The following is a 54,605-nucleotide window of genomic DNA, read 5'->3' as shown; positions in this document are numbered from 1 at the left end:
GTCGCCGAGCGCGTCGGCGAAGGCGTCCACGACGTGCAGGGACACGACGGTCACCTGGATGTCGATGACGTCCTTCGCGGGCAGTCCCGCGACGGCGGTCGAGCCGACGTGGTCGATGCGGACGGCGCTGGGGCCCATGACGCGGCGCAGCCGCGCGGCCAGGTGCTCGAAGCGGCGGTACCAGGCCGGGTCCGACTCCACGAACTGGAGCTTCTCGGGCCGGCGCTCGGCGTGGCCGTGGCGCAGGTTCTCCGCGAACGGCTTGATGCGCTCGTCCCACAGCAGGGCCACGCGCCGTTCGAGCTCGTGGACGTCGTCGCCGTTGTTGAGGACGACGTCGCAGACCTCGCGGCGGTCGGCGTCCGACGCCTGGGCGTCGATCCTTCGGAGGGCGTCGGCGCGGTCGAGGCCGCGCGCGGCGAGCCGTTCGAGCCGGAGCTCTCGCGGCGCTTCCACGTCGATGTTGAGGTGGAAGCCGGGCGCCTGGCCGGTCTCGGCCAGGAGCGGGATGTCTTGGACGACGATGGCGTCGTCGGGCAGGGATTCGGTGATCTCGCGGGCCCGGGCGCGGACGCGCGGGTGGACGATCGCTTCGAGTTCGGCCCGCGCGGGCGCGGACTGGAAGACGATCTGGGCGAGTTTCGCGCGGTCGAGCGCGCCCTCCGGGGTCAGGACCTCGGGGCCGAAGCGTGAGACCACCGCGGCGAGGCCCTCCGTGTCGGGGGCGACGACTTCGCGGGAGAGGGCGTCGGCGTCGATGACGCTCGCCCCGAGCTCTGCGAGCTGCTTCGCGACCGTGCTCTTACCGGCTCCGATGCCACCGGTCAATGCGACTTTAAGCACAGATAAAACACTACCCGCCCCAGGCGAACGGCCTGGGACGGGCAGTGGTCTGTCAGTTGAAAGAGTGACAGCTGCTAGTTGCCGGCGAGCTTCTCGCGGAGAGCCGCGAGCGCCTCGTCGGTGGCCAGCGTGCCCTGGGGCTCCGCGGGGGCCGACTTCTTCTCGGAAGTGGCCTTCTTGGCGCCCTTGTCACCCTTCGGGGCGGCTTCGCCCTCGGCGGGCTTGGCCGGAGCCTCGGTGATGACGCGCTCGGCGATCTGCTTGCCGTGCTCCTCCCAGCGGGTGCGGGCCTCGGCGTACTGCCGCTCCCACTCCTCGCGGGCCTCGTCGAAGCCCTCCATCCACTCGCCGGTCTCCGAGTCGAAGCCCTCCGGGTAGATGTAGTTGCCCTGGTCGTCGTACTGCGCGGCCATGCCGTACAGCGTCGGGTCGAACTGCTCCTCGTTCTCGACGTAGGCCTCGTTGGCCTGCTTGAGCGAGAGCGAGATCCGGCGGCGGTCCAGGTCGATGTCGATGACCTTGACCATGGCGTCGGAGCCGACCTTGACGACCTGCTCGGGCACCTCCACGTGGCGCTCGGCCAGCTCGGAGATGTGCACGAGGCCCTCGATGCCGTCCTCGACGCGGACGAACGCGCCGAACGGGACGAGCTTGGTGACCTTGCCGGGCACGATCTGGCCGATGGCGTGGGTGCGCGCGAACTGGCGCCACGGGTCTTCCTGGGTCGCCTTCAGCGACAGGGAGACGCGCTCGCGGTCCAGGTCCACTTCCAGGACCTCGACCTCGACCGGCTGACCGACCTCGACGACCTCGGAAGGGTGGTCGATGTGCTTCCAGGACAGCTCGGAGACGTGAACCAGGCCGTCGACCCCGCCGAGGTCGACGAAGGCGCCGAAGTTGACGATCGAGGAGACCGTGCCCTTGCGGACCTGGCCCTTCGCGAGCTGGTGCAGGAACTCGGTGCGGACCTCGGACTGGGTCTGCTCCAGCCAGGCGCGGCGCGACAGGACCACGTTGTTGCGGTTCTTGTCGAGCTCGATGATCTTGGCTTCGAGTTCGCGGCCCACGTACGGCTGGAGGTCGCGCACGCGGCGCATCTCGACCAGCGACGCGGGGAGGAAGCCCCGGAGGCCGATGTCGAGGATGAGACCGCCCTTGACCACTTCGATGACCGAGCCGCGGACGACGCCGTCCTCTTCCTTGATCTTCTCGATGGTTCCCCACGCACGCTCGTACTGAGCGCGCTTCTTCGAGAGGATCAGACGGCCTTCCTTGTCCTCCTTCTGGAGGACGAGGGCCTCGACGTGGTCGCCCACAGAGACGACGTCTTCAGGGTCGACGTCGTGCTTGATCGACAGCTCGCGCGAGGGGATGACGCCCTCGGTCTTGTAGCCGATGTCGAGCAGGACTTCATCCCGGTCGACCTTGACGACGGTACCTTCGACGATATCGCCGTCGTTGAAGTATTTGATGGTCGCGTCGATCGCGGCGAGGAGTTCCTCGTCCGAGAACGTTTCTTCGACCGTGGTGCTGTTCTCAGCGTTGCTCGAGGTGGCCTCGATGCTGCTCGTCATGTGGGCTGGTGCTCCGGATACGTATCATTCGTGGGCTCGCGCACGCACCCTGGCCGGACGCGCGCACTCGCGGTTCAATCCCGGGCCGCCCTTGCCGCCGGCGGCGTCCTGCTCCATTCTGAGGACGCGGACAAGCCCAGGCCCGTCCAGGTTACCGTGCGCGATAACGCCGCGCCAGTCCGGGCCGGGTGCCGGTGTCGATCGACACCGCTAATGGGCAGCGGCTTCCCATGAATCGCCGAAGCCCGCGGCCACGGTCAAGGGCACCGCGAGCGTTGCGGCGTTGGACATCTGCTCCCGCACGAGCGACTCCAACCGCTCCGCCTCGCCGGGTGCGACCTCGCACACGAGCTCGTCGTGGACCTGGAGGATGACCCGCGAGTCGAGCTTCGCCTCGCGCAGGGCGCGGTCGACGCCGAGCATCGCGGTCTTCATGATGTCGGCCGCCGAGCCCTGGATCGGCGCGTTCAGGGCCGCGCGCTCGGCGATCTCGCGGAGCTGGCGGTTGTCGGAGGTGAGGTCCGGGAAGTAGCGGCGGCGGCCCATGATCGTCTCGGTGTACCCGGTCTTGCGGGCCTCCTCGACGACGTTGTGCAGGTAGTCGCGGACCTTCCCGAAGCGCGCGAAGTAGTCGTCGGAGAGCTGCTGGGCCTCGGCGTTCTCGATGCCGAGCTGCTGGCTCAGGCCGTACGTGGACAGGCCGTACGCGAGGCCGTAGGACATGGCCTTGATCTTGCGGCGGTGCTCGGCCGAGACCTCGCCGAGGCCCACGCCGAAGACCTTCGCGGCGACCGCGGAGTGGATGTCCTCCCCCGCGATGAAGGCGTCGATCAAGCCCTCGTCGCCGGTGAGGCTCGCCATGATCCGCATCTCGATCTGGCTGTAGTCGATGGTCATGAGCGACTCGAAGCCCTCGGAGACCACGAACCCGGCGCGGATCGCGCGCCCGGCCTCGGAGCGGACCGGGATGTTCTGGAGGTTCGGGTCGGCGGAGGACAGGCGCCCGGTGGCGGCGACGGTCTGGTGGAACGTGGTGTGGATGCGCCCGTCGGTCTGGATCGTGGCGCGCAGCGTGGCGACGATCTGCTTGAGCTTCTCCACGTCGCGGAAGCGCAGCAGCTGCTCCAGGAGCGGGTGCCCGGTCTTGACCAGGAGCTGCTGGAGCGCCTCGGCGTTCGTGGTGTACCCGGTCTTGGTGCGCTTGGTCTTCGGCATCTTCAGCTCCTCGAAGAGGATCTCCTGGAGCTGCTTGGGCGAGCCGACGTTGAAGGGGCGCCCGACGATCTCGTGGGCGCGGTCGGTGGCGTCCTTCGACTGCGCGGCGAACCCGGACTCGATGTCCGCGAAGTGGCCCTCGTCGGCGGCGATCCCGGTGATCTCCATGCGCGCGAGCACGCCGATGATCGGGAACTCCAGGTCGTCGGCGAGCGCGGCCTGGTGGCGCTGCTCCAGGCGCTGCGCCTGCTCGGCGGCGAGATCGGCGACGACCGCGGCGGCGTCGCAGTCGGCCTGCACGCGCGCGGTGTCGTCGTCCGCGGCCTCGCCCGCGAGCGCGGCGTCGCTGAACAGGGCGCCGTCGTCGGAAGCCGCCTGGGCGGTCTCCAGTTCGCGGCCGAGGTACTGCATGGCGAGGTCGCCGAGCGCGTAGGAGCGCTGCTCGGGCTTGAGGAGGTACGCGGCGATCATGGTGTCGGCCTTGAGCCCGGCGGGCTCGGGCCAGCCCGCGGCGTCGGCGCCCCACAGGAACGCCTTCGCGTCGTGGACGAGCTTCGGCCTGCTCGCGTCGGCGAGCCACTCGGTCCAGGACCGCTCGTCCTCGGCGTCGAGCTGCGAGGGCTCGAACCACAGGGCCTTGCCGTCCTGGGCCAGCGCGATCGTGTCGAAGGACCCGGCGCCGGAGGCGAACGTGCCGGTGAAGGCCACGCCGACGTCGCCGGTGCGCTCGCCGAGCCAGGCGGCGAGTCCGCCGGGGACGAGCGCGGCGGCCTCGACGCGGGCGGTCTCGGCGACGGGGGCGGCGGCGGCGCCGACGGCCTTGTCGGCGAGGTTGGCGTTGAGGCGCTCGCCGAGGGCGCGGAACTGGAGGGCGTCGAAGAGGGCGTTGGTCTCGGCGACGTCCCAGCCGGCCCATTCGAGGTCGGGGACGGCCTTGTCGAGCTCGACGTCGGTGACGAGGAGGTTGAGGCGGTGGTTGCGCATGACGTCGTCGAGGTGGTCGCGCAGGCTCTGCCCGGCCTTGCCGGTGATCTCGTCGGCCTTGGCGATGAGGCCGTCGAGGGAGCCGTACTTGGCGATCCACTTGGCGGCGGTCTTGGGGCCGACGCCGGGGATGCCGGGGAGGTTGTCGGCCTTCTCGCCGACGAGCGCGGCGAGGTCGCGGTAGCGGGCGGGGGTGACGCCGTACTTCTCCTCGACGGCCTCGGGCGTGTACCGGGCGAGTTCGGTGACGCCCTTGACCGGGTAGAGGAGGGTCGTGTGCTCGTTGACGAGCTGGATGGCGTCGCGGTCGCCCGAGGAGATGAGCGTGGCGAGCCCGGCGGCCTCGCCTTGGGCGGCGAGGGTGGCGATGATGTCGTCTGCCTCGAAGGTGTCCTTGGTGAGCCAGGCGATGCCGAAGGCGTCGAGGAGCTGCTTGATGATGGGGATCTGGCTCTTGAACTCCTCGGGGGTCTCGCCGCGGCCGTCCTTGTAGGCGGCGTACTCGTCGGTGCGGAACGAGTGGCGGGAGACGTCGAAGGCGACCGCGACGTGCGTGGGGGCCTCGGCCTTGAGCAGGTTGATGAGCATCGAGGCGAAGCCGTAGACGGCGTTGGTCACCTGCCCGTCGTCGGTCGCGAACTTCTCCGCGGGCAGGGCGAAGAAGGCGCGGTAGGCCATCGAATGGCCGTCGATCAGGAGCAGGCGGTTTTGCGATGCGGTCACGCCCCCGAGCCTATCGAGTGGGTCCGACAGGATCGGGGCAAGTCCGCGACGGCGTGGCCGCGGGACGCCGAAGGCCCGCGATCCGGCGGATCGCGGGCCCTGGGAACTCGAGTCGCCTACTCGGCTTCCTGGGCTTCCTTCTGCTCTGCTTCGGCGATGACGCGCTCGGCGACGGCGCGCATGGACAGGCGGTGGTCCATGGCGGCGCGCTGGATCCAGCGGAACGCGTCGGGCTCGGGCATGCCGTACTGGGTCATGAGGAGGCCCTTGGCGCGGTCGACGAGCTTGCGGACCTCCAGGCGCTCGGTGAGGTTCTCGACCTCTTTCTCCAGGGCGGTCATCTCGGCGAAGCGGGTGAGGGACAGCTCGATCGCGGGGACCAGGTCGGACTTCTGGAAGGGCTTGACCAGGTAGGCCATGGCACCGGCGGAGGTGGCCCGGCTGATGAGGTCGCGCTGGGAGAAGGCGGTGAGGATCACGACCGGCGCGATGCGCGCGGACACGATCTTCTCGGCGGCCTGGAGACCGTCCATGATCGGCATCTGGATGTCGCAGATGACCAGGTCGGGCAGGTGCTCCTGGGCGAGGCGCACGGCGGCTTCGCCGTCGGCGGCCTCGGCTACGACCTCATAGCCCTCCTCGGTGAGCATCTCGGCCAGGTCGAGGCGGATGAGCCCCTCGTCTTCGGCGATGAGCACGCGCTTGCGCGGCTCCTCGGCGGCCTTGCTCGTCATGCGGGTCCGTACCTTTCATGCGCGTCTGGACGGTGGGTCGTGCGGGAATCGCGGCACGTCCGGACGCTAGCTTAGCCGCCGCGTGTTACGTCCGCACGTTCCTATGGCGAGCGTTTCGGACGACAGGGCCGAAACGTGAGGCGCGCTACCCCTCACCGGTGCCGCCGGAGTTCGCCGTGAGCGCGTCGAGCAACGGGATCTCGGCGAGCTGCTCGGCGGTCAGCCGGTCTTTGTGGAGCCCGTGGGGGCGGCGGGTGCGCGGGCAGCGGATGACCGCGGTCGGGGTGACGACGAGGTCCACGCGAAAGTCGTGCGGCTCCTCGGGGATCGGCCCGTCGAGCACCTGGAGGTCGTGGACGGTGGTGGCGATGACGGTGCGGTCGTCGATGAGCCCGGCCTCGGTGAGCATCCCGTACTCGATGTCGGCGTACCCGCGGCCCTTGCCGATCCGGGCGCCCTCGCGGTTGACGGCGACCGACCCGGAGACGACCAGGTCGAGCCGCTGCATGGCCTCGACGCCGACGAGGAGGCTGTGGGCCTCGGCGGCGTCGCGGGTGGCGGCCTCGTCGGGCGTGTAGCTGGGCAGCAGCGAGTTCAGCAGGTAGAACGGCTGGTCGAGCGCGAGTTTCGGGACGGCCATGTACGTGGCCTTGGACGCGCCGAGGGCCAGCGCGCGCACCTGGTGCTGGGCGCGGTCGGGGTTGACCTTGACGGCGTTGGCGCCGCGCCACTGGTCGGTCGCGGCGAGCCGCTCGGCGGCCTCGCGGGCGCCGGCGAAGCGGGGTATGCGCCCGTGCGCGTCCCCGTCGGCGGCGCCGTGGCGCTCCAGGAGCGACCACACGCGGTGTCGGATCTCATCCTTCGCTTGCGCCGACGACATTCCGGTCTCCTCAACGCCCAGGGGTGAACTCCTCCAGGCTCCCACACCTCCACTGTGCCCGTCATCCTCCGGGGCCGGGAAAACCGGGTTGCCGCCGGGGCCGGGCGGTGCGAGGCTCTGCCCATGCAGATGCACGAGGGCCAGCTTTTCGTTCCCGTTGCCGCAGTTCAGGAGCTGATCGACGCCCAGTTCCCGCGGTGGCGGGGCCTGCCGGTGTCCCCGGTGTCCTCGCCGGGGACCGTCAACGCGATCTTCCGCGTCGGCGACGGTCTGACGGCCCGGTTCCCGCTCCAGGCGGCCGAGCCCGCGGCGGCGCGGCTGGTGCTCGAAGCGGAGGCCGAGGCGGCCCGGGAGCTGCTGGGCCGCACGGGCTTCCCGACGCCGAAGCCGCTGGCGATCGGCGCGCCGGGCGCGGGGTACCCGATGCCGTGGTCGGTGCAGACGTGGCTGCCCGGGGACACCGCGCAGGACGATCCCGGTGCGTCCCACGGGCTCGCGGCGGACCTCGCGGCGTTCGTGCGGGACGTGCGGGCGATACCGGTGCGGGGCCGCAGGTTCGCCGGGGGCGGGCGCGGGGGCGCGATCGCGGTCCACGAGGCGTGGATGGAGACGTGCTTCCGCGAGAGCGAGGGGCTGCTCGACGTGGCGCTCATGCGGCGCCTGTGGGCCGGGATGCGGGACCTGCCGCGCGGTTCGGCGCCCGACGCCATGTGCCACGGCGACCTCATCCCCGGCAACGTGCTGCTGCGCGAGGGGCGGCTGGCGGGCGTGCTCGACGTGGGCGGCCTGGGGCCGGCCGATCCGGCGCTGGACCTCATGGCGGCGTGGCACCTGCTCGACGCGGGGCCGCGCCGGGCGTTCCGCGAGGCGCTCGGCGCCGACGACGCCGAGTGGGCGCGGGGCCGGGCGTGGGCGTTCGTGCAGGCCATGGGCGCGGCCTGGTACTACGTCGAGTCGAATCCGCCGATGGCGCGCTGGGCCACGCGGACGCTGTCGCGCGTCGCCGCCGACCTCCTCGATTGACAGGTACCTGTCAACGAGTGCTAGCCTTGCGCGCGTGGAGGAACTCACCCCGCGCGCGCTCGCGGCGTCCGAGCTGATCGTCGCCGTGTTCCGCGCCAACGGCGCGCTCATCGCCGCCGGGGACGACCTGGCGCGGCCCGCGGGGCTCACCAGCGCGCGCTGGCAGGTCCTCGGCGTCGTCGACACGGAGGCGCGCACCGTCGCCGACGTGGCGCGACTCATGGGGCTGCGGCGGCAGAGCGTCCAGCAGACGGCCGACGCGCTCGTGCGCGAGGGCCTCGCCGAGTACCGCGACAACCCGCGCCACCGCCGCGCGAAGCTCATCGCCCCCACGCCCGCGGGCCTGCGCGCCCTCGCCGAGGTCGAGCGCCGCCACGCCGCGTGGGCCGACGCGCTCGCCGCGCGCCTCGACCCCGCCGCGGTCGACGCCGCCCGCGTCCTTCTCGACACCCTCAGCGCCGCAATCGAACAGGAGACCCCGCATGACCGGTGAGACCACGATCCCGCTGCTCCCCTGCCGGTCGATCGACGAGACCGCCGACTTCTACCGGATGCTCGGCTTCACCGAGACGCTCCACCAGACCCGGCCCAACCCGTACACGGTGGTCGTCAAGGACGACATCCAGCTCCACTTCTTCGGCGTCGACGACCTCGACCCGGAGAACACCTACGGCACCTGCATCGTCATCGTCCCCGACACCGGCGCGCTCTTCGACCGGTTCGCGGAGGGCATGCGCGCCGAGCACGGCAAGCTCCTCGTCTCCGGCATCCCCCGCGTCACCCGCCCCCGCAAGCGCGCCAACACCGGCAACCGCGCGGGCTTCTCCCTGGTCGACCCCGGCGGCAACGTCATCCGCTTCTTCCCCGCCGACGAGGACGCCGAGCGGGCTACCAAGCCCACGAGCAAGCTCGGCCGCACCCTCGTCACCGCGATCGTCCTCGGCGACGCCAAGGGCGACGGCCCCCAGGCCGCCAAGATCCTCGACGCGACCCTCGCCAAGGCCGGCCCCGACACCCCCGCCACCGAGCTCGCCGAGGCCCTCGCCTACCGCGCCGAACTCGCCGTCCGCCTCTCCGACCACCCCCGCGCCCGCGACCTCCTCGACCGCCTCGACGCCCTCCCCCTCACCCCCGCCGACCGCACCGCCCTCACCCCCACCCTCACCGCCGCCGCCGACCTCCGCACCCAACTCACCTGACCCTCCGGGTATCATTTGCACCGGCCCCGCCCCACAGGCGAGACCCCGGCCCGGTATTCCAACTGGCAGAGAAGACGGATTCAAAACCCGTACAGTGTGGGTTCGAATCCCACCCGGGCTACCACGCACTGCCCCGGCTCACGGGACCAAGACCGCCGACGACCAGCAGCAATGCTGGCGTCCGGCGGTTTTTCACTTTCCACCTGCCGATGGGACGCTTGGACCCGTGTTAGGATACGGGACGTGGCGTATTCTAATGATCGGGTTCGGGCTCCGGGGCGGCCTCGGGATGGGGTTCGGGAGGCCGAGATCCTGCGGGTGGTGCTCGCCTTGGTGGGTGAGGCGGGCGTTGATGGAGTGACGTTCGAGGAGGTCGCGAGGCGGGCGCAGGCGTCGAAGAAGACGTTGTACCGCAGGTGGGCGACGAAGCAGGAGATGGTGGTCGCCGCGATCAAGGCCGGGCCCGCGGCGGGGAGCAAGCCGGAGGCGGTGGACACCGGGTCGCTGCGGGGGGACGTGCTCGCGCTCCTGGAGCGGCTGGAGGCGACGATGGAGGCGGGTTCCGATGTGAGCCTCATGATCTTGCAAGCGGGCCTTCGCGATCCGGAGCTGTGCCAGTACATCGAGGACACCGCGGGGCCGACCGGGGCGCGGCTCACCGACGCGGTGCTGCGCGGCGCGATCGAGCGCGGGGAGCTTCCCGCGACGGCCGATCCGTTCGCGTACGAGGAGGTCGGGGCCGCGGCGCTCGTCCTCCGCAAGCTCAACGGCCTCACCACGGACGCGGCGTACCGCGAGGCGCTCGCCGACGCCGTGCTCATCCCCGCGCTGCGCAGCGGCGTGGCCGCGGGGCAGCACGGCATCTTCTCCGGCCGGCCGACGCCGGCCGCCGAACGAAAGGACCAGTGATGACTGCGATCCCGGGCTTCGCCTACGACCGCATCCCCGGCGCCGAGGGCGTCGAACTCAACGTCGCGCACGCGGGCGAGGGCCCGCCCGTGGTGCTGCTGCACGGCTTCCCGCAGACCCACGTGATGTGGAGCGCCGTCGCCCGCGACCTCGCCCGCGACCACACCGTGATCGCCCCGGACCTGCGCGGGTACGGCGGCAGCGACAAGCCCGAGGAGACCTCCCCGGAGACGTACGCCAAGCGCACGATGGCGAACGACGTCGTCGCGGTCGCCGCCCGGCTCGGCCACGAGCGGTTCGCCCTCGTCGGCCACGACCGGGGCGCGCTCGTCGCCGTCCGCGCGGGGCTCGACCACCCCGGGACGGTCTCGCATGTGGGCATCCTCGACGTGCTCCCGACCCTGGACACCTGGGACGTGCTGCACGGCGCCGACGCGAAGGTCGCCTGGCACCTCTACCTCATGGCGCAGCCCAAGGGCCTGCCCGAGAAGATGATCGCCGCCGTCGCCGAGGAGTTCTTCGCCTCGTTCCTCGACGCGTGGGACCCGGCCGGGACCACGTTCTCGGCCGAGCTGCGCGAGCACTACCTCCGAGCGTCGGCGCAAGCGGTGCCGTCGATCGTCGCCGACTACCGCGCCAGCGCGGGGATCGACCTCGACATGGACCGCGCCGACCGCGCGAAGGGCCGCACGCTCGCCATGCCGGTCGCCGCGATCTCCCAGGACTGGGGGAGCCTGCTCGGCTTCGACCCCGAGAAGATCTGGGCCGCATGGGCTCCCGACTTCACCTACGAGCCGGTCGAGGCGGGCCACTTCATGGCCGAGGAGGACCCCGGCCGCATCGCCGCGTTCGTGCGGGGCCTGCTGGGGCGGTAGCGGGGACGGAATGCGAGGAATAGACAGTTCCTCGCGTTTTCCGGCGTTACGATCAGGCTGATTGGCGGCCTGCGGGGGCTCCGCCGAGCTTCGCGACCGCCTCCTGGTCGAACGGAGGCACGACGATGGCGCAGCAGAACAGAGCGGCATGGGCGGCGGGAGGCACGACGCTCGCGGCGTGCCTGATGATCATGGTCGGCGTGTGGCAGGTCCTCATGGGCCTGGCGGCGATCGCCGAGGACGAGATCTTCGTGACGACGCCGAACTACCTGCTCCAGCTCGACCTCACCGGCTGGGGCTGGACGCATCTCATCATCGGCGCGCTCGCGGCCGTGACGGGCATGTTCATCTTCTCCGGGCGCGCGTGGGCCCGCTGGCTCGGCATCATGCTCGCGGTCCTGTCGGCGACCGCGCAGTTCTTCTGGATGCCCTACCAGCCGCTGTGGGCGATCACCGTGATCGCGGTGGACGTGTTCGTGATCTGGTCGCTCGCGGCGACCGGCATGGCGGCAGAGGCCGAGTACGGCGGCGGCCGGGCCGCCGAGGCCGCGGACTGGAGCACCAAGGACACGCAGCCGGGCGAGCCGTTCGCGAACCCGAGCCGCACCATGTACGACCGCCAGACCGAGGAGGCGCCGACCGAGCAGGCCGAGTCGATGACCCGACCCGCTCAGCGGCCCGTGGACTCGGAGTGACGGCTCACCGTTCGGCGAGGAGGCGGTGCAGCCAGTTCGCGCGGGTGCGCCTCGCTTGGCGCGAGAGCGCGGCCTCGGGGGTCCAGGCGTCGAAGGCGTGCGCGCCGCCCTGCCAGATGTGCAGTTCGGCGCTGCCTCCGGCCGCCCAGATGCGGCGGGCGTACTCGACGTCCTCGTCCCGGAACGTCTCGGCGGAGCCCGCGTCGATGTACGTCGGCGGGAGTCCACTGAGGTCGGACGCGCGGGCCGGGGAGGCGTAGGCGGGGACGTCGCCGCGGGGCCGGGGGCCGAGGTAGGCGGACCATCCGGTCTCGTTGGCGGTCCGGTCCCAGACCCCGGCGCCCGCCATCTGGAGGGCTGAGCCGGTGTCGTTGCGGTCGTCGAGCATGGGGCAGACGAGGATCTGCCCCAGCAGGTCCGGTCCGGCGAGGTCGCGGGAGAGCAGGGCGGCCGCGGCCGCGAGGCCGCCCCCGGCGCTGACGCCGCCGACGACGATGCGGCCGGGGTCGAGTCCGAGCGCGGGCGCGTTCGCGGCGATCCATTGCAGCCCTGCGTACACGTCCTCGACGGCGGCCGGGTACCGGTGCTCCGGGGCCAGCCGGTACTCGACGGACGCGACGGCCATGCCGGCGCCGGAGGCGAGTTCGGCGGCGACCGGGAGGTCGTCGAGCGCGCTGCCGGAGACGAGGCCGCCGCCGTGCACGTGGTAGAGGACGGGCCAGGGTCCGGGCCGGTCCCTCGGCCGGAGCAGCACGAGGCCGGGCGAGGCTCCGGTGCGCGGGTCGTGCGCCCGGTGGCGGCTGAGGCGGAACTCGCCGCCGCGGTCGATGTCGTGCTCGGTCGGCGCGGCGGCGCCCGCGCGCAGGTGCGGGATCTCGTCGGGGCGCAGGCTCGTCCACAGGTCCGCGCGCTGGGCCAGCGCCCGTTCGATCTCGGGGGCGAAGGGCGGGCGGGTCGGGGCGGTCATCCCTTCAGCGACCCTTGGAGCAGGGCCGAGACGAACTTGCGCTGGAAGATCAGGAACACGATCAGCGTCGGCGTCAGGATGAGCAGCGACCCTGCGCACAGCAGCGGGATGTCGGTGCCGTACCTGCCTTGGAACGCGCCCAGGGCCCCGGCTATGGTCCGCTGGGCCGGGTCGGCCACGAGGACGATCGCGAGGAGGAACTGGTTCCACGTCCACAGGAACAGCAGGATCGCGAGCGAGGATATCGCCGGGACCGAGAGCGGGACGTGGATGCGCCAGAACAGGTGCCAGGTGGTGGCCCCGTCGACGTGCGCGGCCTCCGACAGCTCCCTGGGGATCGTGGCGAAGTTCGCGCGCATCCAGGTGACCGCGAAGGGCATGAACAGGCCGATGAGCGGCAGGATGATCGCCCAGCGGGTGTTGAGGATGCCGAGGTCGCGGATCTGGAAGTACAGCGGCGTGATGATCCCCTCGAAGGGGAGCGTCAGGCCGAGGATGAAGACGACGAACATGACCCGGGAGCCGGGCGGCCTGAGGTGCCCGAGGGCGAACCCGGCGAGGGTCGCCAGGAGGACCGCGGCGGGGACGACGCCCAGTTCGATGAGGAGGCTGGAGCCGAGCAGGCGGAACATGTCCGCCGACTGGAAGGCGAGGGCGAAGTTGTCCCAGTGCGGGGTCTCGGGCCATTCGATGCCCTGCGGGTAGGTGCCCGGCTCGTGGAGGGCGGTGACGAAGATGCTGGCGAAGGGCATCAGCGTGACCAGCATCAGCACGACGAGTATGACGCGGCCGATGACTTTCTCGCGGCGGGAGACGATCACGATTCACGTCCTCGGAGGAGTCGCTGGAGCGGCAGGACGACGGCGATGACCAGCGCCATCAGGACGATGCTGAACGCGGAGGCCGTGCCGATCTCGCGCTCGAAGAAGGCGAGGTAGAAGATCTGGAGCCCCGGCACCAGGGTGCTGTCGCCCGGCCCGCCCTGGGTGGCGACGTAGACGATGTCGAAGCTGGCGAGCGCGGAGATGACGGTGACCGTGACGCACACGGCGATCTCCTGGCGCACACCGGGAAGCGTGATCGAGAAGAACTCGCGCACGGGTCCCGCGCCGTCGATGCGGGCCGCTTCGTAGAGCGAGGCGTCGATCCGCGTCATGCCCGCGAGGATGAGCACCAGGCACAGGCCCACCTGCACCCACGCGCCGATGACGCCGACCGCGGGGAGGGCGGTGTCGAAGTCCCCCAGCCACGCGCGGGTGGCGGCGTCGAGTCCGACGGCGCGGAGGAGCTGGTTGACGAGGCCGTCGCTCGACAGCTGCCAGCTCCAGATGATCCCGGCGGCGACCAGCGGGATCACCTGCGGGATGAAGAGCACGGTCCGCGCGGCGGCCGCCAGGCGGCTCGCGGCGATGGACCTGATGAGGTTGGCGGCGAAGAGCGCGATCGCGACGGGGACGACGCTGAAGTACAGGATCAGCTCGAACGCGTTCCCGATCGCGCCCACGAGTTTGGGTTCGCTCAGGACCGCGACGTAGTTGTCGAGGCCCGCCCAGGTCGCGGTCGTGACGCCGTTCCAGTCGTAGAGCGAGTACTGCGCCGAGGCGACGATGGGCCGCAGCACGAAGAACGCGTAGAAGATCGCGGCCGGGGCGAGGAGCGCGTAGGCGAGGAGGCTGCCGCCGACGCGGCGGCGGCGGGCGCGGCCGCCCGGGCGCGGGCGGGCGGTCCCGCCGGGCCCGGGCGGCGACGCGGTGGACGCGGGTGCGGCCATCTAGTCACCGACCTGCGATTCGTAGTCGGCCTGCACCGCTTCGAGCAGGCCCGCGGGCGTCTGCTCCCCCGCGACGAGCTTCTGGAGGTTGGGCGTCCAGCTCTGGGCGTAGATCGCGCCGGTGGCGTTGGCGATGAAGTCCATCGACCCGTTCGCCTCGCTGATGGTCGCGCCCGCGGCGAGGGTCGCGGCGGTGACGGAGCCTTCGGCGACGTCGGGCATGAAGCCGTCGGCGGGGCCCATCGGGTGCGAGCCGCCGGTCTCGACCTCGATGGTGCGCGCCTGCTCGTCGGTCGCGGCCCAGTTCAGGAAGAACGCGGCGCACTCGGCGTGCTCGGCGGTGGCGGCGATCCCGTAGGTGGCCGGGGCCGACATGGCGCCGATCGCGCCGCCGGCCTCCAGCGGGGGCATCAGGAAGAAGCCCGCGCCGCCGGGCATCTGCGCGTCGAGGTTGCCCGACTCCCAGTCGCCGTTGAACATGAACAGCGACTCGCCGTTGACGAAGCGGCTCATCATCTGCGCGTAGTCGATCGAGTTGACGTCGTCGGCGAAGTAGCCCTCCTCGATCCACCCGGCGAGGTGCTCGGCGGCGGCGAGGTTCTCGGGCGTGTCGATGTCGGCGCCGGGCTTCTGGTAGATCCAGTCGTTGACGGCGGCGGTGTCGCCGTACGAGGCCATGAGGGCCTGGAGCGGGAACGCGAGGCCCCCGGTGGCGCCTCCGTTGAACTGCGAGACGGGGGTGATGCCCGCGTCGCGGGCGGCGGCGAGGTAGCCGTCGAACTCCGCGAGGGTCGCGGGCGGCTCGGTCATCCCGATCTGCGCGCCGAGCTCCTTGTTGTAGAAGACCCCGGTCATCGAGTAGCCGAGGCCCATCGCGTAGAGCGGGCCCTCGCCGCGGCTCCCGTCCTCGCCGACGCGCATCTGCTCCAGCTGCGAGGCGGGCCAGGCGTCCCAGCCGAACGCCTCCGCGTATGGGTCGAGGTCGAGGAGGAGCCCGTCGGAGGCGAGCTCGGACATCTGGGGCAGGCGCATGAGGTCGGGCGGGGAGTCCTGGAGGGTCCGCGGCGCGTTCTGCGTGATGACGGCGAACTGGTCTTCGCGGATGTCGAACGTGACGTTCGGGTACTGGCGCGTGAACTCCTCGGCGAGCGCGCCCGGCAGCGGGAAGCCCGTCTCGAAGTAGGCGCTGAGCACGACCGCGTCGTCGCCGCAGGTGGGGTCGCCGGTCAGCGGGGCCGAGGCGTCATCGCCGCCGTCGCTGCCGGGAGGGGCGCAGGCGGCGAGGCCGATGGCGGAGGCGAAGGCGACGCCTGAGACGGCCAGAGCGCGCCGGCGGGACCTGCTCGTGCGAGACATCGTTGTCCCCTTTCATCCATGTCTTGGAGGGATCGGCGGATGAACCGTCGAGCTAAACCGAGTTAGCAACGCTTATACTGCGAGACGGAGCTGCGTTTGTCAACTCCCCGCAGACCCCGACGTACGGAAGGACCCCACGTGCACCAGAAGCGAGTCACCCTCGCCGACGTCGCCAAGGCCGCTGGCGTGTCGCGCACGACCGCATCGCTGGTCCTGTCGGACCGCGGCGACGAGCTGCGGATCTCCGAGCCCGTCCAGCGCCGGGTGCGCCAGGTCGCCGTCGAGCTGGCGTACCGCCCCAACGCGGCGTCGCAGGTCCTGCGGACCGGCCTCAGCCGCACCTTCGGCTTCATCTCCGACACGGTGGCGACGTCCCAGCTCGCGGGCGACATGATCAAGGGCGCGCTCGAAGGCGCGCGGCGGCACGACCACATGCTCTTCATCGGCGAGTCCGAAGGGTCCGAGGACGAGCAGGCCCGCCTCATCCAGGCCATGGTGGACCGGCAGGTCGACGGGATCGTCATCGCCTCCATGTTCACGCGCGAGCGCCCGGTCCCCAGTGGAGTCGGCCGCCCCCTCGTGTTCCTCAACACCGTCCCCGCGGAGGCCGGGGCGCAGGTCCCCGTCGTCATACCCGACGAGGTCGGCGCGGGCCGCGCCGCCGCGCGCGCCCTGCTCGACGCGGGCCACCGGAGGGTCCACCTCATCGGCGCGGGCCCCACGCCCGAGGACGTGCCGCCGCTGACCATCGCCGGGCGGGAGCGCCTGGAGGGCATCCTCCTCGAACTCGACGGCGCCGGGCTCAAGCCCGCGAGCGGCCGCAGGTGCGGCATCTGGCTGCCCGAGGACGGCTGGCGGGCGACGACGGCGCTCCTGGAGTCAGGCGTCGAAAACGGGGCGATCCTCTGCTTCAACGACCGCCTGGCCCTCGGCGCCTACCAGGCGATCCAGGAAGCCGGATTCCATGTGCCCCAGGACTTCTCCGTGGTCTCCTTCGACGACCACCAGCTCGCGGGCTGGCTCCGGCCCGGCCTCACCACCGTCGCCCTCCCCCACTACGAGCTCGGCCGCAGGGCCGTCGAAGCACTCCTCGCCCCCGCACCCGCCACCGGGTTCGAACGCGTCCCCATGCCCCTGCGCGAACGCGGCTCGATCGCCGCCCCCTGACCCGTCCGGCGACCGGCGGCGGAGTGCCTTCGCGGCTGTTTCAGGCGATCGTGGCAGTGATCCGGTCCGCTTGGGCTGCGAGGTCGCCGAGGTAGGCGTCGGCGTCCTCTGGGGACTGGCGGGTCGGGTCGATCCAGCAGAAGACCGAGACGGTGAGGCGGCCGGTCACGAAGGTGATCTGGCGCTTCTGGGGCTCCTCGCCCGAGCCCTGGACGTACAGGAAGGCCGACTCCCCGACGCCGTCGAAGTCGGCGAGGGTGTCGGCGTGCTCGGTCCACCAGGACTTCTCGTCGAGCCAGAACTGGGCGGCCGAGTCGGCGTCGGTCCAGGCGTCCACGGCGAGGCCGCCGCCGTCCGCGCCGTCGTGGGACCACGTGCAGGTGAGGTTGCCGATGCCGCCGGAGCCGTAGCCGTCGGCCGTCGAGGCGGCGGGCGCGGTCCCGAAGAGGGTCGCGTACCCGTCGGTGCCGAACTCCGCGCACGTCTCGTCGGCGAGCACGTCGCCCGTGCCGCCGCCCCCGGCGGGGTCCATGCGCCACAAGGTGACCAGGACGGTCGCGAGCACGACCGCGACGACGGCGACCACCGCGCCGCCGACCGCCCACAGGTGCCGCCGCGTCCGCGGCGGCGGAGGAGGAAGCGGGGACGGGGCGCTCCAGACGGCCCTTCCTGGCGGCATCATGCGGGGTTCCCTGCGGTCGTCGCGGTGGGCGCCGGATCGGGGTCGAGGCGCTCGGGCGGCGTCCCGGGCCCGGCCGCGGTCCATTGAACCGGGCGGAGGGCCGGGCGGGAAGGACCCGTTGGAATCGGTTGGAATCGGGGGCGCAGGGGCGTGCGCCGGGCCCGATCGAATTGCGGCTCAGGCAGGTCCCGCGCCGGCGGCGGGGGCGTCGAGTTTGGCGCGGACGTCGTCGGCGGCGGCGTGGCCGAGGTCCTCGAAGAGCGCGAGCGACTCGGTCCAGGCGGCGCGTGCGGCGGCGCGGTCGCCCGCGTCGGCGTGGACGTCGCCGATGCGGTCGAGGGTGCCCGCGGTCTCGAAGGGGCGGCCGAGAGCCCGGAACTCGGCGTTGGCGCGGCGGTACTCGGCGATCGCGGCGTCGTGCTCGCCGCGGGCGTGGCGGATGTAGCCGAGGGTGTCGAGGGTGAGCGCGGCCTTGCCGCGGTCGCCGAGCTTCTCGAAGACGGCGAGGGCCTGGAGGCACGGCTCGACGGCCTCGTCGGCGCGGCCGAGGTGGGCGAGGTGCCAGCCGATCTCGTTGAGGGCGCGGCCCTCGCCGCCGAGGAAGCCGCGGCCGCGGTCGATGGCGAGCGCCGTCTCGGCGCAGGCGAGGGCGGCGGCGTGGTCGCCGACGTGCTCCTCGATGGCGGCGAGGCTGTGGAGGACGGCCGCCTGGCCCGCGGCGTCGGCGTCGTCGCGGTGGAGGTCGAGGGCGCGGCGCAGGTGGGCGCGGGCCTCGTCGATGCGGCCGTCGCGGATCGCCGGGTGGGCGACGAAGCGGTGGCTGCGGGCGATCGCCTCGGCGTCGCCCGCGCGCTCGGAGGCCGCCAGGGAGCGGTGGGCGAGCTCGATCTGGCGGTTCCACTGGCCGCGGTCGCCGAGGGCGTTCGCGGCGGCCCAGGCGAGCTGCCAGACGTCGGCGTCGAAGCCCGCGTCGGCGGCGTGCGCGGCCCCGGCGAGGAGCCCTTCGAGTTCGTCCTCGATCCACGCCGCGGCGGTGTCGTAGTCGTGGAAGGACTCGGGCGCGACGCCGGGGGCCAAGGGGTGCAGGGTGATCGGGTCGCGGCCGGGTTCGGCGGCCATGGTGGCGGCGAGGCCGCTGGAGCGCCAGTGGTCGAGGCCGCGGCCGACGGCGGCGCGGCGGTCCTCGGCGGTCTCGTGGCGCTCGGTGAGGGCGGCGGCGTGCTCGCGGAGGAGGTCGTGGAAGGCGTACCGGCCGCGGTCGTCGAGGGCGAGGAGGTTGGCCTGCGCGAGCTCGGACAGGAGCGTGCGGGCGCGGTCGAGGGGTTCGGCGACGACGCTGGCGGCCCACGCGGGCGCGAAGTCGGGCGCGCGGTGCAGGCCCAGGAGGCGGTAGGCGCGCTGCGCGCCGGGGCTGAGCTGGCGGTGCGAGTGGTCGAGGGTGGGGGTGACGGCGGTGGCGGGGTCGTCGGGTCCGGTCGCCAAGGCCCCCAGGGCGAGTGCGGCGGTGTAGTCGGCGAGCGGGGTGCGCCGCGGGTGGTGGTGGGTGAGGTAGTTCGCGGCGGCGATCTGGAGGGCGAGCGGGAGGCGGCCGCAGCGGTCGGCGAGGGCCTGGACGTCGGCGTCGGCGACGTCCTTGGTGGCGAGGCGGCCGAGGAGGTCGCGCAGGAGGGCGGCGGCCTCGGTTGCGGTGAGGGCGTCGAGGTCGAGGCGGGCGAGGCCGGGGCTGGTGACGTCGAGGCCGGGGAGGCGGCCGCGGCTGGTGACGAGCGCGAGGCAGCCGGGCGCGGCGGGCAGGAGCGGGCGCACCTGGGCCTCGGCGTGGGCGTTGTCGAGCACGAGGAGCACGCGGCGGTCGGCGAGCATCCGCTGGTACAGGGCCGCTTGGGCTTCGGGGTCGGCGGGGAGGCGGCGGGGGTCGGCGCCGAGCTGGAAGAGCAGGCGCAGGCGGGCGGTGGCGGCGTCGACGGGGGCCCCGGCGCTGTAGCCGTGCAGGTCGAGGTGGAGGCAGCCGTCGGTGTAGGTGGCGCGGGCGAGCGCCGATCGGGCCCACTGGACGGCCAGGGCGGTCTTGCCGACGCCGCCGATGCCGGTGACCAGGACCAGGGCGGCCCGGTCGGCGAGGGCGCGGTCGAGGCGGCGCAGGGCCGCGCGGCGGCCGGTGAAGGAGCGGTTGGCGGCGGGCAGCGCGCGGGCGTCCCAGGCGGCGGGGTCCTCGACGCGAAGGGAGGTGCCGGTGAGGCGGCGGCGGACCTCGTCGAGCTGGACGCGCTGGTGGGTGCCCAGGCCCAGCGCGGGGTTGGACAGGAGCAGGTCGAACCGGTCGGGCTCGTCGGCGGCGGGCGGGGCGGGGAGGTGCAGCCCCTTGAGCCAGTTGTAGACCGTGCTCATCGAGACGTGCTCGGTGGACGAGGCGAGGTCGCGGACGGTGAGCCCGGAGTCGGCGATGCGGGCGCGCAGCCACGCGCCGAGCTTCACGGGCGTGTCGAGGTGGTCGAACTCCCCCGCGGCCGCGGGCGGGCGGTGCCCGGCGGCGGCGAGCCAGCCGCGGACCTGCGGCGCGCCGACGTGCAGGTCGCGGGCGACCTCGTCGGCGGTGAGGCGGTGGTGCTCCATGTGCGCGGCGAGCCAGGCCGCGAGCCGGGCGGCGGTGTCGGCAGGGGGCATGCGTCCTCGCTTCCGGTGCTGGCGTTCCAACGTATTCCAGCCGTGCCTTCCCTTCAACCGCAATGGAGGGTTGGATCGGGGCGTCGGAGCGCGCGGGCCCACCGGGGCCCGGGCCCGCCGCCCCGACGCCGCGGCTCCCGCGGTCTCAGGTGCGGCGCAGGCCGTCGATGAGGAGCTGCACGATGCCGTCGGCCTCGGCGCGGTGATCGGAGTGGACGGACGCGACGCCGATGCCGTGGAGCGCGAGCATCAGCGTGCCGACCGGGATGTCGCCGCGGAGGAGGCCCTGCTCGACGCCGCGGTCGAGGATCGCGGCGACCGCGCCCTCCATCAGCCGTCCCTTGTCGGACAGGTCGCCCCCGGCGGCCTCGGAGACGGCGAAGAAGGTCCGCGCGAGGCCCCGGTGGCCGTACATGTGGTCGACCATCTCGCGGAGGAAGGCCGCCAGCGCCTCGTCGGGCGGCCTGGTCTCCAGCAGGTGGCGCGCCCGGTCGCGGAGCGCGACCACCTCCTCCTCGAACACGGAGGCGATGAGCGCGTTGCGGTTCGGGAAGTGGCGGTAGAGGGTCCCCGCCCCGACGCCGGCGCGGCGGGCGACGTCCTCGAACGGGGCGTCGGCCTGGGCTTCGGCGAAGATCTCGCGCGCGGCGCGCACCAGGGCGTCGCGGTTGCGCCGCGCGTCGGCGCGGATCGGCTTGGGAGCGTTCATGGTCCTCCGACTTGACAAGCGGAGATCGTCTCCGTATCTTTCAAACGGGGATCATCTCCGTTTCGTCTATCGTACAGGGGCAGCATGAAGATCCTGATGTTCGGCAGGGGCGTCATCGCCTCCGTCTACGGCTGGGCGCTCGCGGGCGCGGGCCACGACGTCGAGTTCTACGTGCGGCCCGGGCGCGCGGGCGCCTACGGGGAGTCGATGGCGATCGACCTCATCGACGCCCGCCGGAAGGGCCGCGACCGGCGGGTCCGCGAGACGTGGTCGCCGCGGTACCGCGAGGACCTCGCGCCGGACCACGACTTCGACCTCATCGTCCTCAGCGTCCCCCACCACCGGCTTCCCGAGGCGGTCGACTTCCTCTCGACCCGCATCGGGGACGCGACGCTGCTCATGTTCAGCAACATGTGGGAGGAGCCCCTCGACGTCGCCGCCCCGCTGCCGCTCGCGCAGCTCGCGTGGGGCTTCCCGCAGGGAGGCGGCGGCTGGGACGAGGCGGGCCGCCTGCGCGCGGCCCTGATCCCCGGCGTCCTGTTCGGGACGTTCAACGAGGCGCTGACGGCCCGCGAACTCGCGGTGCGCGGCGCGTTCCGCGAGGCCGGGTTCCGGGTCCGCGAGAAGGCCGACATCCGCGGCTGGCTCCTGATCCACACCGCCGCCGACGCGAGCCTCTACTCGCAGGCGCTCCAGCGCGGAGCGATGGCCGACCTCATCGGGGACACCGCCGCGCTGCGGGAGGCGATGCTCGCCGGTCGCGAGCTGCTCCCGGTGGTCGAGGCCCGCGGCGTGGATCTGCGCCTGCACCGCCCGACGACGCTCATGTTCCGGATGCCCTCCCGGCTGTCGGCCACCGCGCTCGCCACCGCGGTCAAGCACGTCCCCCTCGCCCGCCGCGCCTTCGAGGTGCACGACGACCCCGCCGCCGAAGAACCCCTCGTCGTGTGCCGCGACGTGCTCGCCGAAGCCCGGCGTCTCGGCATCCCGACCCCGAGGCTCGCCGCCGCGGCTCCCGCGTTCGCGCCGAACCGAAGCGCCTGACGCGGACGGCGGGGAGGGACCGGACGCTCAGAGCTTGTACCCGCCGGAGACCTCGATGCTCTGGGCCGTGATCCAGCGGGACTCCTCGGAGCAGAGCGCGGCGATGGCCAGGCCGATGTCGTCGGGCTCGCCGACGCGGCCGAGCGCGGTGTCCGCGGCGAGCGGCCCGGCCAGTTCGGGGAAGCGCTCGAACGCGTTGCCGCCCAGGCGGGTCCGCGTCGGCCCGGGGGCGACCGCGTTCACGCGGATGCCCCGGGGGCTGAACTCCTTGGCCATGAACCGGGTCAGCACGATCAGGCCGCCCTTGAGCGACCCGTACACCGAGTACCCGGGCGCCATCTCCGAAGCGGTGGCGCTGCTGCTGGTGGTGTTCACGATCGCGCCGCCGTCCTCGATGAGCGGCAGGAGCGCCTGCGTGAGGAAGTACGGGCCCTTGAGCAGGACGCGCGTGAGGTCGTCGAAGAGCGCTTCGCTCGTGTCCTCGAAGCTCGCCGCCTGCGCCTGGCCGCCGTTGTTCACCAGCGCCCCGACGCCGGTGGCGTTCCAGGTCTGGGCGAGCGCCTCCGCGACGCGGCCTTTGAAGGCGGGAAAGTCCGCGCTCGCGCCGAGGTCGAGGTGCAGGGCGACGGCGGTGCCGCCGACGGCCTCGACCTCGGCGACGGTCTCCAGGCCGCGCTCCCGGCTCCCGGCGTAGGTGGCGATGACGCCCCATCCGCGCTCGGCGAGCTTGACGGCGGCACTGCGGCCGATCCCGGAACTGGCGCCGGTGACGATCGCGACAGACATGATGGCACTCCCTTGAGGATGGTGGACGGTCCCGCCGCCGGGGGCTTTCCCGGCGGCCCGTGTGCTTCAAGCAAAGCAGCGGGAGCGGGGGCCGAGCAGGCGGAAACCGGCCGGTCCTTGCACGATCCTGCTTTCCTCGGCACTCCGTGGACGCCGCGGGACGCCCGGAGTGCTTCAATCGAGGCATGGCCCTCGACGAGCTGCACCGCCTGATCCTGCGCCACGCGCGCGAGGACGCCACCACGGCGATCGACGGCGTCCTGCTGTCCGTGGTGACCGCCTCGGCCCCGCCCGCCACGTACCCGACGGGCACCTGCCTGGCGCTGATCACCCAGGGCGCGAAGCGGATCGCGCTCGGCGACCGCAGCTTCGACTACCGCGCGGGCCAGTACCTGGTGGCCTCGGTCGACCTGCCGGTGACCGGCCAGTTCGTGGAGGCGAGCCGGGCAGTGCCCGCCGTCGGGTTCGGGCTCGCCCTGCGCCCGTCCGCGATCGCCGCGCTGCTCCTGGAGCACGCCGACGCGCTCCCGCCCTCCGGGGGCGGCGCCCCGCCCGGCCTCGCCGTCAGCGACGCCTCCCCCGAGCTCATCGACGCCGCCGTCCGCATGGTGCGGCTCCTGGAGCGCCCGCGGGACCGCCCCGTCCTCGCCCCGATGATCGAACGCGAGATCCTCTGGCTGCTCATGACCGGCGAGCAGGGCGCGGCCGTGCGCCAGCTCGGCCTCGGCGACTCCAGCCTCGCGCACGTCGGCCGGGTCGCCCGCTGGATCCGCGAGCACCACGCCGAACGGCTCCGCGTCGAGGACCTCGCCCGCATGGCCCGGCTGAGCACCTCGGCGTTCCACCGCAGCTTCCGCGCCGTCACCACCATGACCCCCATCCAGTTCCAGAAGCAGATCCGCCTCGACCAGGCCCGCCTCATGCTCGCGACCCGCGACGCCGACATCGCCCGCACCGGCCTGGCCGTCGGCTACGACAGCCCCTCCCAGTTCAGCCGCGACTACCGCCGCCGCTTCGGCAGCCCTCCGAGTGAAGACGCCGCACGGCTCCGCGCGGCGCACACCGCCGGCCGGTGACCGCTAGGCAGGCGGACGCCCGGTCTCGGTTCGGCGCCGGTGGAGGAGGTTCCACAGGTTCGGGCCGAGCTGGGACAGGATGAACTGGCGGGTGGCTTCGGCGGCGGTGCCGAAGTCGCGGAAGCCGCGGTCGCGGGCCGCGGCGGTGCGCGCCTCGGGGGTCGCATCGGTCAGGCGCCAGAGCTGCTGGAGGTAGTGGCGGACGGCGCCGGTGTCCAGTCGGTCGAGGTCGATGCCGAGGGCGGCGGCGCGGTCGTTGGCCGCGTAGGCCCGGGCGACGGCGTCCAGGACGGCGGGATCGGGGGCCGCCGCGGGCCGGTCGCGGCCGGGCCAGGTGGGGCCGGAGGCGGCGGTGCGGACGAGGAGGCGCGCCAGGGCCTCTCCGGGGTCCAAGGCGGCGTTCTCGGCGGGGGTGAGCCAGTGCAGCCGCTGGTCGGCGGTGAGGTCGTCGAGGCGGAGGCCGTCGGCCGCGTCCGCGATCCAGGCGAGGACGCGGGCGCGCCACCACTGCGGGTAGTCGGCGTCGAAGATCTGGCGGTACTGGCGCTGCGCCAGCGTCGAGATGCGCCGCGTGCCGTGGACGGGTCCCGTGTGGCGGTCGGTCCACTCCGCCAGGTGCTCGGTCCGCCATTCTCGGTCGATCCAAGCGCCCGGGTCGGTCGGCGCGAACGCGCCCTCGGCGAGGAGGCGCAGCGCGGTGAGGGCGTCGCGGCGCTTGGCGCCGTCGGGGTGCTCGGAGAGCCAGGCGCGGAACGCGGCGCTGCCGGGGGCCTCCAGCCGCGCGAGGAGCCGGGGGCTGCGCTCGGTGTAGTGGACGCCGCGGAGGGCGGCGGCGATGGCGGCGCGTTCGGCGCCGTCGATGGCGCCAGCCCGGTGGGCGGCGCGGAGCTGGGACTCCATGTCCGCCATCGCGATCGAGAGCTGCTCGACCTCGGGGCCCTGCGTGTGGGTCACGGCCACGTCGGCGTCGGCGTCGGTGCGGCCGTCCTTGTAGCTCCGGTAGACCTCGCCGACGCCGATCATGCCGTAGACGTCGAGCTCGGCCGCGCGCAGCGCGCCCATGCTGGAGCAGCCGACGACGACGGCGCCGGCCCCCATGAGCGCGAGGATCTCCTTGTGGCGCACCGAGGCCGACTGGTGGAACACGCCGTCGACGATGAGGACGCGGTCGCCGGGACCGGCGTCGAGGCGCAGCGCGTCGCCGTGGCGGATCGGCGGGTGCACGACGGCCGCGGGCAGCAGTGCGCGGACCTCGGCCGCGCCGAGGGTGGGGCCGCAGAAGACGTGCACGGTCACCGGCTACTCCGGACGGGGAAGGTCATGGCGGGACAGGAAGGCGAGACCCGGGCTCAGGGTCTTCACGACCGCGAAGTCCCCGGCCGCGTCGGGCCGGGTCAGGTCCACGCGCATCGGGGCGGTCCCGGTGGCGGCGGTGACCAGCTCGACCAGACGGGCCAGCTCCTCGGCGTCGGTGTCGGCGGACTCCCCCGGCTCTTCGGACCACGGGGCCAGCGCGAGATCGGCGCGCGGGGGCCGGGCCGTCTCGCGCCGGTAGACACGGGGGTCGAGGTCGTCGCGGGTGCCGGCGATGAACGTCAGGCGGGACTGGGCGGCCTCCGTGACGGCCCGGGACAGCGCGATCGCGGGGGACGTGTGCGCGCCCGCCCCGCCGAACATCGCGCCCATGTCGGGCATCCAGAGCGAGCACGTGAAGCACCTGACGGGACGCCAGCGTTCGAGGGACGCGTCGGCGATCTCCAGTCGGCCGCCCGCCGAGCGGATGCGCCCGATGAGGTCGGCGCAGTGCGGATCGGTCACGGAGGCCGGGTCCACGAGGACGCGCTCGCCGACCGGCCGCGGGGCCAGCGCGGCGGTGCAGTCGCGTTCGATCTGCTCGTACAGCGCGTGGACGGTGGCTTCGGCGACGGTGTTCCCCGAGGCGAGCCCGTTGGAGCTGGAGGAGAGGTGGTGGCCGCGCCAGGCCGTGCCGGTCATGCCGATGCGCACCGACTCGCGCGGGACGAGGGTGCGGCCGCCGGTGAGGATCTCGGCGGCGATCCAGTCGAGGCGGGTGCGGTCGGTGAGGAGGCTGCCCTCCACCTGCTCCAGGTCGGTCACGGCGTACGGCAGGTCCAGTTCGGACGCGGCGGTCCCCTGCGGGTCCGCGTGCGGCACGGCGTGCTCGGCGTGCCACAGCTCGACGGCCTCCATGGCGGCGGAGACGCGGGCGTGGGCAAGGGTCGCGCCTTTGCCTTGGGAGACCGACAGGGTCGCGGCCAGGGGCCGCACCGACATGACCACCGGGATGCCGATGACGTCGAGTCCGGTCACGTCGGCGAGGCGGGTGATCCCGTACTCGCCCAGGCGGGGGGTGATGCGCGCCAGGGTGTCGAGCGGGTCCCGGGTCCGGCGGGTCCCGGCGAACGTCCTCAATTGCGGCACAGGGGTCTCCTGGGGAGGCGCCGCGCCCGTGGCACGGGGAGTCCACGGGCGCGGCGGTTCGGCGCGAAGCGTCGCTCAGTTGTAGGCGGGGGCTTCGTCGTGGGTGTGGGCCCACTGGGAGATGGCGTGGACGACGCCGTCGCCGGGGTCGGCGGCGGGGGCGCCGGTTGCGGGGCCGCCCTCGGCGTCGGCGGCGCCGATGAGGCGGCCGATGAACTGGTCGGTGATCTCCACCTGCGGCTGGGTCTTCATGACTTGGCTGCTCCGATGCGACGGGAAGGAGTGGACGGTGGCGGGTTGCTAGAGCCCGTACTGGTAGTAGAGCTTCCAGACGACGCCGCCCTGGGGGCCGGTGCCCTGCTCGCACCACGCGACGATGTTGAGGTCGGGGTCGCTGACGAGGTCGCGGCGGACCTCCTGGCACTTGGCGTACTGCTTGTAGGTGCCGAAGAGGATGGCCTGGATCGTGTACTCGCCGTCGGTGGTCGAGGCCGTCTCGGTCTGGGCGGCGGCCGGGGCCGCCGACGCGGTGCCCGCGACGGCGAGTCCGGTGAGGGTGGCCGCCATCGCGAACCCGGCGACCATCGCCGCGCCCCGTCGCACGTTGGCTTTGAGCGCACTGTTCATGGTCATCTCGTTCCTTTCGCTGCGGCCCTCGGCGTCACCGGTGTGGCGCAAGGGGCCGTGTTCCGACACTGGGACCAGTCTGGCGGCGGGAGGCGACCCGTTCAAGGCGGGAGACCGGCGGTGCGGCGGCAGGAATCGGCGGCGCCGGAGCGGCTAGGCGGGGAGGGCGAGGTCGGCGAGCATGGGTTCGGTGGGCTGCGGGGAGCCGCCCGCGGGCTCGTTGGTGAGACCCACGACCTCGGTGTCGCCCAGGCCGTCGATGAGCATGGTCGCCGAGGTGTCGCCGGGGTCCATGACGCCCGCGGAGACCTGGCCGGAGGGGTCGACGAGCCAGACCTGGTAGGAGCGGTCGTCGCCGATCGCGGCGAGGTCGGAGACCACGACGACGGCCTGGTCGAGGGCGGCGGAGAAGAGGACGGTGACGCGGCCGCCGCCCTCCGCCTGCTGGACCGAGACGGCGGCGTCGGGGGCTTCGAGGACCGCGGTCATCTCGGACTCGGCGAGGGGCGCGTCGGCGGTGCGCATGACCTGCCAGGTGGCGACGACGCCGAGGAAGGCGGCGGCGAGCGCGAGGGCGGCCGCGCCGAGGGCGAGGCGCACGCGCGGGGCGCGGCGGGTGCGGCGCGGGCGGCGGCGCGGTTCTGGGGCGGTGTCCTGGCCGGTGCGGCGGGTCTCGGCGAGGACGCGGTCGCGCAGTCCGGGCGGCGGCTCGGTGAGCAGGACGTCGGAGAGGCGCCCGGCGGCCTCGCGGAGCTCGACCGCCTCGGCGGCGCAGGACGCGCATTCGCGGAGGTGGGCCTCGACGCGGCGGCGCTCGTCGTCGTCGACGGCGTTCAGGGCCCAGGCGCCGATGAGGGAGTGGACGTCGTCGCTCACCGGGACGCCTCCAGGCAGTCGCGCAGTTTCCCGAGCCCGTCGCGGATGCGGGTCTTGACGGTCGGCACGGCGGTGTCCAGGAGCGCGGCGACCTGTCGGTACGTGTACCCGCCGTAGTAGGCGAGGGTGACGGCGCGGTGCTGGAGGTCGGTGAGGGCCTTGAGGCAGCGGCGCACCTGGCGGTGCTCGATGCGCTGCGCGGCGGCGTCGCCGACGGGGTCCATGAGGGACTCGGGCGGTTCGGCGGCGGCCCGGCGCTCGCGGTCGCGGTCGGCCTGGGAGGCGCGGACGCGGTCGACGGCGCGGCGGTGGGCGATGGTGGCGATCCAGGAGGTGGCCGAGCCGAGCCGGTCGTCGTAGCGGGAGGCGGTGCGCCAGATCTCGACCAGGACCTCCTGGGCGACCTCCTCGGCCTGGGCGCGGTCGCGCAGGACGCGCAGGCAGATGCCGTACACGCGCGGGGAGACGAGGTCGTAGAGCTCGGTGAACGCCTCGTCCTCGCCGCTTGCGGAGCGCGTGAGCAGGGACGCGGCCGAGACGGTGTCAGTCACGGCGCCGTCCGGGGCGCCGCGGGAGTGCGCGGGGCGCCCGCGCGATGTCGGCGTGTGCGTGCACGTTGCGTCCTCCGTCCCGGCGAGCCCTCAGCGTATCGGCCCGCACGGCGCCGTCGGCGGCGACGTGCGCTCACACCGCGATCAGGACCGCCGCGACGGCGCAGGCGGCGGCGAACCCGGCCGCGTGCGGCAGGAACGGCCGCGGGGCGCGGACGCCGTGGCGGGCCAGGATCACCATGTCCCCCAGCGGGATCACCGCGAGCGCGAACACGACGAGCCCGGCGGTGGGGGCGGGCGAGGTGCAGGCGACGGCGATCACGGCCGCGCCCGCGGCGATGTCGCGCCAGGCCGCGGCAGCGGCCCAGGCCCGGGTCTCGGGCGTCGTGGCGAGGATGCCGTAGGAGCGCGAGGCGCGCTCGGGCGCGACGGCGGCGGCGACGCCGAGGGCGACGAACGCGGCCCCCAGGGCGGCCGCCGCCCACAGGGCGATCGGCGCGGCGGTGTCCATGGTGCTCTCCTTCGGGTCAGGCGCCGCGGGCCGCGGCGATGAGGAGGAGCGTCACCGCGAAGCCCGCTATCTGATTGAGCCACAGGAACCGGCGCCAGCCCCGCGTCGACTCCCCCGCGCGCGCGTCCGGCACGGACCGGTAGGGCCACACCGAGGCGATGTAGAGCAGCACGAGCGGCGCGGCGAGCGGGCCGGGCCAGGGGGTGAGGAGGACGGCGGCCCCGGCGGCGGCGTAGCAGGCGACCGCGAAGCGGACCGTGGCCGCCGCGCCCCACCAGGTGGCGATCGAGGCGATCCCGGCCTCGCGGTCGGAGGGCACGTCCTGGACGGCCCCGAACGCGTGCGAGGCGACCCCCCACAGGCCGAACGCGACGAGCACGGAGGTCGTGGCGGCGGTCCACGGCGCGCCCGCGAGCACGACCGCGTAGGCGGCCGGGGACCAGAAGTGGGCGCTGGAGGTGACCGAGTCGGCGAGCGGGACCTCCTTGAGCCGCAAGGGAGGTGCGGAGTAGAAGACCACCAGGAGCATCGAGGCGGCGAGGACGAGGTTGGCCGCGGCCGAGCCGATCGCGAAGAGGTACGCCAGGAACGGCGCGCACGCGAGGGCCGCGGCGGCGAGCGTGACGCGGTGGAACCGGCGGTCGAGGACGGCGCCGTGCGCGCCGCCCTTGCGGGGGCTGCGCAGGTCCGACTCGTAGTCGAACACGTCGTTGACGCCGTACATCGCGAGGTTGTACGGCACCAGGAAGAACAGGGCGCCGACGACGAACGCGGCGTCCACCGCGCCCGCCGTCATCAGCCAGGCCGCCCCGAACGGGTAGGCGGTGTTGATCCAGCTCACCGGGCGCGAGGCGATGAGGAGCTGCGCGGCGGTGCTCCGGGCGGTCAGGACGGTCATCGGCGGCGCCGTTCGGGTAGGAGGACGAGGATCGCGGGCACCGCGAACGCGGCGCTCAGCGGGTAGGCGAAGTCCTCGATCGGCGCGAGGCCGACCTTGACTCCGATGAGGTGGGACTCGGGGTAGGTGAACAGGCCCGCGGCGATCATCGCGTTGTCGAACACCGCGGTGAGCCCGAGCAGGACCAAGGCGGCGACCGCCGAGGCGGCCATCCGCCGCCCGAAGCGGGGCCGCCGGGCGCTGAGGAGCGTCAGGGCCGCGGCGGCGGCCAGGAACGGCAGGCACAGGAGCGCGTACGTCACCGGGCCTCCTTCCCGGGCCGCAGCGCGACCGCCCATACCACGACGGCGAGATAGCTCAGGAACGCCAGGAAGAACGGCTCCTCCAGTGGCAGGTGCGGGGCGAGGTCGATCCCGAGGAGGAGGTCCGAGCCGCCCTTGACGAAGACGCCCGCGGCGATGCCGACCGCGTCCCACAGCAGGAAGAAGACGGTCCCGGCGGCGACGGCGAGCAGCGTGCGGCGCGGGGACCGGAACGCGGCCAGGCGGAAGCGCCGGTCGAGGGCGGCGACGCCCGCGGCGCTGGCGAGGATCGCCAGGAGGTACAGGCCGGGCATGTCAGGCGGCCCCGGGTTCGGGGAGCGGGCCGGGCGAGCGGTCGCCGCGCACCCGTTTGAGGACGAGCTCGGCCGAGATCAGGCACATCGGCAGGCCGATGCCCGGCAGGGCCGAGGCCCCCGCGTAGTACAGGCCCCGCACCTTGCGGGAGGCGTTGCGGGGCCGGAAGACCGCGCTCTGGCGGAGCGTGTGCTCCAGGCCGAGGGCGTTGCCGCGCCAGGCGTTCAGGTCGGCGGCGAAGTCGCCGGGGGCGACGGTGCGGCGCACCGCGACGCGCTCGGGCAGGTCCGCGACGCCGCACCACTTCGCGATCTGCGCGATGACGCGGTCGGCGGCGGCCTCGACGCCGGGGTCGCCGCCGCGGCCCAGGCCGGGGTCGGCGGGGACCGGGACGAGGACGAACAGGTTCTCGCTGCCGGGCGGGGCGGCGGTCGGGTCGGTGGCGCTGGGGCGGCACACGTAGATCGAGGCGGGGTCGGGGATGCGGGGGCGGCGCCCGAAGACCGCGTCGAAGTTCGCCTCCCAGTCGCGGGTGAACAGCAGGTTGTGGTGGGCGAGCTGCGGGAGCGCGCCGTCGACGCCGAGCATGAGCAGGAGCGCGCCCGGCCCCGGGGAGCGCCGCCGCCACCAGGACTCGGGGTAGGTGCGCTCGCCCCCGCCCAGGAGCGCGGTCTCGGTGTGGTGCAGGTCGGCGGTGGAGACGACGAGGTCGGCGTCGAGTTCGCCGCCGTCGGCGAGGCGGACGCCGCGCGCGTTCCCGCCGCGGGTGAGGATGCGCGCGACGCCCGCGCCGGTCTCGATCTTCGCGCCCGCGGCCGCGGCGAGGCGCTCGACCGCGGCGATGACGCTCGTGAACCCGCCCATCGGGTACAGGACGCCGTCGGCGAGGTCGAGGTGGCTCATGAGGTGGTACAGGCTCGGGGCCCGGTACGGGGAGCTGCCGAGGAACACCGCCGGGTAGCCGAGGATCTGGCGCAGCCGCCGGTCGGTGAAGCGGCGCTCGACGTGGGCGGCGAGGGAGCGGGTGAGCAGCGGGACGAGGCCGGGCAGGCGCCGCAGCAGGGCGGGGTCGCGCAGGCCCGCGGTCGTCTCGTAGGTGTCGTAGAGGAAGCGGCCCACGGCCAGCTCGTACGCGTCGCGGGCGGAGTCCAGGTAGGACCCCAGGCGCGGGCCTGCGCCGGTCTCGATCCGCTCGAACAGCGCGGTCGCCTGCTCGCGGCCGGAGACCACGTCGACCGGCCCGGCCCCGGGCGGCTCGAAGTGGGCGCGGAACGCCGGGGCGAGCCGCACCAGGTCGAGTTCCCTTGCGGCCGTGGTGCCCATGAGGCGGAAGTAGTGCTCGAAGACCTCCGGCATGAGGTACCAGCTCGGGCCGGTGTCGAAGCGGAAGCCGCCGTGCTCCCAGGACCCGGCGCGGCCGCCGGTCGCGTCGCGGGCCTCCAGCACCGTGACGTCGTGGCCGTCGGCCGCGAGCAGGCCCGCCGCCGCCAGCCCCGAGATGCCCGCGCCGATGACGACCGCCTTCATGCGGCGCCTCCCCGCTGGGTCGGGACGAGCGAGACCTTCGCGGCGATGACCGCCTTGCGCCAGTTGGAGACCCGGACCCGGCCGGTGCCGTCGTCCTCGCGCAGCCGCGCGGCGAGCGCCGCGAACAGGCCGTGCGCGGCGGCGACGGCGCGGCGGCAGTCCTTGGGCAGCAGCGGGATGCACGCGCGGGCCGCGCGCAGGTCGCGGTCGACGCGGTCGAGGACGGCCGCGCGGGCGTCCGGGGCGTCGCCGACGCCGAGGTAGTCGCGGCCCAGGCGGGTGCGGTCGTGGTCGGCGTCGCGCAGGAAGTTGATCTCCTGGAACGCCGCGCCGAGCCGCCGCGCGCCCTCGGCCACGAGCGGGTCGGCGGGGTCGGTGCCGGGGCGCCCGGCGTTGCGGAACACCTGGAGGCACATGAGGCCGACCGCCTCGGCCGAGCCGTACACGTACCGGCGCAGCGACCGGTCGTCGTGCTCGGTGACGTCGAGGTCGGCGCGCATTGACGCGAAGAAGGGCCGCACCAGGTCCGGGCCGATGCCGCACTCGCGCGCGGTGAGCGCGAAGGCGTGGACGACGAGGTTGGCGCTGAAGCCCTCCTCGATCGCCAGGAGCGTGTGCGCCTCGAAGTCGTCGAGCACGTGGCGGGTGGCGGCCGGGTCGAGCCCGGCGGCCGCGGCGGGGCCGTCCACGATTTCGTCGGCGACGCGCACGAGCGCGTAGACGGCGCGCACGTGCGGGCGCACCCGCGGGCCCAGGAGGCGGCAGGCGAGGCCGAACGAGGTCGAGTACGCGGCGATGACCTCGGCGGCCGCGCGCATCGCGGTGCGGTGGTAGAGGTCGAGTCCGTCGGGGTCGTTCACGGCGTGCGCTCCTCGATGGCGTCGGTGAGGTTCCCGAGCATCCGCTTGGACGCCTCGGGGACGGGGGCGCGGGACCAGCGCTCGCGCGCGGCCTCCAGGGTCTCGTCGATGAGGGCGTGGACCCGCTTGCGGGCCCCGCAGGCGTCGAGGGCCTCGCGGGCGGCCCGCACCCCGTCGGGCCCGGTGGGGGCCAGCGCGAGCGCGGCCTCCACTTCGGGCCAGGAGCCGCTCTGGCGGGCCATCGCGATGAGCGCGGTGTGCTTGCCTTCGCGCAGGTCCGCGCCGGGGGCGCGGCCCGCCTGGCCCGCGGTGCCGAACGCGCCGATGAGGTCGTCGGCGAGCTGGAACGCGAGGCCGAGGGCGCGTCCGGCCGCGCCGAGCGCGTCGACGGCGGCGTCGGGGGCGCCGGCGAGGATCGCGCCGGCCTGGAGCGGGGCGCCGATGGAGTAGACGGCGGTCTTGTCGCGGGCGGCGGCGAGCACGGCTTCGGGGGCGGGCGGGACGGGGAGGGTCGCGTACTCGACGTCGGCGAGTTCTCCTGCGGCGGAGTAGAGGATGACGTCGTCGAGGAGGTCGAGGAGCCTGGCGCGGGGCCCGGCGGGGAGGTCGGCGGCGGCGATGAGGCGCACGGCCTCGTAGAGCAGGACGTCGCCGACGAGGATCGCGGCGGCGTCGCCGTAGCGGGCGGCGCGGGCGGCCGGGGTCCCGGCCGCGCGGGCTCCGGCGCGGAAGAGGCCGGAGGCGTTGGGGCGGCCGCGGCGCTCGGTGTCGCCGTCGATGACGTCGTCGTGGACGACGAAGGCGGTGTGCAGCAGCTCGAATCCGGCGGCGACGTCGGCGACCGCGGCGTCGGCGACGCCCCTGCCGCCGAAGGCGAGGTGGGACTCGGCGACCAGGCGCGGGCGGAACCGCTTCCCGCCGGAGGCGGCGTCGCGGGCGGCTTCGGCGAGGACGGCCGCGCGGGCGTCGCGGGCGCGGCCCTGCGCGACGAGGCGCCGGAGGGCGCGGTCGACGGCGTCGTCCACGGCGCTGTCGGCGGTCTGTGCGTCGGGGAGGGTCATCACGGTTCACCTTCGGGGCGCAGGAGGTCCAGGCCGGGGGCCTGGAGGACGAGCCAGGGGCTGAAGGCCCAGGGCGCGGCCGCGACGGCGGCGGCGAGGTCGCGCGGCTCGGTCCAGGCGGTGTCCATGACCTCGGCCGGGTCGGGGCGGACGGGTCCGGCGGCGGTCGCGGTGTAGACGGGGCAGATCTCGTGCTCGACGATCCCGGCGGGGTCGACGGCCCGGTAGCGGAAGCCGGGGATCGCGGGCGCGACGTCGGCGACCCGCAGGCCGAGTTCGCGGTCGGCGTGGCGCGCGATGGCGTCCTCGAAGGACTCGCCGGGCCGCGGGTGGCCGCAGAACGCGTTGGTCCACACGCCGGGCCAGGCGGTCTTGGCGAGGGAGCGGCGGGTGACGAGCACCCTCCCGTCGGGTCCGGTGACGTGGCAGGAGAACGCGAGGTGGAGCGGGGTCGCGCCGGTGTGGACCGTCGCCTTCGGTGCGGTCCCGATCGCGTTCCCGGCCTCGTCGAGGAGGATCACGGCGTCGCCCATGGCGTCCGTCCTCTCCCCGCGTCCCGTGCCGCGCTTGCGTCCATGACTCATGTCCTCTCCTGGATCTTGAGCACCCATTCGGAGCCGCCCGGGTTTCGGATTGGTCCCTCACGGGATTTTTTTCGGACCGGTCCCGCCCCTGCTCGGCGGGCGTCCCGGCCCGGTGGCGGAGTCCTCGGTCTCGGCGATGGCGACGATGCGGCGGGCCATCCCGGAGAACACGAAGCCGTGGAAGGGCAGGACCGCGAGCCAGTAGAGGCGCCCGGCGAGGCCGTGCGGGAAGAACACGGCGCGCTGGCGGTAGCGGGTGGGTTCGCCGGCCTCGCAGGCGAAGTCGAGCCAGGCGAGGCCGGGGAGGCGCATCTCGGCCTTGAGCCGCAGGAGGCGTCCGGGTTCGCACGCCTCGACGCGCCAGAAGTCGACGCTGTCGCCGACGCGCACCTGGGAGCGGCTGCGGCGTCCGCGTTTGAGGCCCACGCCGCCGAACGCGCGGTCGCCCCAGCCGCGGGCGGCCCACAGCAGCGGCGTGGAGTACCAGCCGTTCTCGCCGCCGATGCCCGCGATGACGCGCCACAGGGCCTCGGGGCTCGCGGTCGTGGCGAGGACGCGCTCGTCGGTGTAGACCGCGCGCCCGGCCCACTCGGGGTCGCCGGGCAGCGGATCGCTCGGGGCGCGGGCGACGGTGGCGTCGACCCAGCTCGTCTCGACGCGGTCGACCTCGATGCGGCCGAGGGCGAGGCGCACCGCGTCGCCGTAGCGGACGAGGCCGCCGGGCGGGGGCGCGATGAGGCCGTCGATGCGGTGGTCGTGCATGACGCAGTCGTGCTGGAGCGATTCGACGAGGGGGCGCGCGAGGTTGCGCGGCACCGGGGTCACGAGCCCGACCCAGTGGGAGGCCAGGCGCGGGGTGAGGACGGGGAGGGCGAGGACCCGGCGGGGCGGCAGGCCCGCGACGCGCGCGTACCCGTTCATCATCTGGTCGTAGCGCAGCACGTCGGGTCCGCCGATGTCGTAGGCCCCGTTCGCGTCCTCGGCGCGGAGCGCGGCGAGGAGGTAGTGGAGGACGTCGCGGATCGCGATGGGCTGGATGCGGTTGCGGACCCAGCGGGGGGCGGTCATCACCGGGAGCACCTCGGTGAGGTGCCGGATCATCTCGAAGGAGGCCGAGCCCGAGCCGATGACGACGCCCGCCTGGAGCACCAGGACCGGGACGCCGGACCGCTGGAGGATCTCGCCGACCTCGCGGCGCGAGGCGAGGTGCGCCGACAGCGGCCCGGTCCGCGGCGAGAGCCCGCCGAGGTAGACGATGCGCGCGACGCCGGCGGCCGCGGCGGCGCGGGCGACGTTGCGGGCGATGAGCCGGTCGAGCCGCTGGAAGTCGCGCCGGTCGGTCATCGAGTGGACGAGGTGGTACACGAACCGGGCGCCTTCGGTCGCCCGCCGCACCGCGGCCGGGTCGGCGGCGTCGCCGCCGACCACCTCGACGTCGGGCGGGGCGAGGCCGCGCAGCCGCTCGGGCCGCCTGGTGAGCACCCGGACCCGGTACCCGGCGTTGCGCAGCCGCGGCAGGAGCCTGCCGCCGATGTACCCGGTGGCGCCGAGGAGCAGCACCAGCGGGGGCGGTTCGCCCGGGTGCGCGGGCGTCCAGCGGTACTCGGGTTCGCGCCCGCTCGGCGCCGTCAGATCCGCCCCGCCCATCCGCGCCCTCCCCCGGCCGTCCCAGGCAGCCTATGGGAGCGGACCGGCGGGCGTCCCGGTCACGGGCGGATCGGCGTGTTCAGCGGAGGACGGCGGCGAGGAGGTCGGTGCCGAGGCCGGTGAGGTCGGGGAGGTTGAGGGAGTAGCGGACGTAGCGGCCGTGGCGCTCGGCGGTGAGCAGGCCCGCGCGGCGCAGGACGGCGAGGTGGCGGGAGACCTCCGGGGGCGAGAGCTCCCAGGCGTGGGCGAGTTCGCCGGTGGTGTGCGGGCCGCGGGCGAGGGTGCGCAGCAGGCGCAGCCGCACGGGGTGCGCGAGCGCCTCTAGGCGCAGCGTGACCGTCTCCAGCGGCACCGGGTCGGGCGAGTCCGGTTCGGCCACGGGGTACTGGACGACCGGCCGCCACCCGGGCGCGTAGACGGCGACCAGGTGCGGGCGGCCGAAGACGCTGGGCAGGAACGTGACGCCGTCCGCGTCGGCGGCGGTCGCGCTGTCCTGGAGCTTGTCGACGATGATCGCGCCGCCGCCGGGCGCGAGGGCCACGGCCCCGGAGACCGCGGCGAGCGCCGCCTCGACGCCACGGTGCGCCAGCAGGTCGCTCTTGCGGCGCCGGTCGTCGGCGAGCCGCACGGCGACCCGGCTCCAGGCGGCGTCGAAGAACGCCTCGGCGCACTGTTCGAGGGTGTCGCGCACGCGGGCCCGCACGGCGGCGGGGTCGGCGAGCAGCCGTTCGGCGAACGCCTCCTGGACCGCGCCGCGGGCCTGCGCGAGGCCCAGGGCCCGGTCGCGGGCCGCCGGGTCGGCGAGCGGCGACAGGCCGGGGAAGTGGACGCGGTTGCTGCCGCAGGTGGTGACGAGCGCGGCGGTCACGTACGCCTCGTCGCCGATCTTGTCGACGTCGTCGAGCTCCTCGGCGAGGGTGGGCCGGGGGCGGGCGGGGACGAGGAAGTCCGCCCGTGAAGAGCGCCAGAGGAACTCGGCCTCCTTGAGCCGGTCGGCGAGCTCGGGCCGCAGGCCGGACCAGACGCCGCCCGCCCAGCCCGACAGCCGCGGGTGGTGCGCGGGCTCGGCCAGCACGTGCAGCATCGCGGTCAGCTCGGCCAGCGGGGAGACCGAGAACCGCAGCCGCTCGGGCGGCAGTCCGCCGATGTCGATCCTCAACGCCATGCCCTCATTCTCGACGGTCGCCGCGCCGGGGGCCGCATCGGTTGACGAACACCGTCAATCGACGCGGCCCGCGCCGCGGCCGAACGCATGTTTGACGCCATGGCAACCACCCTGAAGATCCGCCCGAGCGGCCTCGTCCGCGCCTCCGGCGGCCCCCGCTACGCCGCCGCCCTGGCCGTGGACGCGCTCGGCACCGGCCTGCTCCGGCCGTTCCTGCTGCTCTACGGCGTCACGGTGCTGGGGCTGTCCGCGCCCGCCACCGGACTGGCGATGACGTGCGGCATCGTCGCGGCCCTGGCGTGCACGCCCGGGGTGGGCCACTGGCTGGACCGGGGCGCGCGCAGCACGGTCGTGGCGGCGTCGATGCTCGTGCGCGTCGCGGGCGTGGCGCTGCTGCTGGCCTCCCCGACGGGGAACGTGTGGACGTTCGCCGCGGCGGCGCTGTTCCTCGGCGTCGGCAACCAGGCGTGGCCCGCGGCCCATGCGGCCGTCGTCGCCACCCTCGCCGAGGGCCGCGAGCGGGACGCCGCCCTCGCGGGGGGCCGCGCCCTGCGCAACGCGGGCATGGGCGCGGGCGCGCTCCTCGCCCTCGCGTTCCTGACCGGCGGCGCGGCGGCATTGCAGGCGCTCGCGGCCGTCACCGGCCTCGCCTACCTCGTCGCGGCGGCACTGACCTGGTCGGTGCGCCTGCGGGCGAGCGAAGCCGATGCACCGGAAGGGGACCGCCCGGAGGGGCCCGCGCCGCGGATGCGCGCGCTGCTCGCCGCGAACGTCGTGTACACGTTCTGCCTCAACGTCCCCGAGATCGCGCTCCCGCTGATCCTGGTGACCTACCTGGACGCCTCCCCCGCGTGGGCGGCGGCCGTGTTCGTGGCGAACACGGTCCTGGTGGTCACGTTGCAGGTCCCGCTCACCGTCCTCTTGTCGCGGTACTCGCGCCGGTCGGTGCTGGCGTGGAGCGGCGTGGTCCTCGCCGCGTCCTATCTGGGGTTCCTGGCCGCGGCCTCGCTGGGGCACGGCTGGGCCGCCCCGGCGGTCGCGGCGGTGTCCGTGGTCTGCACGATCGGCGAGATCCTCTACGCGGGCAGCGCGACCGCGCTCGTGACGGCGCTGGCCCCGGCCCGCGCGATGGGCCGCGCCCTCGCCCGCTTCCAGTTCTCCACGGGCCTGGGCCTGGCGGTCTCACCCGCGGTGATCACCGCCCTCGCCGCCGCGGGGCCCCTCGCCCTGTGGGGCGGCCTCGCGGCGGCGACGCTCGTCTCGGCGTCCGCCGTCGCGGCGGAGCGGGACCGGGGCGCGCGGGCCTGACGCTATATGCGCACCACCAGCTTCCCGGTGGTGTGGCGATTCGCGAAGTCCGCGATGGCCTGGGGGCCCTGGTCGAGGGTGTACCGGCGGCCGACCGTGACGTCCAGCTCGCCGCGCACGGCGTCCTCGGCGACCTCCCCCATGCCGCCGAAGCGGCCCTCCATGTCGAGCACGAACCGCAGGTCGAGGTCGTCGCGGCCGAGCCATTCCGTTTGCGTGACAGGGAAGGTGATGGTCACGAGGCGCCCGCCGGGGCGCAGGGCCGCGCTCAGGTCGGCGAGCCGGTCCCCCGGCAGCACCAGGTTGAACGCGACGTCCACGTCCGAGGGGTACCCGGCCGGGTCGTAGCCGACGACCGCGGCGGCGCCCAGTCGCCGCAGGTGCGCCTCGTCCGCGGGGGTCGCGGTGGCGATGACCTCGGCGCGCTTGGCGAGCAGCGGCACCACGGTGGTGCCGACGCCGCCGGTCGCGCCGACGACGAGGACCGTGGCCCCGGCGGGGACCTCGGCCGCGGCCATGAGGGCGCGGGCGGTGAGCCCGACCGTGGGCAGGGCCGCGGCGGTCTCGACGTCGAGGCCCGCGGGCCGGTGGGCGATGAACGGCGTGTCGGCCTCGTAGACCGCGTACTCGGCCATCGACCCGGTCCCCAGCGAGACCCGGCCCGGCCCGGCCAGCGCCTTGAGCGCCCGCGGGACGGCCTGGCCGAAGACCTCGTCGCCGACGCGGTAGGCGTCCACGCCCGGTCCGACTTCGCTGACGGTGCCCGCGAAGTCGTTGCCGGGGACGTAGGGGAACTCCAGGGGGAAGTCCCGGCGGAACTCGCCGCTGGGGACCTTGACGTCGGCGGGGTTGACCGAGGCCGCGGCGACGCGCACCTGGATCTGGCCGGGGCCCGGGACGGGGGCGGGGAGGTCGGTGACGGTGTAGTGCTCGGGCGGGCCGTAGTCGAGTGCGGCGACTGCCTTCATGATGCGTCCTCCATTAAACGGACCGTTCGGTCACTTTATTCGGAGACGCTAGCACTAAACGGACCGGGCGGTCAACTTGATAGGGTGGGGCCATGACCGCCGCCGCCGCCGCCGCCCGACCGCCCCGCGCCGACGCCGTGCGCAACCGCAGACTCCTGCTGGCCGCGGCCGCCGACGAGTTCGCCAAGCACGGCCTGGACGCCTCGGTCGCCGACATCGCCCGGCGCGCCGGGGTCGGCAAGGGCACGGTCTTCCGCCACTTCGCGACCAAGGACGACCTGGTCGCGGCGATCCTCACCGACCGCATGGACGAGCTGCACCGCCGCGGCGAGGAGCTGCTGGCCGCCGCCGACGCCGCCTCGGCCCTGCACGAGTTCCTCACCGCCGCGGCGGGTCAGCGCCAGGAGCGCGACCTGTCGTTCCTCGCCGAGGCGGCCGGGTCGATGCCGGAGGTCGCCGCCGCGCGCGACCGGATGACGGGGACGATCGACAGGATCGTGGACCGGGCCCGCGAGGAGGGCGTGCTCCGCGCCGACATCACCGGGACCGACGTGTTCCTGCTGATGTGCGCGCCGAACTACATCGCCGGGTACGTCCCGGACGCCTCGCCGGACCTGTGGCGGCGCTACCTCGGCGTCATCCTCGACGGGCTGCGCCCCGAGGGGGCGCGCCCGCTGCCCGCCGAGGCGCCGACGCTCGCCTGAGCGGGGCCGGAGGCGCTGTTCACCACTGCCGCACGGCTTCGGCCGTCGCGGGGTCAGGGGCCTTCGAGGGCGGTGATGCGCTTGCGGAGGTCGTCGAAGTGCTCGCGCATGCGGCGGACGGCGAGGTCCTCGTCCCCGGCGGCGAGGGCGTCGATGATGCGGGCGTGGAGGAGGCCGCGGTCGGGGGCGGGGGCGAGCATGCGGCCGCCGACCTCGCGGCTGAGTTCGCCGAAGAGGCGCCAGAACAGGTCGATGAGGTTGTCCACCAGCGGGTTCCCGAGCCCGGAGTAGAGGGTGCGGTGGAACTCCTCGTCGAGTTCGCGGGAGTCCTCGCCGCGCTCGTCGCGCTCGGTCATCTCGCGGGCGAGGTCGGCGCAGCGCCGGAGTTCGGCGCCGAGCCCGGCGCGCGCGACGGCGGGCATGAGCCCGGCCTCCATCGCCTCGCGGGCGGTGAGCACCTCGACCACGGCGGTGCCGGTGCCCGCGAGGCCGTACGGGAGCTGCTCGATGATCGGCTTGAACGAGAACTCGGAGACGAAGAGGCCGTTGCCGTGCCGGGCCTCGATGACGCCGAGGGTCTGGAGGCTGCGGGTGGCCTCGCGCAGGGAGAGGCGGCTGACGCCGAGTTCGGCGGCGAGGTCGGCCTCGCTGGGCAGGCGCGCGCCCGCGGGCAGGTCGTGCTCGCGGATGTAGTCGCGCAGCCTCCGCTGCGCGGCGAGGTAGATCGGGCCGCCTGATCTCATGCGACGACCGTACCGGGCACTGCGGACGGTGCGTCGCCCGCCGCTGCGAGCGCGTCGCGCAGGGGCGGCACGAGCCGGTCGATCGAGGCGCGGTCGGCGTCGGTCGCCGGGCCCCAGGGGGTGCGCGCGGGGCCGATGTCGGGGCCGAGCCGGTTCATGAGCTCCTTGACGAAGCCGGGCCCGGTGGCGGCGCGCGCGATGTCGCGGAAGGGGCGGTGGAGGTCGTGGGCGCGGGCGGTCTCGCCGCGGTCGAAGGCGTCCACGACGGCGTGGGCGAGGGGGGCGAGGCCGTTGTAGAGGCTGCCGATCGCCGCGTCCGAGCCGGCGGCGAGCGCGGCGGGAAGCAGCTCGTCGCGTCCGAAGTAGACGCGGAGGTCGGGGCGGGCGAGGCGGATCGCCTCCAGCTCCATGAGGTCCTCGTCGGTGTACTTCAGCGCGGCAAGCGTGGGGATCTCGGCGGAGGCGGCGGCGATGACCGCGCTGGGGCGCGGGACCGGGCCGGTCATCGAGGGGATCTGGTAGTAGCAGAAGGGGACGCCGTCGGCGGCCTCGGCGACCTCGGCCAGCCACCGCACCAGGTGGGCGAGGGTGGACGCCTGGCCGTAATAGGGCGCGACGGTGGCGACGAGGTCGACGCCGAGGCCCTTGGCGTGGGCCGCGAGCTCGCGGGTGGTCGCCAGCGGCAGCCCGCCGACCTGGACGCCGAGCCCGAAGCCCTCCGGGCGCGCCGCGACCCATGCCTCCAGAAGGGACATCCGCTCTTCGACGGTGAGGTACGGGAACTCGCCGCTGGTGCCGTTGACGAAGGCCCCCCGCACCCCGGCCGCGCGCAGGTGCGCGAGCTGCTCGGGGACGCGCGCGGGGTCGAGCCGCCCGCTCCCGTCGTAGGGTGCCAGGGCGGCCGCCCAGAATGCGAACCGGCTCATGAGCTGTCCTTTCGTGCGCGTGTCACGCTTTGGTGGCGCCGTCGGTGAGCCCGGCGACGATGTACCGCTGGAGGAAGACGAACGCCGCGATCACGGGGAGCGCGACGACCGCGGAGACCGCCATGAGGTCGTTCCAGCGGACCCCGAACTCGTTGGTGATCTCGGCGAGGACGATGGTGACCGGCTGGATGCCCTCGCTGGTGGCGAGGGAGAGGCCGAAGACGAACTCGCCCCACGCGCCGAGGAAGCTGACCACGGCGACGGTGACGATGCCCGGCACCGAGACCGGCAGCGCGATGCGCACGAACGAGGCGAGCTCGCTGCAACCGTCCATCTTGGCCGCCTCCACGACCTCCTCTGGGACGCTGAGGAAGTACGGGCGCAGGATCGTCACGGCGAGCGGCACGGCCAGCGCGCAGTTCGCGATGATCAGACCCGCGTAGGAGTCGACCAGGCCCGCGCCGCTGAAGAGCACGAACATCGGCAGGGCGAGGTTGACCGAGGGGACCATCTGCACGATGAGCATGAGCATCATGACCGCGCCGATGCCGCGGACCTTGAACTTCGCCAGCCCGTAGGCGGCCGGGAGCGCGATGAGCAGGGTGACGAGGGTGGTCCCGACGGCGATGACCGCGCTGTTGGCGAGGCCGCGCGCGATGTCGGGGTCGGCGAAGACCGCGCGGGCGTAGGACTCGACGGTCGGCGGGAGCGGGACGAGGTCCGGGGGCACGCGGAAGACCGCGTCGCCGGTCTTCAGGGAGGTCACGACCATCCAGTAGACGGGGACGAGGTAGACGGCGGCGGCGAGGACGCCCGCGGTCGCGAGCCAGCGCCGGGCGCGGCGGTCGCGCCGCGAGCCGGTCGCGGGGGTCGTGTCGGCGGCGGTCATGCGTCGCGCTCCTTCCGCAAGGCCCGGAAGTAGAAGAGGGACAGGGCGATCGGCACGACCATGAGGACCGTGGTGGCGACCGAGGCGGTGTCGAAGCGGGAGAACTCGAACGCCTCGTTGTACGCGTAGACCGGGAGGGTCGCGGTCGCGCCGCCGGGGCCGCCCGCGGTCATGAGGAAGATCGTGTCGAAGTTCTTGAACGTGTAGATGAACACGAGCAGGAGCGCGGCGAGCGAGACCGGGCGCAGCTGCGGGAGCGTGATGTGCCGGAACTGCCGCCACGGCGAGGCGCCGTCGATGCGCGCGGCCTCGTACAGCCCCTTGGGGATGCCTTCGAGGCCCGCGGCCAGCAGGATCATCGCGAACGGGGCGAAGCTCCACGCGGTGGCGAAGACGACCGCGGCGACCGCCGCCCCGGGCCGGCCGAGCCAGAACAGGTCGCCGTCGAGGAGCCCGAGGGCGCGGAGCACGGCGTTGAGGAGGCCGTAGCTGCCGTCCAGGAGCCACCGCCACACGTTCGCGCTGACCACTGTGGGCAGGACCCAGGCCACGAGGATGAGCGCCCGCAGCACGTCCCGGCCGCGGAAGGGCCGCCGCAGCAGCAGCGCCAGGCCGAGGCCGATCGCGAAGGTGAGCGCCACGCTCGATGCGGTGTAGACGATCGAGACGCCGAAGGAGTCCCAGAAGCGCGGCCGCGCGAACTGGTCGGCGTAGTTCTCCAGGCCCACCCACTCCGCGCCGCCCTGGACGACCTCGCGCAGGCCGATGTCGAAGAAGCTCTGGAGCACGCTGTACAGCAGCGGGTAGACGACCGTGGCGCCGACGAAGACCACGGCGGGGGCCGTGAACAGTAGGGGCGCGAGGAGGCGGCGGGCCCGGCCCCGCCCGCGGCCGGACGGGGCCGGCCGCGGCGGTGCGTCGGCGCGCGGTGCGGTGGCGAGGGCCATCCGTCAGCGCCCCATGGCCTCGTCGATGGCCGCCTGCGCCTCGGCCGCGGCGTCGGCGGCGGAGGCCGAACCGCTGACCACGGCCTGGAGCGCTTGCTGGACGATGGTGAGCGCCTCGGTGGAGTGGAGCGCGGTCTCCCCCGTCGGCGCCCAGGCGTTCACGAGCTGGTCGGCGAAGACCGCCCGGACCGGGTCGGTGACGGCGCCGGGCACGTCGGAGCGGGCGGGGAGCTTGTTGCGCTCGGGCAGGTACTCCTCCAGGACGCTCGGCTGCTGGAGCCACTCGATGAGGTCCCAGGCGGCGTCGGCGTCGCCGCTGCCCGCGCCGATGGCGAGGTTCTCGGCGGACAGGAAGGTCGCCTCGGTGGCGTCGGCGGGCAGCGGGGCCACGTTCCAGGCGAGGTCGGGGGCGTTCTCGCGGACGACGTTGACGGCGCTGGCGGAGTTGATCGCCATGGCGGCCTCGCCGTTGGTGAACGCCGCCATCGCGTCGTCCTCGTTCCAGGTGAGGAAGCCCTCGGAGAGCCCGCCCGAGGCGGTCATGCGCTGGATCGACTCCAGGGCCGCGACGCCCGCCTCGCCGCCGAAACCGGCGAGGTCCCCGCCCGCGGCGAGGGTGCGCAGGAGGATGCCGGTGGCGCCCTCGGCCCCTTCGATGCCGGACATGGCGAGCCCGTAGGAGGCGGCGCCGCTGTCGGCGATCGCGGCCGCGGCGGCCTCCATCTCGTCCCAGGTGGTCGGGACCTCGACGCCCGCGGCGGCGAGGACGTCCTCGTTGTAGTAGAGCGCGTAGTCGTCGGCCAGGTGCGGGATGCCGTAGGTCGCGCCGTCGACCTGCCCTGTCTCCCAGCCGGCCTCGTAGTAGGCGTCCTGCTCGCCCCACTCGTCGGCGTAGGCGCTGAGGTCCTCGATGATCCCGGCGTCGGCGAGCTGGCCGGTCTCGAAGGCGTTGACGAGCGCGATGTCGGGGAGGCCGCCCGCGGCGGCCTGCTGCTGGAGCGTGCGGCTGAAGTCCTCGAAGGGGATGAACCGGGGCTCGACCTCGACGCCGGTCTCCTCGGCGTACCGGGCGAGCGCGGCTTCGAGGGGGACGCCGTGGGGGTCGCCGTAGTAGTGCCAGAAGGTGATCACGCCGTCTCCGGCGTCGGACCCGTCGGTGCCGGTGCCGCCGCCGAAGGCGCCGCACGCGGTGAGGGAGAGGGCGGCGGTGCCCGCCGCGACGGCCGCGGCCGCGCGGCGGAGGGGTGCTCGCGTCATTGGTCCTCCAGGAGTTGCTTCGTCGGAACTCGCGATCGGAGGAGTAGATCAGATATCTGATAACTTGTCAATCGAGGCCGGGCCGGGCGTCGGCCAGCACCTCCCGGTGGCGCACGACGCGGTCGAAGTCGACGAGCACCGCCCGCGCCTCCGGTTCGACGACGGCCGTGGTGCAGTCGTCCCCGGCGAACGCGCGGATCGCGTCGAGCGAGTCCCAGAACGTCAGGGTGCCCAGGCCGCCCTCCTCCGCGACCAGGCAGCCGCCTCTGAAGCCGGGGCGCTCGCGCAGGAGCGGGAGCAGCACGGTGGTGAAGTACGCGCGGTACGCGGCGACGCCCTCGGGGGTCGCGCGGGCGGTCCAGGTTCGCAGGATCATGACGGATCGGCTCCTTCGCTCGGTCGCTTTCGGTACCGGCTGACGCTATTCCCTTGTGGAGGCGGCGCGCATCGGTCGATCGACTGGGCCCGCGACCGGGCCCGCGTCCCGAGCGAGGACGGATGTGTGACGGGGCCTGGTGGAGTGGGCGGGACGTGGCGCGGCCGGACCGGTGGGCCCGGCCGCGCCGAAGCCCCGCACCGTCGGAGACGCCATGCAGCCCTTGTCCAGCACCGATCCCGACCGCATCGGCCCGTACCGGGTCTACGCCGAGCTGGGGCGCGGCGCGATGGGGCGGGTCCTGCTGGGGGCGGGGGCCGACGGGCGGCTCGTGGCGGTCAAGGTGGTCCGCGAGTGGCTGGTGGAGGACGAGGAGTTCCTGGCCCGGTTCCGCGAGGAGGTGCGCAAGTCGCGGCAGGTCTCCGGGCTCTACACGGCCGCGGTGGTCGGCGCCGGGCCCGACGCCCCGGTCCCGTGGCTCGCGTCCGAGTACCTGCGCGGGCCGACCCTGGACGAGGCCGTGAAGGCCGCCGGGCCGCTCCCCGAGGCCGCGGCGATCCGGCTCGCGGCCGGGCTCGCCTCCGCGCTGGCGTCGATCCACGCCGCCGGGGTGATCCACCGGGACCTCAAGCCGGGCAACGTGATCCTGGAGTCCAGCGGGCCGCGCGTCATCGACTTCGGCATCGCCCGCGCCGCCGAGGGCTCGGACCTGACCCGCACCGGCGCGCTCATCGGCACGCCCGGGTTCATGTCCCCGGAGCAGACGCGGTCGCAGCCGCTCACGGCCGCCTCCGACGTGTTCTCGCTCGGCTCGGTGCTCGTGTTGGCCTGCACCGGGACCGGACCGTTCTCCGGCGCTTCGACGCTGGACACGATGAACAACGTCGTGCGCGCCGCGCCGGACCTGTCCGGCGTGCCCGCCCGGGTGCGGGCGCTCGCGACGCGGTGCCTGGCCCCCGACCCGGCCGACCGCCCCACCCCCGCCGGGCTCCTCGACCTCATCGGACCGCTCGCGCCGTCCTCGCGGCCCTGGCCCGAAGCCATCGCGTCCCTTGAGGACGAGCAGCAGCGCCGGATCGCGCTCCTCCTCGACGGCGTCGAGGAGCACCCGACGCGCGTCGACACCGGTCCGACCATGGTCACCGACCCGCACCGGCCCACCTGGGTCCGGCCGCCCGAGCCCGGTCCGACCGCGACGCCGCCCGTCAGGCCCACTCCCCGTCCCACTCCCCCGGTCCGGCCCGCGCCCGACCCGAACGCCCAGGCGCGCATGGGAGCCGGGGCCGCGATCGTCCTCGTCTGCGCCGTCATCGCGGGCCTCGTCTGGTACGCCGACCGCGACAGCGAGGTGGAGGAGCCCTCGTCCGACTACACGGACAGCGAGACCTACGAGGACACGTGGACGACCTCGGAGCCCGGCGAGCACGAGGTCTACGTCCAGGAGTGCATGTGGGACGGCTACGACGAGGCCGAGTGCGAGGTCTCCTGGGGCAGCGACCCGTCCTACACCTGGACGGGCCAGCTCTACGGCGGCGGGCCGTCCGAGCGGGACGTGTACCTCGACGAGTGCGCCGCCGACGGCTACAGCGACGAGGAGTGCGAATCGTCCTGGTATGCCGACCCCTCCTACACGTGGACCGGGGAGCTCTTCTAATCTCCGAGAGGCTCACCGCGGCAACACCTCCGGCCGCGACCAAATGTCCAGAAGGGACTCACCAGTGCCTCGATACCACGTCAGCGCCACGACCTCCGCCCCCGTCTCCGCCGTCTGGGCGCTTCTGGTCGACGGGCGCGCCTGGCCGCGCTGGTCCACGGGGCTCGACGAGCTGGTCGAGGAGCGCTCCAGCGGCCTCGCCGCGGACGGACGCGACGGCGTCGGCGCGGTCCGCGCCTTCCGCACGGGCCGGGCCGTCACCGGCGAGCGCCTCACCGAGCTGGTGCCCGAGGAGCGCATGTCCTACGAGGACGCGTTCAACCTCGCCATGAAGGACTACCGCGCCGCCGTCGAACTCGCGACCACGCCCGAAGGCGGCGCCCGCATCGAGTGGCACGGCACCTGGCGCCCCCGCCCCGGCATCGGCTGGCTGACCCCCCTCTTCCTCCCCAAGATCATGCAGCGCATGGCAGACGACCTCGCCTCCTACGCCCAGCGCCTCGACTAGCCGGCGCCGCATTGCCGCGGCATTGCCGTTCGCGTTGACGCCCGGGCAATGCCCGGTGCGGTGGACTGGATCCCCGTGCGGCTCCGCGTCGTCCTCCTCTGCGCCGTCTTCGCCCTGGTCGCCTGGAACATCTCCACCACCGAACTCCCGAACCCCTCCGACCCCCTCGCCATGGGATGCGGCGAGGAGCTCGCCTTCGACTACGAGCCGAGCGGCTTCACCTTCCTCGACCAGGTAGTCCGCATCTTCAACGTCTTCCTCGCCCAGGCGGCGCCGTCCTAGCATCGGGCACGCAGGCACGGCTCGCGGGTCTGTAGTCGAGGGTGAGCCGGACGGGATAATCAACAATTCCCATCGGATAAGTTGACTATGCGCGCGGGCGGGCATAGGCTGGTGCCGCGTCGTGTTCGCCTCGTTTCAGGGAGATTCATGGACCCGTGTTGCGCCCCAGGTCATGCGGGCCGGTCGGCAGGTCGTGCGCCGGTGGCGGTCGGGCTCGCGCCGCGGCGGGCGGGCCTGGTCGGGCTGGACGGCGGGGCGTTCCTCATGGGGGCCGAGGACGGGATCGGGCATCCGAAGGACGCGGAGGGGCCGGTGCGGCGGGTCGTGTTGTCGCCGTTCCGCATCGCCGCCACCGCGGTCACCGTGGCCGAGTTCGCCGCGTTCGTGGACGCGACCGGGCACCGGACCGAGGCCGAGGAGTTCGGGTACTCGTTCGTGTTCGACGGGTTCCTCGACCCGCGCATCGCCGAAGTCTCGCCCCGCGTCCCGACCGCCCCGTGGTGGCGCTCGGTCGACGGCGCCACCTGGCGCGCGCCCGAAGGCCCCGGCTCCGACGCCGACGAGCGCCGCGACCACCCCGTCACCCACGTCTCCTGGAACGACGCGCAGGCGTACTGCGCCTGGTCGGGGACGCGCCTGCCGACCGAGGCCGAGTGGGAGTACGCCGCCCGCGGCGGCCTCGAACAGGCCGTCTACCCCTGGGGCGACGAGTTCGAGCCTGACGGCCGGCACCGCGCGAACATCTGGCGCGGCGACTTCCCCAGGGAGAACACCGCAGCGGACGGGCATCTCAGTACGGCCCCCGCGAAGTCGTTCGAGCCCAACGGGTTCGGCCTGTACAACACGGTCGGGAACGTCTGGGAGTGGACCGCCGACTGGTTCGGGCGCGACCACCGCCCCGGCCCCGACCCCCGCGGCCCCGAGCACGGCCAGGCCAGGGCCATGCGCGGCGGCTCCCACATGTGCCACGACTCGTACTGCAACCGGTACCGGGTCGCGGCCCGCTCCGCGAACACCCCGGACAGCTCCAGCGGCAACATCGGCTTCCGCGTCGCCGCCTGACCTCCCCGACCACAACTGAAGGAATCCCCATGCCGCACCACGCCTCCCGACGCACCGTCCTCGCCCTCGGCGGCGCGATCGCCGGGACCACGGCCCTGCCCGCCGCCGCCCGCGCTCAGGGCGCCGACCGGCCCAACATCCTGTGGCTCGTCGCCGAGGACCACAACCCGTTCCTCGGCGCGTACGGCGACGACCAGGCGCAGACGCCCGCGTTGGACGCACTCGCTGAACGCGGCGTCCTGTACGCCAACGCCTTCTCCACCTACCCGGTGTGCGCCCCGACCCGCTTCTCCATCATCACCGGCAAGGCCCCCGAGTCCTGCGGCCCCGCGCACCACATGCGCGCCTCAGGCCTGCGCCCCGACTGGCTCGTGGGCTTCCCGCAGTACCTGCGCGAGGCCGGGTACTACACCTCGAACAACAACAAGACCGACTACAACACCGACATCGACCTGGCCGCGACCTGGGACGCCAACGGCGCCGACGCCTCCTGGACAGGCCGGGCCCCCGGCCAGCCGTTCTTCGCGGTCTTCAACCACATGACGACCCACGAGTCGTCGCTGTGGTCGAGCGAGCCCACCGGCGTCCACGACCCCGCCGACGCCGAGCTCCCCGAGTACACCCCCGACACCGAGGCCACCCGCGCCGACCGGGCCCACTACTACGACAACATCACCCGCGTCGACGCGCAGGTCGCCGAGCGCCTCGCCGAGCTCGAAGCCGCCGGGCTCGCGGAGGACACCGTCGTCTTCTACTACTCCGACAACGGCGGCGTCCTCCCCCGCTCCAAGCGCTACGCCTACGACTCGGGCCTGCGCACCGCCCTGATCGCCGTCTTCCCCGACAAGTGGGCGCACCTCGCGCCCGCCGAGCCGGGCGCGGTGGTCAGCGATCCGGTGACGACGCTCGACTACGCGCCCACCGTCCTGGAGATCGCCGGGCTCGACGTCCCCGGCCACCTCGACGGGACCTCGCTGCTGGAGTCGCGCCGCCGCCCCGAGTACGCCTTCGGGTCCCGCAACCGCATGGACGAGCGGTACGACTTCGTGCGCACCGTCAGGGACGGGCGCTACCGCTACATCCGCAACTACGCGCCGCACCGGATCTACAACCAGCACGTCGGCTACCTCTTCCAGCAGCTCGGCGTCCTCGACTGGGAGCAGGCGCACCTCGACGGCGCGCTGGAGGAGGTCCAGGAGCGCTGGTGGGGCCCCAAGCCCGCCGAGGAGCTGTACGACCTCGACGCCGACCCCGACGAGGTCGCGAACCTCATCGACGAGCCGCACCTGCGCCGCGTCCGCCGCCGCCTCGCCGCGGCCCTCGACGAGCACCTGATCGCCGTGCACGACAACGGGTTCATCCCCGAGGGCGCCGCCGCCGAGGGGTACGACCGGTCGCGGGCCCGCGGGGCGTTCCCGATCGCGCGGGTCAAGGCGCTCGCCGACCTCGCGATCCAGCGCAAGCGGTCGAACACGGCGAAGTTCACGCGCGCGCTGCGCGACGGCAACGAGGTCGTCCGCTACTGGGGCGCGCAGGGGCTGCTCATCCTCGCCGCGGCGGACCTCTTGCGCCACAAGGACGCCGAGGACGATCTGGCGGCCGTCCTGGACGACGCCGACGAGATCCCGCAGGTCCGCATCGCCGCGGCCGAGACCCTCGCGCGGCTGGGGCGCGGCGGCGCGGCCGTGGCGTACCTGGTCGGCGTCCTCGGCGACGCCGCGGCGCCGAACCCGGTCCGGCTCCAGGCCGTCGAGGCCCTCACATACAGCCCGGCCGAGGACGCCGCTGCGGCGCTCGACGTGCTCGACGCCGTCTCGGCCGCCGCCACCGGCACCGACCTCGGCAAGGCCGTCAACTACCTCCGCTTCGTCCTCCGCGGCCAGTACGCGCCCACGCCGGAGGTCCAAGCCGCGATCCTCGGCCTCGCCTGACCGCGGCGGCCGCCCCTACGCCCCGGCGGGCCCGGGGGCGGCGGCTTCGCGGACGAGCCGCCGCGCCAGGTCCGCGGTGTCGGGCAGCGTGTCGAACGGGAGCGGCCTGGTGGCGAGGACGCCTTCGTGGAGGACGAGCAGCCGCGTCGCCAGCGCCTCGGGCCCGGCGCATCCGGCCGCGGCGGCGAGGTCGCGGAACAGGTCGAGGAGCCAGCGCTTCTGGTCGGCGGCGACGCGGTGGGCGGGGTGCGCGGGGTCGGGGAGTTCGGCGAGGGCGTTGATGAAGGCGCAGCCGCGGGGGCTGGTCGCGGTCCAGTCGCGCAGGGCCTCGAACGGGGCGGTGACCGCCGCGGCGGGGTCGCCGCTCCGGTCGACGGCCGCTTGGACGAGGTCGCGCCAGCGCCGGTCGCGCTCGGCGAGGTAGGCGGCCACGAGCCGGGCTTTCGACCCGAACTGGTTGTAGAGGGTGCGTTTGGTGGTGCCGGAGCGCTCGGCGACGAGGTCCACGCCGACCGCGGTGATCCCCCGCTCGTAGAACAGCTCCTCGGCGGCGGCGAGGATGCGGGCGCGGGCCGGGCTCGGGGCCTGGGCGACTGGCATTCGACACGTCCTTCACCGATCGGTGTACCATGGCGGGTTCACCGATCAGTATACCGAGGGGGCGGACATGGCGGAACCGACGATGCGGGCCGTGCGGATCACGGGGCACGGAGGGCCGGAGGTCCTCGAAGCGGCGACGGTGCCGGTCCCGGAGCCTCAGCCGGGAGAGGTCCTGGTGCGGGTGGGCGCCGTGGCGCTGAACAACACCGACCTGTGGACCCGCGAGGGCTCCTACGGCCTGCCGGGCGATCCAGGCGCGCTGTCGGGCTGGCGCGGGCCGGTCGAGTTCCCGCGGGTCCAGGGCGCGGACGTCGCGGGCCGGGTCGCGGCGGTCGGCCCCGGCGTCGCGGCCGACCTCGTCGGCCGCCGGGTCGTGGTCGATCCGGCACTCTACGACGGCGACGGTCCCGACGCGAATCCCGTGGGGCTCATGGGGAGCGAACGCGACGGCGGGTACGCCGAGTACGTCACCGCTCCGGCGGCCCGCGTCCACGACATGACCTCGTCCCCGCTCTCGGACGACCAGCTCGCCGCGCTCCCGACCGCGTACGGGACCGCGCTGGGCATGATCGAGCGGGCGCGCCTCGCGCCGGGTGAGACCGTCCTGGTCTCGGGGGCGTCCGGCGGGGTCGGCCTCGCGCTCGTCCAGATCGCCCGCGCCCGCGGCGCGAGGGTGCTCGCGATCAGCAGCGGCGCCAAGCTCGACGCCGTCCGCGACGCGGGCGCGCACGCCGTCATCGACCGCGCCGGGGACCTCCCCGACCAGGTCCGCGCCGCCGCGCCCGACGGCGTGGACGTCGTCCTCGACGTCGTCGCCGGGGACCTCGTGCGCACCCTCCTCCCGCTGGTGCGCGAAGGCGGCCGCTGGGCCGTGGCGGGCGCCCTGGGCGGCTACGACATCGCCTTCGACGTGCGCCGCCTCTACCTCCACAACATCGGCCTCATCGGCTCGTCCATGCACACCCCCGCCCACTTCCGGCACCTCATGGACATGGCCGAGACCGGCGCCCTCACCCCGGTCATCGCCGCCGCCTACCCCCTCGACCAGGCCGCGGAAGCCCAAGAGGCCCTCGCCGAGCGAACCCACGTCGGCAAGATCGTCCTCCACCCCTGAGCGGCCGGAGGGCGGTCGCGGGGTCCCTTCGGCCCTAGAGGAAGTCGAGTCCTGGGGCGTCGGTGAGGTCTCGGGCGACGGACCAGAGGGATGCGGCGTAGTCGGGGCCGCGGCGAGCGGATCGGGGGAGGGGGATGCGCTTGGTGGGGCCGGTGAGCATGTGCTGGGGGCCGTAGTAGGCGCCTTGGGCCGCGGCGGGGTCGGCGGCGGCAAAGAGGAGGGGTTCGGCGCCTTGGACCACGTCCTGGGAGGGCAGGAAGGTCCGGTCGGACGGCTGCTTGGCGTTCTCGGGGCCGCGGGCGAGGTTGAGGCCGGCGGTCTGGAGGTTGGTGCGGGTGTAGCCGGGGTGGGCGATGGCGCTGAGCAGGGGCCAGCCGCGGGCCTCGCTGAGGCGGGCGAGGTGGACGCCCATGAGCATGTTCCCGAGCTTGGACTGCCCGTACGCGCCGAACGGCCGGTAGGAGGCCCGCGATTGCAGGTCGGCGAAGTGGATCTCGGCGCGGTGGGCGACGCCGCTGGTCATGGTGGCGACGCGCGCGGCGCCGGATTCGAGCAGGCGCGGCAGGAGCAGGTTGGTGAGCAGGAACGGCCCGAGGAAGTTGGTGCCGAACTGGAGCTCGAAGCCGTCGGCGGTCTCCAGGCGCTTGGGCGGGCGCATGACGCCCGCGTTGTTGACGAGGGTGTGGACGGGCCGGCCGTCGGCCAGCAGGTCCTCCGCGAAGCGCCGGACGCTCGCGAGGTCGGCGAGGTCGAGGCGGCGCACGTCGAGGTCGGCGTCCGGGACGGCCGCACCGATCTCGGCGCGGGCGGCCTCTCCCCGCTCGGGCGAGCGCACGGCCATGACGACGGTCGCGCCCGCGGCGGCGAGCCGCTTGACGGCCTCCTTGCCGGTGCCGCTGTTCGCGCCGGTGACGACGACGCGCCTGCCGGTCTGGTCAGGAACCTGGTACATGACTGCTCCCTGCACTAGATTAAGAGCCCGGTGGTCTATTAAGCCGAATATAACAGACCGCCGGGCTATTAACCAGGAGTCGCCGTGAACCACGAATTCCGCCGCGCCCGCACCGAGGAGCAGCGCGCCGAGCGCCGCGCCGCCATCCTCACGGCCGCCCGCGGCCTGCTGTACGACGTGCGCGTCGCCGACCTCACCCTCACCGAGCTGGCGCGGCGCTCGGGGCTCGCGAAGTCGAACGTGCTGCGCTACTTCGAGTCCCGGGAGGCCGTGCTCCTGGAGGTCTACAACCTCGACTTCGTCGACTGGCTCGACGAGCTGGAGCGCGAACTGCCCGCGACGGACCCCGACGTCGAATCCGTCGCCGCGGTCCTCGCCGAGTCCGCCGTGCGCCGCGCGCGCATGTGCGAGCTGGCAGCGAACTCCCCCAGCGTCCTCGAACGGAACCTCTCCGGGGACGTCGCGGCCGCCTACAAGCTCGCGTTCGTCGCCAACGCCCACCGGTTCGGCCGCATCGTCGGCGAGCGCCTCGGCGGCTACAGCGACACCGCCTCGATGGCGTTGGCCGCCATGGTCATCCTCGGCGTCGGCGGCATCTGGGCGGGCACGCAGCCCTCCCCCGGCATGGCCGCCGCCTACGCCGCCCACCCCGAACTCGCCGTCATGAGCCACGACACCGAGCGCTCCCTCCGCGAATACATCGCCACGGTCCTCACCGGCCTCGCCCACCGCGAACCCCAATCGGTCCTCCGGCACGAGGGGACCGAGGCCTGAGCGATCGGTGCCGAACCCGTGCACAATCCGTGCAGGCCCGCGGCATGCTCACCGCACCGACGGAAACTCACCACCAGGAGTGCGATGTGAACATGCTCAAGCGCCTTCGCGGGGCGGCCCTCGCCGCCGCGCTCGTCGTCGCAGCGGTCCTGACCGCGGCGCCCGCACAGGCGATCCCCTCAAGCTGGAGCGGCCCCAACGGCCACTGCGCCTACGCCGCACCGGACCCGGCGCCCGAATGGTGCTCGGGCACCTCCGCCGCGCAGGGCGACGCGGCGACGGCCGCCGCCTACTCCACGCGCGTCGAACACCAGGACACGGACTTCTGCCCGTGCACGCTGCCCGACGCCTGGGACGGCACCTACTTC

General features: G+C 73.9%; 57 protein-coding genes and 1 tRNA gene (2 of these 58 cut by a window edge). 20 read left to right on the top strand and 38 right to left on the bottom strand.

Features of this window, described 5'->3' with window-relative positions:
• The 5 genes from coaE to ACFFXY_RS09800 form a co-directional block, all read right to left on the bottom strand.
• On the bottom strand, positions 1-843 hold the 5' portion of the coding sequence (coaE, locus tag ACFFXY_RS09820; protein WP_382349088.1) for a dephospho-CoA kinase. Its footprint begins 348 nt before the window's first position; the window shows 843 of its 1,191 coding nt (coding positions 1-843); it begins with the start codon at positions 841-843; its stop codon lies off the left edge, out of view.
• A 74-nt stretch (positions 844-917) separates the two neighbouring features.
• Positions 918-2,417 (bottom strand): 30S ribosomal protein S1, encoded by a 1,500-nt coding sequence (gene rpsA, locus ACFFXY_RS09815; RefSeq protein ID WP_359949622.1) that lies wholly within the window; start codon positions 2,415-2,417, stop codon positions 918-920.
• A gap of 210 nt (positions 2,418-2,627) precedes the next feature.
• Positions 2,628-5,339 (bottom strand): DNA polymerase I, encoded by a 2,712-nt coding sequence (gene polA, locus ACFFXY_RS09810; RefSeq protein ID WP_382349085.1) that lies wholly within the window; start codon positions 5,337-5,339, stop codon positions 2,628-2,630.
• Between the two features lie 116 nt (positions 5,340-5,455).
• Positions 5,456-6,073 carry an ANTAR domain-containing response regulator gene (locus tag ACFFXY_RS09805; RefSeq protein WP_359949616.1) on the bottom strand — a complete coding sequence of 206 codons (618 nt, stop codon included), beginning with the start codon at positions 6,071-6,073 and terminating at the stop codon, positions 5,456-5,458.
• A gap of 145 nt (positions 6,074-6,218) precedes the next feature.
• The gene (locus tag ACFFXY_RS09800; protein ID WP_382349081.1) at positions 6,219-6,953 is read right to left on the bottom strand and encodes a 5-formyltetrahydrofolate cyclo-ligase; all 735 of its coding nucleotides are present in this window, start codon (positions 6,951-6,953) and stop codon (positions 6,219-6,221) included.
• A gap of 129 nt (positions 6,954-7,082) precedes the next feature.
• Between ACFFXY_RS09800 and ACFFXY_RS09795 the strand changes: the two genes are divergently transcribed.
• From ACFFXY_RS09795 to ACFFXY_RS09765, 7 genes are all read left to right on the top strand, one after another.
• A complete protein-coding gene (locus tag ACFFXY_RS09795; RefSeq protein ID WP_382350601.1) occupies positions 7,083-7,976 on the top strand; it encodes a phosphotransferase in 894 nt (297 codons plus the stop codon).
• Between the two features lie 34 nt (positions 7,977-8,010).
• The gene (locus ACFFXY_RS09790) at positions 8,011-8,469 is read left to right on the top strand and encodes a MarR family winged helix-turn-helix transcriptional regulator (protein WP_382349078.1); all 459 of its coding nucleotides are present in this window, start codon (positions 8,011-8,013) and stop codon (positions 8,467-8,469) included.
• Positions 8,459-9,175, top strand: coding sequence for a DUF8817 family protein (locus ACFFXY_RS09785; protein WP_382349076.1), 717 nt, complete (start codon positions 8,459-8,461; stop codon positions 9,173-9,175). The genes ACFFXY_RS09790 and ACFFXY_RS09785 overlap by 11 nt, the downstream gene beginning before the upstream one ends.
• A 47-nt stretch (positions 9,176-9,222) precedes the next feature.
• Positions 9,223-9,299 (top strand) — tRNA-Leu (locus ACFFXY_RS09780).
• A gap of 197 nt (positions 9,300-9,496) precedes the next feature.
• Entirely contained in the window at positions 9,497-10,084 is a 588-nt protein-coding gene (locus tag ACFFXY_RS09775; protein ID WP_382349072.1) for a TetR/AcrR family transcriptional regulator, read from the top strand.
• Complete coding sequence (locus ACFFXY_RS09770; protein ID WP_382349069.1) at positions 10,084-10,959, top strand: alpha/beta fold hydrolase; 876 nt, start codon at positions 10,084-10,086, stop codon at positions 10,957-10,959. Before ACFFXY_RS09775 ends, ACFFXY_RS09770 begins: the two co-directional genes overlap by 1 nt.
• A gap of 125 nt (positions 10,960-11,084) precedes the next feature.
• Positions 11,085-11,654 (top strand): DUF7144 family membrane protein, encoded by a 570-nt coding sequence (locus tag ACFFXY_RS09765; RefSeq protein WP_382349067.1) that lies wholly within the window; start codon positions 11,085-11,087, stop codon positions 11,652-11,654.
• A 4-nt stretch (positions 11,655-11,658) separates the two neighbouring features.
• On the opposite strand, the gene ACFFXY_RS09760 is transcribed toward ACFFXY_RS09765, so the two are convergent.
• From ACFFXY_RS09760 to ACFFXY_RS09745, 4 genes are read right to left on the bottom strand one after another with little or no spacing between them, the layout of a single operon-like run.
• On the bottom strand, positions 11,659-12,621 hold the full coding sequence (locus tag ACFFXY_RS09760) for an alpha/beta hydrolase (protein WP_382349064.1): 963 nt from the start codon (positions 12,619-12,621) through the stop codon (positions 11,659-11,661).
• Positions 12,618-13,442, bottom strand: coding sequence for a carbohydrate ABC transporter permease (locus ACFFXY_RS09755; protein ID WP_382349061.1), 825 nt, complete (start codon positions 13,440-13,442; stop codon positions 12,618-12,620). Before ACFFXY_RS09755 ends, ACFFXY_RS09760 begins: the two co-directional genes overlap by 4 nt.
• Entirely contained in the window at positions 13,439-14,392 is a 954-nt protein-coding gene (locus ACFFXY_RS09750) for a carbohydrate ABC transporter permease (RefSeq protein WP_382349058.1), read from the bottom strand. Before ACFFXY_RS09750 ends, ACFFXY_RS09755 begins: the two co-directional genes overlap by 4 nt.
• Entirely contained in the window at positions 14,393-15,748 is a 1,356-nt protein-coding gene (locus tag ACFFXY_RS09745) for an ABC transporter substrate-binding protein (RefSeq protein WP_382349055.1), read from the bottom strand.
• Between the two features lie 138 nt (positions 15,749-15,886).
• On the opposite strand from ACFFXY_RS09745, the gene ACFFXY_RS09740 reads away from it, so the two are divergent.
• Complete coding sequence (locus tag ACFFXY_RS09740; protein WP_382349052.1) at positions 15,887-16,915, top strand: LacI family DNA-binding transcriptional regulator; 1,029 nt, start codon at positions 15,887-15,889, stop codon at positions 16,913-16,915.
• 40 nt (positions 16,916-16,955) lie between these two features.
• Here ACFFXY_RS09740 and ACFFXY_RS09735 read toward each other — a convergent pair whose 3' ends face one another.
• From ACFFXY_RS09735 to ACFFXY_RS09725, 3 genes are all read right to left on the bottom strand, one after another.
• On the bottom strand, positions 16,956-17,597 hold the full coding sequence (locus ACFFXY_RS09735; RefSeq protein WP_382349050.1) for a hypothetical protein: 642 nt from the start codon (positions 17,595-17,597) through the stop codon (positions 16,956-16,958).
• A 177-nt stretch (positions 17,598-17,774) separates the two neighbouring features.
• Positions 17,775-20,261, bottom strand: a complete 2,487-nt coding sequence (locus tag ACFFXY_RS09730) for a tetratricopeptide repeat protein (RefSeq protein WP_382349048.1) — start codon at positions 20,259-20,261, stop codon at positions 17,775-17,777.
• 145 nt (positions 20,262-20,406) lie between these two features.
• Positions 20,407-20,970, bottom strand: coding sequence for a TetR/AcrR family transcriptional regulator (locus tag ACFFXY_RS09725; protein ID WP_382349046.1), 564 nt, complete (start codon positions 20,968-20,970; stop codon positions 20,407-20,409).
• 84 nt (positions 20,971-21,054) lie between these two features.
• Here ACFFXY_RS09725 and ACFFXY_RS09720 point away from each other — a divergent pair, with 84 nt between their 5' ends.
• Positions 21,055-22,014, top strand: coding sequence for a ketopantoate reductase family protein (locus ACFFXY_RS09720; RefSeq protein WP_382349043.1), 960 nt, complete (start codon positions 21,055-21,057; stop codon positions 22,012-22,014).
• A 27-nt stretch (positions 22,015-22,041) separates the two neighbouring features.
• Here the strand turns inward: ACFFXY_RS09720 and ACFFXY_RS09715 are convergent, their stop codons facing one another.
• Positions 22,042-22,800: an SDR family NAD(P)-dependent oxidoreductase gene (locus ACFFXY_RS09715; protein WP_382349041.1), complete on the bottom strand. Its 759-nt coding sequence runs from the start codon at positions 22,798-22,800 to the stop codon at positions 22,042-22,044.
• A gap of 185 nt (positions 22,801-22,985) precedes the next feature.
• Between ACFFXY_RS09715 and ACFFXY_RS09710 the strand changes: the two genes are divergently transcribed.
• Complete coding sequence (locus tag ACFFXY_RS09710) at positions 22,986-23,876, top strand: AraC family transcriptional regulator (protein WP_382349038.1); 891 nt, start codon at positions 22,986-22,988, stop codon at positions 23,874-23,876.
• 3 nt (positions 23,877-23,879) lie between these two features.
• On the opposite strand, the gene ACFFXY_RS09705 is transcribed toward ACFFXY_RS09710, so the two are convergent.
• The 16 genes from ACFFXY_RS09705 to ACFFXY_RS09630 form a co-directional block, all read right to left on the bottom strand.
• Positions 23,880-25,172 (bottom strand): TfuA-like protein, encoded by a 1,293-nt coding sequence (locus tag ACFFXY_RS09705; RefSeq protein WP_382349036.1) that lies wholly within the window; start codon positions 25,170-25,172, stop codon positions 23,880-23,882.
• Positions 25,173-25,175: 3 nt separating this feature from the next.
• A complete protein-coding gene (locus ACFFXY_RS09700; RefSeq protein WP_382349034.1) occupies positions 25,176-26,318 on the bottom strand; it encodes a YcaO-like family protein in 1,143 nt (380 codons plus the stop codon).
• Between the two features lie 75 nt (positions 26,319-26,393).
• Positions 26,394-26,570 carry a hypothetical protein gene (locus ACFFXY_RS09695; RefSeq protein WP_382349031.1) on the bottom strand — a complete coding sequence of 59 codons (177 nt, stop codon included), beginning with the start codon at positions 26,568-26,570 and terminating at the stop codon, positions 26,394-26,396.
• A gap of 48 nt (positions 26,571-26,618) precedes the next feature.
• Entirely contained in the window at positions 26,619-26,951 is a 333-nt protein-coding gene (locus ACFFXY_RS09690) for a hypothetical protein (protein ID WP_382349028.1), read from the bottom strand.
• A 147-nt stretch (positions 26,952-27,098) separates the two neighbouring features.
• A complete protein-coding gene (locus ACFFXY_RS09685) occupies positions 27,099-27,821 on the bottom strand; it encodes an anti-sigma factor (RefSeq protein WP_382349025.1) in 723 nt (240 codons plus the stop codon).
• Entirely contained in the window at positions 27,818-28,372 is a 555-nt protein-coding gene (sigK, locus tag ACFFXY_RS09680; protein WP_382349022.1) for an ECF RNA polymerase sigma factor SigK, read from the bottom strand. Before sigK ends, ACFFXY_RS09685 begins: the two co-directional genes overlap by 4 nt.
• Positions 28,373-28,505: 133 nt before the next feature.
• The gene (locus ACFFXY_RS09675) at positions 28,506-28,883 is read right to left on the bottom strand and encodes a DUF4267 domain-containing protein (protein WP_382349019.1); all 378 of its coding nucleotides are present in this window, start codon (positions 28,881-28,883) and stop codon (positions 28,506-28,508) included.
• 16 nt (positions 28,884-28,899) lie between these two features.
• Positions 28,900-29,781, bottom strand: coding sequence for a prenyltransferase (locus ACFFXY_RS09670; protein WP_382349016.1), 882 nt, complete (start codon positions 29,779-29,781; stop codon positions 28,900-28,902).
• Entirely contained in the window at positions 29,778-30,083 is a 306-nt protein-coding gene (locus ACFFXY_RS09665; RefSeq protein ID WP_382349013.1) for a lycopene cyclase domain-containing protein, read from the bottom strand. Before ACFFXY_RS09665 ends, ACFFXY_RS09670 begins: the two co-directional genes overlap by 4 nt.
• Complete coding sequence (locus ACFFXY_RS09660; protein WP_382349010.1) at positions 30,080-30,397, bottom strand: lycopene cyclase domain-containing protein; 318 nt, start codon at positions 30,395-30,397, stop codon at positions 30,080-30,082. The genes ACFFXY_RS09665 and ACFFXY_RS09660 overlap by 4 nt, the downstream gene beginning before the upstream one ends.
• Position 30,398: 1 nt before the next feature.
• Positions 30,399-31,925, bottom strand: a complete 1,527-nt coding sequence (gene crtI, locus ACFFXY_RS09655) for a phytoene desaturase family protein (RefSeq protein ID WP_382349007.1) — start codon at positions 31,923-31,925, stop codon at positions 30,399-30,401.
• A complete protein-coding gene (locus ACFFXY_RS09650; protein ID WP_382349006.1) occupies positions 31,922-32,785 on the bottom strand; it encodes a phytoene/squalene synthase family protein in 864 nt (287 codons plus the stop codon). The genes crtI and ACFFXY_RS09650 overlap by 4 nt, the downstream gene beginning before the upstream one ends.
• Positions 32,782-33,846 carry a polyprenyl synthetase family protein gene (locus ACFFXY_RS09645; protein WP_382349003.1) on the bottom strand — a complete coding sequence of 355 codons (1,065 nt, stop codon included), beginning with the start codon at positions 33,844-33,846 and terminating at the stop codon, positions 32,782-32,784. Before ACFFXY_RS09645 ends, ACFFXY_RS09650 begins: the two co-directional genes overlap by 4 nt.
• Complete coding sequence (idi, locus tag ACFFXY_RS09640; protein WP_382349000.1) at positions 33,846-34,430, bottom strand: isopentenyl-diphosphate Delta-isomerase; 585 nt, start codon at positions 34,428-34,430, stop codon at positions 33,846-33,848. The genes ACFFXY_RS09645 and idi overlap by 1 nt, the downstream gene beginning before the upstream one ends.
• Positions 34,431-34,487: 57 nt before the next feature.
• Positions 34,488-36,077: an SDR family oxidoreductase gene (locus tag ACFFXY_RS09635; protein WP_382348997.1), complete on the bottom strand. Its 1,590-nt coding sequence runs from the start codon at positions 36,075-36,077 to the stop codon at positions 34,488-34,490.
• A gap of 79 nt (positions 36,078-36,156) precedes the next feature.
• Positions 36,157-37,242, bottom strand: a complete 1,086-nt coding sequence (locus tag ACFFXY_RS09630; protein WP_382348994.1) for a DUF5937 family protein — start codon at positions 37,240-37,242, stop codon at positions 36,157-36,159.
• A gap of 99 nt (positions 37,243-37,341) precedes the next feature.
• On the opposite strand from ACFFXY_RS09630, the gene ACFFXY_RS09625 reads away from it, so the two are divergent.
• Entirely contained in the window at positions 37,342-38,550 is a 1,209-nt protein-coding gene (locus ACFFXY_RS09625; protein ID WP_382348991.1) for an MFS transporter, read from the top strand.
• A 2-nt stretch (positions 38,551-38,552) separates the two neighbouring features.
• Here ACFFXY_RS09625 and ACFFXY_RS09620 read toward each other — a convergent pair whose 3' ends face one another.
• Complete coding sequence (locus tag ACFFXY_RS09620) at positions 38,553-39,518, bottom strand: NADP-dependent oxidoreductase (protein ID WP_382348989.1); 966 nt, start codon at positions 39,516-39,518, stop codon at positions 38,553-38,555.
• Positions 39,519-39,610: 92 nt separating this feature from the next.
• Between ACFFXY_RS09620 and ACFFXY_RS09615 the strand changes: the two genes are divergently transcribed.
• On the top strand, positions 39,611-40,222 hold the full coding sequence (locus ACFFXY_RS09615) for a TetR/AcrR family transcriptional regulator (RefSeq protein ID WP_382348986.1): 612 nt from the start codon (positions 39,611-39,613) through the stop codon (positions 40,220-40,222).
• Between the two features lie 53 nt (positions 40,223-40,275).
• Here ACFFXY_RS09615 and ACFFXY_RS09610 read toward each other — a convergent pair whose 3' ends face one another.
• From ACFFXY_RS09610 to ACFFXY_RS09585, 6 genes are all read right to left on the bottom strand, one after another.
• On the bottom strand, positions 40,276-40,965 hold the full coding sequence (locus ACFFXY_RS09610; RefSeq protein WP_382348983.1) for a FadR/GntR family transcriptional regulator: 690 nt from the start codon (positions 40,963-40,965) through the stop codon (positions 40,276-40,278).
• Complete coding sequence (locus tag ACFFXY_RS09605) at positions 40,962-41,891, bottom strand: dihydrodipicolinate synthase family protein (protein ID WP_382348981.1); 930 nt, start codon at positions 41,889-41,891, stop codon at positions 40,962-40,964. Before ACFFXY_RS09605 ends, ACFFXY_RS09610 begins: the two co-directional genes overlap by 4 nt.
• Positions 41,892-41,913: 22 nt before the next feature.
• A complete protein-coding gene (locus tag ACFFXY_RS09600; RefSeq protein WP_382348978.1) occupies positions 41,914-42,780 on the bottom strand; it encodes a carbohydrate ABC transporter permease in 867 nt (288 codons plus the stop codon).
• Positions 42,777-43,727, bottom strand: coding sequence for a carbohydrate ABC transporter permease (locus ACFFXY_RS09595; RefSeq protein ID WP_382348975.1), 951 nt, complete (start codon positions 43,725-43,727; stop codon positions 42,777-42,779). Before ACFFXY_RS09595 ends, ACFFXY_RS09600 begins: the two co-directional genes overlap by 4 nt.
• 3 nt (positions 43,728-43,730) lie before the next feature.
• Positions 43,731-44,984 (bottom strand): ABC transporter substrate-binding protein, encoded by a 1,254-nt coding sequence (locus ACFFXY_RS09590; RefSeq protein ID WP_382348972.1) that lies wholly within the window; start codon positions 44,982-44,984, stop codon positions 43,731-43,733.
• Positions 44,985-45,051: 67 nt separating this feature from the next.
• Entirely contained in the window at positions 45,052-45,360 is a 309-nt protein-coding gene (locus ACFFXY_RS09585; RefSeq protein ID WP_382348969.1) for an EthD domain-containing protein, read from the bottom strand.
• Between the two features lie 214 nt (positions 45,361-45,574).
• Between ACFFXY_RS09585 and ACFFXY_RS09580 the strand changes: the two genes are divergently transcribed.
• From ACFFXY_RS09580 to ACFFXY_RS09560, 5 genes are all read left to right on the top strand, one after another.
• Positions 45,575-47,014: a serine/threonine-protein kinase gene (locus ACFFXY_RS09580; RefSeq protein WP_382348966.1), complete on the top strand. Its 1,440-nt coding sequence runs from the start codon at positions 45,575-45,577 to the stop codon at positions 47,012-47,014.
• A 64-nt stretch (positions 47,015-47,078) separates the two neighbouring features.
• A complete protein-coding gene (locus tag ACFFXY_RS09575; RefSeq protein ID WP_382348963.1) occupies positions 47,079-47,522 on the top strand; it encodes an SRPBCC family protein in 444 nt (147 codons plus the stop codon).
• Positions 47,523-47,582: 60 nt separating this feature from the next.
• Entirely contained in the window at positions 47,583-47,804 is a 222-nt protein-coding gene (locus ACFFXY_RS09570) for a hypothetical protein (RefSeq protein ID WP_382348960.1), read from the top strand.
• A gap of 147 nt (positions 47,805-47,951) precedes the next feature.
• On the top strand, positions 47,952-48,866 hold the full coding sequence (locus ACFFXY_RS09565) for a formylglycine-generating enzyme family protein (RefSeq protein ID WP_382348957.1): 915 nt from the start codon (positions 47,952-47,954) through the stop codon (positions 48,864-48,866).
• A 29-nt stretch (positions 48,867-48,895) separates the two neighbouring features.
• Positions 48,896-50,797, top strand: a complete 1,902-nt coding sequence (locus ACFFXY_RS09560) for a sulfatase-like hydrolase/transferase (protein WP_382348954.1) — start codon at positions 48,896-48,898, stop codon at positions 50,795-50,797.
• Between the two features lie 15 nt (positions 50,798-50,812).
• Here the strand turns inward: ACFFXY_RS09560 and ACFFXY_RS09555 are convergent, their stop codons facing one another.
• Entirely contained in the window at positions 50,813-51,397 is a 585-nt protein-coding gene (locus ACFFXY_RS09555; protein ID WP_382348951.1) for a TetR/AcrR family transcriptional regulator, read from the bottom strand.
• 67 nt (positions 51,398-51,464) lie between these two features.
• On the opposite strand from ACFFXY_RS09555, the gene ACFFXY_RS09550 reads away from it, so the two are divergent.
• Positions 51,465-52,511 carry a zinc-binding dehydrogenase gene (locus ACFFXY_RS09550; RefSeq protein ID WP_382348949.1) on the top strand — a complete coding sequence of 349 codons (1,047 nt, stop codon included), beginning with the start codon at positions 51,465-51,467 and terminating at the stop codon, positions 52,509-52,511.
• A 34-nt stretch (positions 52,512-52,545) separates the two neighbouring features.
• Here the strand turns inward: ACFFXY_RS09550 and ACFFXY_RS09545 are convergent, their stop codons facing one another.
• Positions 52,546-53,463 carry an SDR family oxidoreductase gene (locus ACFFXY_RS09545; RefSeq protein ID WP_382348947.1) on the bottom strand — a complete coding sequence of 306 codons (918 nt, stop codon included), beginning with the start codon at positions 53,461-53,463 and terminating at the stop codon, positions 52,546-52,548.
• 84 nt (positions 53,464-53,547) lie between these two features.
• Between ACFFXY_RS09545 and ACFFXY_RS09540 the strand changes: the two genes are divergently transcribed.
• Entirely contained in the window at positions 53,548-54,237 is a 690-nt protein-coding gene (locus tag ACFFXY_RS09540; RefSeq protein ID WP_382348945.1) for a TetR/AcrR family transcriptional regulator, read from the top strand.
• Between the two features lie 86 nt (positions 54,238-54,323).
• A protein-coding gene (locus ACFFXY_RS09535; RefSeq protein ID WP_382348942.1) for a YncE family protein crosses the window boundary here: on the top strand, positions 54,324-54,605 show its 5' portion. The gene runs 273 nt beyond the window's last position; the window shows 282 of its 555 coding nt (coding positions 1-282); its start codon is at positions 54,324-54,326; the stop codon falls past the right edge of the window.

This window comes from Glycomyces mayteni (assembly GCF_042428885.1).
Lineage (GTDB): Bacteria > Actinomycetota > Actinomycetes > Mycobacteriales > Micromonosporaceae > Glycomyces > Glycomyces mayteni.
The sequence above is the reverse complement of the archived record's forward strand: the minus strand, read 5'-3'. Positions and strand labels throughout refer to the sequence as shown.

Coding starts and splice junctions, on each gene's coding strand:
- rpsA (WP_359949622.1), bottom strand. CDS start 2,417: ATGACGAGCAGCATCGAGGCCACCTCGAGCAACGCTGAGAACAGCACC.
- ACFFXY_RS09805 (WP_359949616.1), bottom strand. CDS start 6,073: ATGACGAGCAAGGCCGCCGAGGAGCCGCGCAAGCGCGTGCTCATCGCC.
- ACFFXY_RS09800 (WP_382349081.1), bottom strand. CDS start 6,953: ATGTCGTCGGCGCAAGCGAAGGATGAGATCCGACACCGCGTGTGGTCG.
- ACFFXY_RS09795 (WP_382350601.1), top strand. CDS start 7,083: ATGCACGAGGGCCAGCTTTTCGTTCCCGTTGCCGCAGTTCAGGAGCTG.
- ACFFXY_RS09785 (WP_382349076.1), top strand. CDS start 8,459: ATGACCGGTGAGACCACGATCCCGCTGCTCCCCTGCCGGTCGATCGAC.
- ACFFXY_RS09770 (WP_382349069.1), top strand. CDS start 10,084: ATGACTGCGATCCCGGGCTTCGCCTACGACCGCATCCCCGGCGCCGAG.
- ACFFXY_RS09765 (WP_382349067.1), top strand. CDS start 11,085: ATGGCGCAGCAGAACAGAGCGGCATGGGCGGCGGGAGGCACGACGCTC.
- ACFFXY_RS09760 (WP_382349064.1), bottom strand. CDS start 12,621: ATGACCGCCCCGACCCGCCCGCCCTTCGCCCCCGAGATCGAACGGGCG.
- ACFFXY_RS09750 (WP_382349058.1), bottom strand. CDS start 14,392: ATGGCCGCACCCGCGTCCACCGCGTCGCCGCCCGGGCCCGGCGGGACC.
- ACFFXY_RS09745 (WP_382349055.1), bottom strand. CDS start 15,748: ATGTCTCGCACGAGCAGGTCCCGCCGGCGCGCTCTGGCCGTCTCAGGC.
- ACFFXY_RS09735 (WP_382349050.1), bottom strand. CDS start 17,597: ATGATGCCGCCAGGAAGGGCCGTCTGGAGCGCCCCGTCCCCGCTTCCT.
- ACFFXY_RS09730 (WP_382349048.1), bottom strand. CDS start 20,261: ATGCCCCCTGCCGACACCGCCGCCCGGCTCGCGGCCTGGCTCGCCGCG.
- ACFFXY_RS09725 (WP_382349046.1), bottom strand. CDS start 20,970: ATGAACGCTCCCAAGCCGATCCGCGCCGACGCGCGGCGCAACCGCGAC.
- ACFFXY_RS09720 (WP_382349043.1), top strand. CDS start 21,055: ATGAAGATCCTGATGTTCGGCAGGGGCGTCATCGCCTCCGTCTACGGC.
- ACFFXY_RS09715 (WP_382349041.1), bottom strand. CDS start 22,800: ATGTCTGTCGCGATCGTCACCGGCGCCAGTTCCGGGATCGGCCGCAGT.
- ACFFXY_RS09710 (WP_382349038.1), top strand. CDS start 22,986: ATGGCCCTCGACGAGCTGCACCGCCTGATCCTGCGCCACGCGCGCGAG.
- ACFFXY_RS09695 (WP_382349031.1), bottom strand. CDS start 26,570: ATGAAGACCCAGCCGCAGGTGGAGATCACCGACCAGTTCATCGGCCGC.
- ACFFXY_RS09690 (WP_382349028.1), bottom strand. CDS start 26,951: ATGACCATGAACAGTGCGCTCAAAGCCAACGTGCGACGGGGCGCGGCG.
- ACFFXY_RS09675 (WP_382349019.1), bottom strand. CDS start 28,883: ATGGACACCGCCGCGCCGATCGCCCTGTGGGCGGCGGCCGCCCTGGGG.
- ACFFXY_RS09670 (WP_382349016.1), bottom strand. CDS start 29,781: ATGACCGTCCTGACCGCCCGGAGCACCGCCGCGCAGCTCCTCATCGCC.
- ACFFXY_RS09660 (WP_382349010.1), bottom strand. CDS start 30,397: ATGCCCGGCCTGTACCTCCTGGCGATCCTCGCCAGCGCCGCGGGCGTC.
- crtI (WP_382349007.1), bottom strand. CDS start 31,925: ATGAAGGCGGTCGTCATCGGCGCGGGCATCTCGGGGCTGGCGGCGGCG.
- ACFFXY_RS09645 (WP_382349003.1), bottom strand. CDS start 33,846: ATGACCCTCCCCGACGCACAGACCGCCGACAGCGCCGTGGACGACGCC.
- idi (WP_382349000.1), bottom strand. CDS start 34,430: ATGAGTCATGGACGCAAGCGCGGCACGGGACGCGGGGAGAGGACGGAC.
- ACFFXY_RS09635 (WP_382348997.1), bottom strand. CDS start 36,077: ATGGGCGGGGCGGATCTGACGGCGCCGAGCGGGCGCGAACCCGAGTAC.
- ACFFXY_RS09630 (WP_382348994.1), bottom strand. CDS start 37,242: ATGGCGTTGAGGATCGACATCGGCGGACTGCCGCCCGAGCGGCTGCGG.
- ACFFXY_RS09625 (WP_382348991.1), top strand. CDS start 37,342: ATGGCAACCACCCTGAAGATCCGCCCGAGCGGCCTCGTCCGCGCCTCC.
- ACFFXY_RS09620 (WP_382348989.1), bottom strand. CDS start 39,518: ATGAAGGCAGTCGCCGCACTCGACTACGGCCCGCCCGAGCACTACACC.
- ACFFXY_RS09615 (WP_382348986.1), top strand. CDS start 39,611: ATGACCGCCGCCGCCGCCGCCGCCCGACCGCCCCGCGCCGACGCCGTG.
- ACFFXY_RS09610 (WP_382348983.1), bottom strand. CDS start 40,965: ATGAGATCAGGCGGCCCGATCTACCTCGCCGCGCAGCGGAGGCTGCGC.
- ACFFXY_RS09605 (WP_382348981.1), bottom strand. CDS start 41,891: ATGAGCCGGTTCGCATTCTGGGCGGCCGCCCTGGCACCCTACGACGGG.
- ACFFXY_RS09600 (WP_382348978.1), bottom strand. CDS start 42,780: ATGACCGCCGCCGACACGACCCCCGCGACCGGCTCGCGGCGCGACCGC.
- ACFFXY_RS09595 (WP_382348975.1), bottom strand. CDS start 43,727: ATGGCCCTCGCCACCGCACCGCGCGCCGACGCACCGCCGCGGCCGGCC.
- ACFFXY_RS09590 (WP_382348972.1), bottom strand. CDS start 44,984: ATGACGCGAGCACCCCTCCGCCGCGCGGCCGCGGCCGTCGCGGCGGGC.
- ACFFXY_RS09585 (WP_382348969.1), bottom strand. CDS start 45,360: ATGATCCTGCGAACCTGGACCGCCCGCGCGACCCCCGAGGGCGTCGCC.
- ACFFXY_RS09580 (WP_382348966.1), top strand. CDS start 45,575: ATGCAGCCCTTGTCCAGCACCGATCCCGACCGCATCGGCCCGTACCGG.
- ACFFXY_RS09565 (WP_382348957.1), top strand. CDS start 47,952: ATGGACCCGTGTTGCGCCCCAGGTCATGCGGGCCGGTCGGCAGGTCGT.
- ACFFXY_RS09560 (WP_382348954.1), top strand. CDS start 48,896: ATGCCGCACCACGCCTCCCGACGCACCGTCCTCGCCCTCGGCGGCGCG.
- ACFFXY_RS09555 (WP_382348951.1), bottom strand. CDS start 51,397: ATGCCAGTCGCCCAGGCCCCGAGCCCGGCCCGCGCCCGCATCCTCGCC.
- ACFFXY_RS09550 (WP_382348949.1), top strand. CDS start 51,465: ATGGCGGAACCGACGATGCGGGCCGTGCGGATCACGGGGCACGGAGGG.
- ACFFXY_RS09545 (WP_382348947.1), bottom strand. CDS start 53,463: ATGTACCAGGTTCCTGACCAGACCGGCAGGCGCGTCGTCGTCACCGGC.